Consider the following 54,337-nt stretch of genomic DNA (forward strand, 5'->3'; position numbering starts at 1 on the left):
CCGTTCGACTTGCATGTGTAAGGCATGCCGCCAGCGTTCAATCTGAGCCAGGATCAAACTCTTCAGTTCAAACCTGTTACTGTTTTCGGTTTCGTTAGAAACCGGTCGCTCACTCAAAGCTGACAGGTCATATGAATTGCTTCATAAACCTGACTTACTTTAGTGTGAGACTCTTGATACTTTTGCTATCCCGATCCGAGGATCGGGCTCGCTATCATCAAGCGCCCACACTTATCGGCTGTTAATTTTTAAAGAGCGTTTGCAGCTTTTTTTGCTGCCCTGTCATCAACAGGGAGGCGAATTATGGCGGCCGCCCATGATGCCGTCAAGCGTTTCTGTAAAATTTTTTTGACCCACTGGATGGCGTCCGCAAAGATAGCCGTCGCAGGCGGCAGCGATAATACTGTGGCAAGCCGAGCGCCACCTTAAACGCAATCAGACAATGCCACGCCCCGGAGCGACCGCGACGAGCCTTTGCGCTGCGCCGAGCCAACGCATGACACGTGTCATTTCCCCGGGTACTCGAGCTGAAGTGCGACAAAATCGGCTGTCTTGATTCCATACCGATTCGCCACATCATCCAGCGCAATATCCACGGCATTCGCTGCCACATCTGCGCGTGGCGTCACGACATATCGAGCCGCACCCGCCTGTGCAGTGGGCACCAGGAGCAAACCGCGCCGCGAGCGGACTGTCCTGGATGCGCCCGTTGCAACTGCGTCGGATCGGTAGGTCCTCGACCAAACGTCCGCCACAAGTGCGACGGCAATTTCGTCGAAGCCATCCTGGACGGCTATTTCGACTGTCTCGCGTCTCCAGAACGCCAGGAAGTTCGCCGCGGCGACCGTAATGCGCGCCGCTGTCAGCCTGAAGGGTTCCCTGTCGTGTTCGGCACTCCAACGGCTCACCCGCAGACGACGCGCCGTCGCATCAGCGACGGTCCGGCCCGCAATCGCTTCGACAAGGGCGAGCGACGCAGGAATCGAAGCCGTGACGCCGCTCGTCGTCACGACGCCGCGGTCCTGAACATAGCGGCGGTTCTGCACCCATGTCGTGCCGGGGTACTGCTTTGCCAGCCGCCCCAGTGAATACCAGTGGGACGTCGCCCTCCGATCCTGCAGAAGGCCGGCGTTCGCCAGAATCCACGCGCCATCACAGATCGAAACGACGAGCGCCCCCTTGTCGACCTGTGCGCGCACCCACGCCAGCAACAACGGGTTATCCGACTGGTGCATGGCCGGCACGACCACAATGTCCGCCCCATCAGGGGTCGACGCATCGAATTGCGCGATGGTCATATCCGGTAGCACCTGCAGCGCGGGCATCAGGTTGATCGTGCCCGGTTCGGTCGATACCGCCAGTACATCTGCGGCGCGCGACTCCTTGAACACCCCGTACGGAATGACAAAATCGGTGGTCTCGGTCCCGGCATTGTCGGCCAGCACGACGATCAGCGGGCGCGCCCGTCCGGCTTTGGGCGGCGGCACCATGAGCCGCGAGTCACGGGTACTTTCAGGATTGACCGCGACGGGGTCGGTCGGCGGGGCCGACCATGCCGCCCGCGACACCAGCGCAAATAACACCAACGCCAGCATTGCCGTCACGGTCACGAAGGAATGGCGCATGAGCGAGCTCTTTCTCCAGTTGTCTGCGGCCAAAATTACACGCATCATGCGATGTCTGAAAGGACAATACAGTCGCACTTTTTGCCATGCCTCAATCGAACAGCGGGACGCGCGAAATTGCAGTCATTGGTTTCGACGGCGTTCAGTCGCTCGACGTCGTCGGACCGATGGAGGTGTTCGCTGTTGCGAATCACCACAGCGGGCGTGCCGTCATGCCGTACAGCGTGACGCTGGCCTCGCATACGCGAGGCGAAATCGCGACCCACGCGGGGTTGCGGCTCGCCGGGGCGGTTGCACTTGAAGACCTGCCCGACGACATCGACACGATCGTCATCGCAGGTGGCAGCGAGGCGGCGCTGCGCCAGGCCGCCACGGAGGAAGGCGTTTTGCCCTGGTTGAGAGCGCGCGCGACACGCACGCGACGAATCGCCAGCGTTTGCACCGGCGCTTTCGTGCTGGCTGCGGGAGGATTTCTCGATGGCCGTCGAGCGACGACACACTGGAACGCCTGTTCGTTGTTGCAGGCCCTCAGGCCAGCCATTCAGGTCGAGCCTGATGCGATCTTCGTTGCAGAGCCTCCCTTTTACACGTCCGCAGGCGTCACCGCGGGGATCGACTTGTGCCTTTCGTTCGTCGAGGCGGATTGTGGCTCGGCCGTCGCCCTGGCGGTCGCGCGCGAGCTCGTTCTCTTCATGCGACGGCCAGGCGGTCAATCGCAATTCAGTGCCGGGCTCAAGATCCAGGCGAACGCGACGCCGCGGTTGCGTGCACTCATTACCAGCATCATCGACGATCCGACGGGCGACCTCAGCGGCCCCGCGCTTGCCGAACGCGCGGGCATGAGCGAGAGGACGCTATCGCGCGTGTTTCGCAAGGAGGCAGGTTGCACGCCGGGACACTTTGTCGAAGCCGCCCGTGTCGATCGCGCCAAGGCGCTGCTTGAAACATCCGATTGGCCGCTTGCGCGAATCGCCGAGCGTGCCGGCTTCGGCAGTCTCGATTCCCTGCACCGGGCTTTTCTCAAGCACGTCGGCGCCACGCCTGGCTTCTACCGGGAACGATTCGGATCGTGACGCGCGGTCAGCACATCCTGGCGTTGTCGAGGTATTGTCCGGGGCCGCGGCGAGACGAGCGCCGACACTGATATATGATCGCGTTTTCTGTGTATTGGAAATGCCGCCATGCAAGTGCTGGTTGATGCTGACGCCTGTCCCGTTGTCATCAAGGACATGTTGTTTCGGGCCGCGCGTCGCGCCGAAGTACACGTGACCCTGGTCGCGAACCAGTATTTGCGCACGCCGCCGTCTCCCTTTATCAAGGCGCTCCAGGTACCGGCCGGTTTCGATTCCGCCGATGCGCGCATCGTCGAGCTGGTCACCGCCGGCGATCTCGTGATTACCGCTGACATACCACTTGCCGCCGCGGTCCTCGACAAGGGTGCTCATGCGCTTGACCCGCGCGGAAGCTGGTTTAGCCGTGAGAATATCGAGGAACGCCTCGCGATGCGCGCAATGCTCGACCAACTTCGCAGTACGGGCATCGATACGGGAGGGCCGGCGCCCTATAGTGCGCGGGACAGCAAGGCATTCGCGGCGCAACTCGATCGGTTCCTCGCACGTCACGGCACGCGGCCCGCGGGAACTGTTTGAACGGTCCGCGATGCCGGCGGGCCATCAGTCGCCCGACCGGTCCGGGCCTGCCTCGGAGCGGACGTCGAATGCCTGGGCGAGCAGCAGCAACGCATCCGCCAGCGACAGCACCGTCGTGCGCGAATCGAATGCGGTGGAGAACAGATGTTCATGTACCACCAGATCCGGGTCGTAACAGCAATCCTTGACGATGTACAGGCGGAAGTCCGCGTCGCTCGCATACGCGACCGACGACAACACGACACCGGTCGACGCAATGCCGACCATGATCAGCGAATCGACGCCTTGCGCGGAAAGCCGTGCTTCCAGATCGGTCCCGAAGAACACGCTGGCACGGTGCGCGACGATGAGCGGTTCATTGGCCTGCTGGCCCAACTCCGGCGAGGTCTGGTCGTCGACGAAGAGACCAAGTCGCTTGATTCCCTGCCCGTTCTTGTTCAACGGGCTGACCTCCGGATAGCCGGGACTGAACCGGAGGTTGGCGAAATAGACGCCGATGCCTTTGGCCCGCGCTGCGTCGCATAGCTTGCGCGTATTGGCGAGCAAGGCCGGTGCGACCGATGGGAAGAGCCCGAGAATGTCGGTCTGGTAATGCATGACGACGAGCGCGGTTTTCGCCGGCACGATTGCCGGACCCTGTGGATCCACACGCTGCCCGGACGCGCTGCCGGTTCCGTCGTTCCCGCCGCCCGCGCAATTCACGCTGGTTGTCATTGCGTCACCCGATACGTTTTCCGGAGCCGTGACGGATGCCACCCGATAGCCGCAGGCAACGCGATTGCTTCCATTTACGCTTCTCCTTGACGTCGATACGCGGTTTATTCACGACCCGAGAACATGGAACGCAGCGAAGCATCATGATCCCAACACGACACTTCGCCGCCGTGGAATAGTACTTCATGCCCCGCACGACCTGAATGCTGGCCGCCCCATCAGTTCGACCAGCTCCGGCGGACATGTTCGTTCCTCATGGCGCCGCTCATTCGCGGCAAAGGAGAAGCCATGGAAAATATCCCGAGAAGCACAGCCTTGTTCATCGCAGGCTTTGGCCCGATCGTGGTCGAAGCGCAGGCAAGCCGCGAGCTCTACAGTCGGGCCTTCGGTATCCCCTTCACCGAAGAGAAAGGCGGCTACCTCCATACGGAGAGCCTGAAAGGCGCAGGCACTTTCGCACTGTGGCCGCTGTCGCAGGCCGCTCAGTCGTGCTTCGGCACGGATTCGTGGCCGCGTGACCTACCCATCCCGCAAGCCTGGATCGAGTTCGATGTCGAAAACGTCGAAGCAGCTACGGCAGAACTTGAATCACGAGGGTATCGGATGCTGGTCAGGAACCGGAAAGAGCCGTGGGGCCAGACCGTCAGTCGCTTCATCGGACCGGAAGGATTGCTCGTAGGAGTCACGTTTACGCCATCGATGCGGGATCAGAATTGATCGCGGCCACCGCGGCTGTCTTGCTCGCGATGGACCCTTCCAGCGATGACTCCCAATGCGTTTCTTCACTCTTATATAAGACATAAGACATTTGACGTAGCAGAGCATTGCGACTAGAATCGCGATCAAAGCAGTGCCTGGAACAGCCTCGGAGTGCCCGAAAGGCCTTCCCCCTGAAACGCCAATCTCAGCAGGTCCCCCATGCTTGAAAACTTTCGTGCTCACGTGGCCGCCCGCGCCGCGCTCGGTATTCCCCCCCTGCCGCTGACGGCCCAGCAGACCGCCGAACTGGTGGAATTGCTGACGAATCCGCCCGCCGGCGAAGAGCAGACGCTGCTCGACCTGATCACCCACCGCGTGCCCGCCGGCGTGGACGAAGCCGCCCGCGTGAAGGCCGGCTTCCTGGCTGCCGTGGCCAAGGGCGAGACGGCCTGCCCGCTGATCTCGCGTGAGCGCGCGACCGAACTGCTCGGCACGATGCTGGGCGGCTACAACATCCAGCCGCTGATCGAGCTGCTGTCCGACGACGCTGTGGCCGCCGTGGCCGCCGACGCGCTGAAGAAAACCCTGCTGATGTTCGACCAGTTCCACGACGTCAAGGAACTGGCCGACAAGGGCAACGCGCACGCCAAGGCCGTGCTGCAAAGCTGGGCCGATGCCGAATGGTTCACCAGCCGTCCGGAAGTGCCGCAAAGCCTGACCATCACCGTCTTCAAGGTGACGGGCGAAACCAACACCGACGACCTGTCGCCGGCGCCGGACGCCACCACCCGCCCGGACATCCCGATGCACGCGCTGGCGATGCTGAAGAACGCGCGCCCCGGCATCACCCCGGAAGAGGACGGCAAGCGTGGCCCGGTCAAGTTCATCGAGTCGCTGAAGGAAAAGGGCCACCTGGTCGCGTACGTGGGCGACGTGGTCGGCACCGGCTCCTCGCGCAAGTCGGCCACCAACTCGGTGCTGTGGTTCACGGGTGAAGACATCCCGTTCGTGCCGAACAAGCGCTTCGGCGGCGTGTGCCTGGGCGGCAAGATCGCCCCGATCTTCTACAACACGATGGAAGACGCCGGCGCGCTGCCGATCGAGCTCGACGTGTCGCAGATGGAAATGGGCGACGTGGTCGAACTGCGCCCGTACGAAGGCAAGGCGCTGAAGAACGGCGCAGTGATCGCCGAATTCCAGGTCAAGTCCGACGTGCTGTTCGACGAAGTACGCGCCGGCGGCCGCATTCCGCTGATCATCGGCCGCGGCCTGACCGCCAAGGCGCGTGAAGCGCTGGGCCTGGCCCCGTCGACGCTGTTCCGCCTGCCGCATCAGCCGGCCGACAGCGGCAAGGGCTTCTCGCTGGCGCAGAAGATGGTCGGCCGCGCGTGCGGTCTGCCGGCAGGCCAGGGTATCCGTCCGGGCACGTACTGCGAACCGAAGATGACCTCGGTGGGCTCGCAGGACACCACGGGCCCGATGACCCGCGACGAACTGAAGGACCTCGCGTGCCTGGGCTTCTCGGCCGACCTCGTGATGCAGTCGTTCTGCCACACGGCCGCTTATCCGAAGCCGGTGGACGTGAAGACGCATCAGACCCTGCCGAACTTCATCAGCACCCGTGGCGGCATCGCGCTGCGCCCGGGCGACGGCGTGATCCACTCGTGGCTGAACCGCATGCTGCTGCCCGACACCGTGGGCACCGGCGGCGACTCGCACACGCGCTTCCCGATCGGCATCAGCTTCCCGGCCGGTTCGGGCCTGGTCGCCTTCGCGGCCGCCACCGGCACGATGCCGCTGGACATGCCGGAATCGGTGCTGGTCCGCTTCAAGGGCAAGATGCAGCCGGGCGTCACGCTGCGTGACCTCGTCAACGCGATTCCGCTGTACGCGATCAAGCAAGGCATGCTGACGGTCGCCAAGCAAGGCAAGAAGAACATCTTCTCGGGCCGCATCCTCGAAATCGAAGGCCTGCCCGACCTGAAGGTCGAGCAAGCGTTCGAACTGTCGGATGCGTCGGCCGAGCGTTCGGCAGCCGGTTGCTCGGTCCACCTGAACAAGGAACCGATCATCGAGTACCTGAACAGCAACATCACGCTGCTGAAGTGGATGATCGCGCAGGGCTACCAGGATCCGCGCAGCCTGCAGCGCCGCATCCAGGCGATGGAGCAGTGGCTGGCCGACCCGCAACTGCTGTCGCCGGATGCCGACGCCGAGTACGCGGCCGTCATCGAGATCGACCTGGCCGACATCCACGAGCCGATCGTCGCGTGCCCGAACGACCCGGACGACGTGAAGACGCTGTCGGACGTCGCAGGCGCTACGATCGACGAAGTGTTCATCGGCTCGTGCATGACCAACATCGGCCACTTCCGTGCCGCGTCGAAGCTGCTGGAAGGCAAGCGCGACATCCCGGTCAAGCTGTGGGTCGCGCCGCCGACCAAGATGGACCAGAAGCAGCTGACCGAAGAAGGCCACTACGGCGTGTTCGGCACGGCCGGTGCGCGCACCGAAATGCCGGGCTGCTCGCTGTGCATGGGTAACCAGGCACAGGTGCGCGAAGGCGCGACGGTCATGTCGACGTCGACCCGCAACTTCCCGAACCGCCTGGGCAAGAACACGAACGTGTATCTCGGCTCGGCGGAACTGGCGGCCATCTGCTCGCGTCTGGGCAAGATCCCGACCAAGGAAGAGTACATGGCCGACATGGGCGTGCTCAGCGCGAACGGCGACAAGATCTACAAGTACATGAACTTCGACCAGATCGAAGACTTCAAGGAAGTGGCCGACACCGTGCAGATGTAAACGGGCTGTCGGGCTGCGGCGCGTTGTTCGCGTCGTAGCACCGCATGGAATGGCGCCGCAGGCTGAATGCCTGCGGCGCTATTTTTTTGTACGGCGCCGGAGGGGGCCGCTTGGCAGCCTTTCGAAACGGAACGTCGCTCAACGGCGCCACGGCTGCTATACAGTTCGAGGATGACGCGAACGACCCGCTGAGTGTGTTCATGCAAAAGCACATCGCGGCCTGAGGCCTGGTTTCGCGCGGACACATGAGAGCGGCCCCTTTTACCCGATACCTGATAGAGAACGACGCTACAGGGATGCGTCAACGGCGATCCCAAGCATGGAAATCGCGCGCAGGCAGTCACCTTCTTTTCCGCGGCCCGGCACGCTTGTCGTCATCTTGTACCGGCACCTTGCCACCGCCTGCCACGCGGCTCTTCACATGATCGATGAACGCGCGCAGCTTCGGCATGACCTGCCGGCGGCTTGGATAGTAGAGAAACAAGCCCGGTTTCACCGGCGCGAACGGCTCCAGTACCTGCACCAGTTTTCCGGTTCCCAACCCAACAGCTGCAACCGGCTCAGGTAGCTGGGCAAGGCCGATGCCTTCGATCGCCGCGCCAAGCAGGGTGGGAAAATCGCTGGCGATGAAGGGGCCGGATACGGCGATCTCGATCGGCTCGCCGTCGTCGTCGTTGAATGACCATGGCGCGAGCGCGCCGCTGGATCGACGCCATCGCAAGCACGCGTGTTGGCGCAGATCGTCGATGTGCGCAGGCCGGCTGCGCGCAGCGAAGTAGGCAGGACTCCCGACGACGATGAGACGAAACGGGGGTGTCAACGGTACCGCGACCATGTCGGCGGCAACGAACTGGCCGAGTCGGATGCCGGCGTCGAATCCATCCGCCGCAAGATCGATCAGCTTCTCGTTTGCGGCAATCTCCACCTCGACCTCGGGATTGGCCTTGCAGAAGGAGGCGATCAATGGCTCCAGCAGGATCGGGACGACCGCACGCGGCACCGAGAGGCGCAACAATCCGGCCGGCCGCTGGCCGAGTCCGCGCGCCACCTCGCTGGCGGCGACAAGCTCCTCGAACGCAGGCTTGGCGCGCGAAAGAAAGCGTTCGCCGGCTTCGGTCAGGCCAACGCTGCGCGTGGTGCGTATGAAGAGCGCTGCGCCGATGCGCGCTTCGAGTGCACGCACCGCCTGACTGACGGCCGACGGCGTCACGCCGAGTTCCGCGGCTGCCCTGCGAAAACTGCGATGCTGCGCAACGCACAGGAACACCTCCACGCCTTCGAGTGCGCCCTGCCTGACTGTGAAGTTCTGCTTCATAGCCTGTCAACATTGTGATGAATAGTCGCTCGCGCGAGACGATGGTACACCTGTGACCTGCAAATCACGCGTGGAGGAACTTGCTATGACTGACGCATTTGATGGCGTGCGCGATCACTATCGCGCGACCGGCCTCACCGAGCGGCTGAAGAGCGTGCTCGCGCCCTTTGGGCCGGAGGATCAGCCGCTCGCACCGCAGCAACTGGGCGCGCTCGACCAGTTTCACACCCGCGGGCTTGCTGCCACTGCCGAGCTTGCCGAATTGGCGGCGATCACCGCCGACATGTCGGTGCTGGACGTGGGTTCGGGCGTGGGCGGGCCGGCCCGTTTTCTGGCTGCAACCTATGGCTGCCGCGTGACCGGCATCGACCTCAGCGAACCGTTCGTGGAGGCCGCACGCTATCTCACGCGACGCACCGGGCAGAGCGAACAGGTATCGTTCTATGCCGCCAGCGCGCTGGATCTTCCGTTCGACGGCGGCCGTTTCGACGCCGTGTTGCTGCAGCACGTGGCGACGAACATCTCCGAGCGCGCACGGCTTTACCGGGAGATCCAGCGCGTGCTGAAGCCAGGCGGCCGGTTTGCGACGTTCGACGTCGTCGCAAACGGCAGCGAACCGTACTATCCCGTTCCCTGGGCGCGAACGCCGGCAACGAGCTTTCTGCTGACAGCCGATGCGACGCGCGAGGCGATCGAGCAAGCCGGTTTCCGCACGCTGGCATGGCAAAACGACACCGAGGCCGCAAAGGCCTGGTTCGTCCAACTGCGTGCGTCCGGGCCGCCGCCGTCGCCAAATCTTGGCGTCGTGATGGGGCCGGACTTCGCGCAGCTGTTGGGCAATCTGGGGCGAAATCTCCTGGAAGACCGGGTCGGCATCCTCACCGCGGTGTTCGAGGCCTTGCCCACGAACACTCGAGCTCACCTCGAGGACCGCTGATGACGACCGCGGCACCCGTTTCCGCTGGTCTCGTCCCGCTGCGCCCCGCCTGGCGCAGCGCGCTCAACACCTGACAGGAGGCAACATGTCACCGGAGCTCGTTTTTCGGTTGCATCTCGTTCTGGGGTATGTCGCGTGGCTGCTCTGCTTTCGCGCTTACGCCTGGCCCAGGCTCAAGTCGATGGACGCGTTCGAAGCGCAACGCGTAATTGCCACCTTGCACAGCTTCCGATTCTTCGGGCTGGTCTTCATCCTGCCGGGCGTCGTTGGTCCCCAACTGCCGGCGAGCTTCGCCGTGTTCGCTGCATATGGCGACTTCGCAACGGGCGTGCTGGCGATGCTCGCGCTATTCATGGGACAAATGCGGGCACGAATGCGCCCGCTGTTCTGGTTGTTCGTCGTCGCCTTCAATGTCGTGGGCGCGACCGACCTCATCGTCGACTACTACCACGCTACCCAGGCCGACCTTCCGTCGCGTGCGGGAGAGCTGGGCGCCATGTATGTGATTCCGATCATCTATGTGCCGGTGCTGGCGATTACGCATGTGGCCGCCTTCTATCTGATGCTGCGTCGTCAGCCCAAAGTGGCGCCGAGCTATTGATCGTGCCGAAAGCCATTTGACGACCCAGGTGTCGCTTGCGAGTCACTGCCAGCCTTCGCGCGGAAAGTCGGCGCCGCGCGATTCATCCTTGCGTGTTCGCCCCAAATGCACTGCGCGCAATTCTCGAAATCCATTCGTCTGCAAAATCGATGCGTGACGCAATTCCGAGCGGCCGAATCGCTCTCTATTCCACATATGAAAGTTGCACAACGTGCATTGTTTCCTGCGACCCTTTCAGCAATTCTCGCGAAAATGTAAAGGTCGTGACTCGCCGATCGGCGCCCGAATCAAAATCGCGACATTACGCTGCACGCCAGCTCGTGGGAACCGCGCCAGGGTCTGCCCCTTTGTCTATCACATTCATCGCACGTAACCGTCTTTGCATTTCGTAACAAATCGGGTTGATTCGATGAGGCCTCCTACCGTAAATTTTGCCCGTCGCCCGGCGGCATCCGGCAGTTGGGCGATGTTTCATTCTGCATATCACGACATGCCGGATACCTGGATGGCCAGCCATCCGACAATGCGAGCCCGCACGTCGTGCGGGCTTGATCAAGCGGTCGAACTCGCAATGGGTATCGATTCGACTACATGAAGCCCGATAGGATCCGACGCGCCGTAATGGGCTCGCCGAGTGGTTCCTGTCATGCCTGACTGGATCCGGCTTGACAGAGGGATTCGTCGTCGAATTTTGATATTTACATCGCAGTACTAATGTACTGAGAGTAATTACCCCGAATTGCGACGGTATAACTTGAATTTGCGCAACGCGCAAAAAAGGACAGAAAATGGAATTCGTAAGAATGGGAATCGTCTTTGTTCATCTTATAGCCTGCTGTGTCGCGATTGGCCTCGTGCTGACCAGTGACATCGCGATGGTCAAGCGGCTTTTGGATTCCGACGCACGTGCCGATCTTGCCCAGGTCCACCTGCCCAGTCTGCAGCGCACCGTCACGTTGGCGCTGACGGTGCTTTGGATCACCGGCATTGCGATCATTGCGTTCGATATGCGGACCCAGGGTCTCACGTATCTCCACAATCCCAAACTGCAGGCCAAGATAAGCATCGTCGCGCTGCTGACCTTCAACGGTATCGCTTTGCACTCGATGGTTCTCCCGGCATTGGAGAAAGCGGGGTCCCTGCTGAAGCTCTCCTTTGAACGACGCATGGTTGCCATTTTCGCGGGCGTGGTATCCGCAGTCTCGTGGTTCTACGCAGCAATGCTGGGCGTCGGGCGCCCGTTGAGCTGGAAGTATTCGTTGGTCCAGATCCTGGCAGCTTACCCGGCGCTGATTGCTGGCGGAATCGCCACCATGTTGTTGATTACGGCGCTGGCGAAATCCAGGACGTCGATTGAACAGCGGAACACCGAAAACGTCGCGGCCTACTGATCGCCGACACCCGGCGGATGCGTACCGCGCGCTCGCAGCGGTACGCATCCCGTCGTCGCACAATCCGCGCTTTGGCGAGCGTGGGATCCCGAATTTTCAGGTGCGGGCAAACGCTCGCTCAAACGGCCGCTCGTCGGCGGGCAGCGGACGTCAACTCGCCGATCACCTTCGCCGTTGCATCGGTCACGGCCACTTGTGTTCGTCACCTCCCTGTCTAGACTGAAAAGTACCGTAGGTAGCTGCTTGAACGGCAACCGGCTGTCCGGAATCAGCTGCGGACAACCGACGCTCGCGCCAGTTCGCCGACCAGGAGACAGCGTGAAACGCTTCATTACGAGGGGCGGAGTGGGCATGGCATCGAGACTGGCGCGGGATGCCGCGGCAGGCGCGGTTCTGCTTGCGTCATTCGCCTTTTGCGCGTCGGCGGTTGCCCAGCCCGTTGTCACGGGGCCGCTCATCATCACCGGGTCGCTCGTCGTCCTCGGGCCCGTGACCGTCGATGGCTCGCTGACGGTGGCCGGAGACATCTACGCCCGCGGTCCGATCACGGCGGCCTGGATTGAACGGATTCCGCCCGACGATCCCGCGGTACGCAGGCGCCGCGGAGAAAACACGTTTCATGGCCCGCTCACCGTGCACGGCCCGCTGATCGTGCACGGCGATCTGGAAGCGCATGGCCCGATCACCGTCGGCGGCCCTGCCGGCGCCGTCGGGCGCGTGGATGCCGAGGGTCCGATTACCGAGCGCCGTTGAATGCACGTCGTTCGCCCCGCCTGACCTCCCTATTCCGCGACTGCTGCGGCTCGCCGCAGGAGATTCATCGGGCCCACGCGCTCAATGATCCGCATCTGCGCGTCATCCCGGACAAACAACGAGCCTGCGTACCCCAAGGCATTGACCGAGATGCCCTCAACGAATTCTGTCGATCGTGGCACCAGCAGCATCCCTGTGGACATGACCAGCAGGTTGTACGGTGCCGATTGACGCAGCCCGCGATCTCCATCGACCGCCTGTATGCCGACCGCATCGAGCAATGCGCGATAGCGCTCGCACGCCGTGCATGCCATCCGATGCGCGGGTGCCGCAAGCACCTCGAACGGCGCGAACGCATGTGCAAATTCGAGGCCAGGGACCGTACCAATGACACCGGCGATTCGCGCCGACTCCAGTAGCGGGCCGATCGGCAACGCCGGGCCACCGCCGGCGAACGGCAGCGGCACGAGCTGCAGGTGTTTGTGGGGCTGGCTCGCGCCGGCGGCCGCCCCGCCGTTGTAGAAGCCCAGGCTCTCGAACTCCGCCATGCAAGCGAGCAGCGCGGCGAAGTCCGCGACAGTCAACAACGACTCCTGCGGTTCGAAGCAGCGGGTGACGATCAGCAGGTGATGCTCGATGACGTTGAACTTGTTGAGCAAGGCCACATGGGTATCGGAGATATCCGCAACAAACAGATCAGGGTCGTACGGAAGGAATGGATTGCCAGCGGCACTGCCCGTGCCGCGTGCTTTCGCTTGGTCCTTGCGAACCAGGCTCGACACCTGGCGGACCAGAAACCGCACGCCGCCGTCGTCGATCGACGACTGGACGGTTTCGATCGGGCACAACGCGCGTCGTTGCAACGCGTGCGTCGTTCGCTGCACGATGGTCGGCCACAGCGTGCCGGGCTGAACAGGTGAAGGGTGCATGGTCCGCTCGTGCTGCGACTGCAGCATGAATTCTCCGGCAGGCGCACTCAACCGACGACGTCTTCGCCTGACGCGCCGTAATGGACCGCGAGCCAGACTGTCGGCGTGCCGGAGTCGGTCCACTCGACCCGGTGGCGGCAATGCGCCGGGATATCGACGAAGTCTCCCGGATGCAGCACGCGCGCCGTTGGCTCGTTCTCGAACAACAAGCTTGCGGAACCTTTCAGCACGACGACCCATTCGCCGTGAGGCTGACAGTACCAGAACCCGGGGGGACTGGACTGGCCGGTCGAAATGATGCGTTCAATCCGTAAAGATGGCCTGCGGAGCAGATCTTCAAACGTCTCTCGTTCCGCCTGATCGACGGCGTGAGGATAGTCCGCGAACAGATTGGTCAGCATGAATGGCCCGTCCCCTACTTCGAGAAAGAAACTGACGCCGGCAGCCGCGAAATCCCGATACCGCGCGTCTGCAAACGGCGTGCATCGATCAACGTCCAGTATCTGACTGGCATCGATCGAGTTTATGGACAGCCTGCGCTTTCAGCAAGCGCGCGCGCCACGATCGAACGTAATCCGAAACAACAGCAGGCTTAATTCAAGAAATCGGCAAAGTGTCGCGTCACGATCAAACGAACCCGGCAAGACGGCGCCTCTTTCATCGGATTCATTTCCCGATCTGCCAAATTTCATCCTACGATTGAGACGAGCACCTTCCTTTCGTCTGCGACCGGAGGTTCAAAGAACCATGAACAACGTTGCTCGAACGATTCCAGGATTCCGCTATTGGCTCGTGCGATCGATCGATCGCATCTCATGGCAAAAATGGTCGCTATGGGTTGCCGCATTCGCCGTCGCCGGCTGCACGTCGCTGGCGCCGGCCCCGGACACCACCGCCTCGTCGAACCCTCCACAAAGCCGATGCGTCGGAACCATCGAGCCGCCCTACGGGCTCGAGCAGACCAGCAATCCGGCGTTGCTCGGCCGAGCAGTCGGACAGACGGACAAAGGCGGGTTGTGCGAGGGGAACGTATTCAAGGTCACGCAACCGCTTACCGTCTATCGAGTATGGGATTCGAGCAAGACGTGGAGCCAGTACGGGAACTGGTGGAGCTTCAACCCGCCGGCCGGGCCGACCGACACCTATCGCGCGAAGAACGAGATCTGCCCGAGCTGGAGCCGTCTCGATCGGGTCACGCAATGCCGCCTGAAGGTTGGCGCCGAGATCGTCATCGGCCCCGGGCAAAGCGCGCAGTGCGGCGCGAGCGACAGCAACATCAGCTATCCGCCATCACCCGAGACGCAGGTGTTCGTTCCGAACGACGGCGCCGTGGACGACAAGCGGAGCGTGACCGACTGCCTCGCAGAAATCGCGTGGCCGTAGGATGGCGGCCTGGCGCGTCGTGCCAGGAAAATGCGCACCGTCGCTCACGCGACATGCGCGCGCAGTCGCATTGGGTCGCCGAACGCCCCCGAGCAGCATGCGGGTGCGGATGCTCGCCCGCGCACGCGTCGACCCCGCTGCGCGGTGCCATCGTGAACGCCTTCAGTCGTCGTCACGCGTCCCTCGACTGCCGCGCAGGCGGTTGAGGGTTGTTCGCCGGATTGGTATCGAACCTCACCACGCGCTCGATTCCGTCATGGCCGACCAGCGCAAGCAGCTCCGATTCCAGCGGATCGGCAATCACCTTTTCGTAGACTTCCTCACCGTCGACATAGACGGTGAAGGACCGCAGGTATCGGGTCTTTTTCTCCGGATTCGCGATCGTCTCCCGCGTCCATTCATACAGCGGGTACTTCTCCGGGCCGCATCGTTCTGCTTCGCTCACATAGTCGCCGAAAGCGTCGAACTGGCACTTCAACGATGCGTTGTGATTTCGCAGCACATCGCGAAGCGGCCCGACCGACGTGCACGCGGGGTCACCGCGCAACATTGCGCCAAGCTCCGCCGATACTGCGATCCTGAGCTGAAATTGCCAAGTGTCTGCCACGATGTTTGCCTCGCTGCCGCAGGGGTTCGATGGGACTTTGCCATGAATGCGGAGTGCATTCCATCCGGCAGCATACATGGTCAGTCGCAGCGGGCTGCGCGCTCGCGCGAGACTGCCTGCCGCACGAACAGGCCCTAGCACGTGACGTGCAGAATCGCGTTGGTTTCGCGCGCGTGCTCCTTCAGTCGCGCGATCGCTTCCTCCGTCGGCACGATGACCAGCTCGACGTTCCGGCGTTCGGCCTCCCGCTTCACCTGATCCATCACCGGCAACGCGCCGGTGCCGGTACCGATCACGAGGCGCCGGCAGTTCCACGGAATGTCCTCGGCCATCGACAGCGGCGTATGCCCGAACGCTTCGCGGAATGCCTTGGATGGCTTCTTCTTGCGTTTGCGAACCTGTCCGCGGTCGATCACGACATCATGCAGGTAAGTCACGCCGTCTATGCGAATGGACCCGAAGGAAAATGCTTCGAAGCGCATGGCCGCCTCCACGCTCAAACGCCGACGCGGATCGGGATCCGCCTTCGGCCGAACGATGCACCGTATCGTTCGAACCGGCCGGCCACCGGTGTGCGGCACGTCGGACAGACACCGTCGTCCGTCAGCCGATAACGCTCGATTCGATACCAGTCGCGCACGATGAGCGCGCTACCGCATCCGGAACAGAAGGTGGTGTCGCCGTCGACGTCGTGAACGTTTCCCGTGTAGACATGGCGCAGCCCCTCCGAAAGCGCGATCGCGCGTGCGCGGGTGAGCGTGGCGGGCGGCGTGGGGGCGACGTCGGTCATCCGGTAATCGGGATGGAATGCGGTGAAATGCAGCGGCACGTCGTCACCGAGCGCGTTCCTGATCCACTGCGCTTCCGCGCGGATTTCCGCGTCGCTGTCGTTCTTGCCGGGGATCAGCAAGGTCGTGATTTCCAGCCAGACGCCGGTTTCGTGCCGCAGATATTGAAGCGTCTCCAGCACCGGCGCCAGATGGCCGCCCGTGACCCTGACATAGAAATCTTCGGTAAACGCCTTCAGATCGACGTTGGCGGCGTCCATGGTCGCGTAAAAATCGCGCCGCGCCTGCGGACCCATATACCCAGCCGTCACGGCCACCGTCATGATGCCGCGGGCGTGGCAACTGTCTGCGACGTCCATCGCGTATTCGGCAAAGATCACCGGGTCGTTGTACGTAAAAGCGACGCTCTTGCAGCCATGCGCATCCGCTGCTTCGGCGATCGCGTCCGGGGTCGCAGCGTCGGCGAGCGTATCCATGTCGCGCGACTTGCTGATGTCCCAGTTCTGGCAAAACTTGCAGGCCAGGTTGCAGCCCGCCGTTCCGAACGAGAGCACACTGGTGCCGGGGTAGAAATGGTTGAGCGGCTTCTTTTCGATCGGATCGACACAAAACCCCGATGAGCGGCCATAGGTGGTCAGCATCATGCGGTCATCGATCCGCTGGCGCACGAAACATGCGCCGCGCTGCCCTTCATGCAGGCGGCAGTTGCGCGGACACAGGTCGCACTCGATGCGCCCGTCGTCCAGGAAGTGCCAGTAACGGCCCGGGAAACACGAATCCTTCATATCGTTGGAGCGCCGGATGCGCCGGCGCTCCACGCTCATTATCGACCTGATTGGAAGCGCTGCCCACTTCGGCATTCGTCGGGCAACGCGCGCCGCTCAGCATTCTTGCGCATCCTCGAGCAACGCTTATTGGCGATCGAAACCCAATATGGGCGTTGCCGCGCACGCGCCGAACGCGATCGTTGAACTCCGGAGTCGGCGGCATATAACACAAATTGCAGAGCGTGCCTTCTCTGCGCACGGGCTTGCAGGGTCACGGCCCGACACCCGCAGGCGCAGCCGCCCTGTGCCGCCCCTATCACGCGCGCGCGTTTTCGCCAGCAGTTGAAGAACAACTCCGGGCAACCCGCCGAACGGCAGGGTGTCCGCGTACTCCCGCTCGCCCCCATCACGCGAACCGGCATGCGATTCGCGCAATTTCGCGAGCAGGCATTCGGATCAGCGAATTGCCCGACAGAAGGACTCGGGCAACGGGCTCTGTGTCCAAGGAGTCGCGACATGAAATCAGGTCTGATGTTGATCGCAGTCATCGCTTTGCTTCTCGCGCCGGGCCACTCGAGCGCCAAGGGTGGGCCGGATGAGCCGTCGGACACGCACGAGACCGTGCAGGATAACGGTCGCAAGATGATGGAAGACGACGCCAACGCATCCGCCCAGGCGGTCACGGACATGTCATATGGCGGCGTTCCCGAGACAGGCACCTCGTCAAGCGGCACTCGCGACCGGTCTTGCAAGGCCGGATCGCAGTGCGCGTCGTATCGTGGCCGATAACGCCTGAAATCCGGCGTACGGCGTGGAAAGATGGGCCGATTGCCAGACGATGTCGCGACAAGCGGTCCGGCGCATGCGCAATGCGCTGACCACAAACCAGCCACGCCGTTGCCGACGCAGTGAACCGGCGATGCCGCCCGATCGAACGGTCGGGCTCTCTGCGCGCGCCGTGTCGCGAGCCGACCCGCCCGTCATTCGTTTTGTCCGGATTCCTGCAACGGCCGGACCGGTGGTGAGGAATCGGTCTCGAGCCACGGTTGCCAAACTGGCTGCCATAGCTGATCCCACCCACGCGGATACCACGCACGCTGCCAGGCCTGTATCGCTTCGGCCCAGAACGAAAGCGGCGCGGCGAGCGGGAACACACCAGACTGCAGCAGCCATTGCGCCGTGGCGTCGAACGACGGCGTCGCGGTGATCAGAATCGTCATCGCCTCCGCGTTCCTTTCCGGGAGCTCATGCCGGGTGATCTCGACCTCCACTGCCGGCAGGTGCGCTGTCAGTTTCGTTTGCCCCATGTTCGACCTCATATCGATAGGGCGGCCGTCCATCACGACATCCGCCGCTTGACGATCCGCACGACCGCCGCTTCAGATATCGAAGTAAAGATAGAACTCCCACGGATGCGGCCGCAGCCTGATCGGATCAACCTCCCGCCTGCGCTTGTAATCGATCCATGTCCGGATCAGGTCCTCGCTGAACACCTCGCCTTTGCGCAGGAACGCGTTGTCGGCTTCGAGCGCCTGCAGCGCGGCATCGAGCGAATCCGGCACCTGCCGGATGTTGCGCGCCTCCTCCGGCGGCAGGTCGTAGATGTTCCGGTCGAGCGGATCGCCCGGATCGATCCGGTTTTCAATGCCGTCGAGACCGGCCATCAGCATCGCGGCAAACGCGAGATACGCATTCGCGGACGGGTCGGGACAGCGAAACTCGACACGCCGTGCATTCGGCGCATCCGAATACATCGGAATGCGCGCCGCGGCGGACCGGTTACGCTGCGACATCGCAAGATTCACCGGCGCCTCGTAGCCGGGCACCAGCCGCTTGTACGAGTTCGTCGTCGGCGCACAGAACGCCATCAGCGCCGGCGCGTGCCGCAACAGGCCGCCGATGTACCAGCGGCACAGGTCCGACGTCAGCGCCCATCCGCCCGCGTCGTAGAACAGATTGCGTTCGTCGTCCCACAGGCTCTGGTGACAATGCATGCCGCTCGCGTTGTCGGCGAACAGCGGCTTCGGCATGAAGGTTGCGACCTTGCCGTGCCGGCGCGCGACGTTCTTGCAGATGTACTTGTAGATCATCACGTTGTCGGCCATCCGCGTGAGCGTCGCGAACCGCATGTCGATCTCGTTCTGCCCGGCGGTCGCCACCTCGTGGTGGTGCACCTCGACCTGCACGCCCGCCTGCTGCAGCGTCAGCACGATCTCCGAACGGATTTCCTGCAGCGTGTCCTGCGGCGGCACCGGAAAATAGCCTTCCTTGTAGCGCGCCTTGTAGCCGAGATTGCCGCCGCCGTACGCGCCTTCGTCGCGGCCCGTGGCCCAGTCGCCCTCGGCCGATTCGACGTAGTAGTAGCCGCTGTGCTGATCCTGTCCGAAGCGGATCGAGTCGAAAATGAAAAACTCGAGTTCGGGCCCGAAATAGCACGTCGTCGCAATGCCGGTCTGCACGAGGTAGGCCTCGGCCTTCTTCGCGACATAGCGCGGATCGCGCGAATACGGTTGCCGCAACACGGGATCGACGACGTCGCAGATCAGCGACAGCGTCGGCGTGCTGCAGACGGGATCGATGAACGCGGTGGCGGGGTCCGGCCTCAGCAGCATGTCCGACTCGTGGATCTCCTGGAAGCCGCGAATCGACGAACCGTCGAAACCGATTCCGGCTTCGAACAGGCCTTCGTGAACTTCGGGGAGCGTGATCGAGAAGTGTTGCCAGAGTCCGGGCAGATCGGTGAACTTCAGGTCGACGATCTGGATATTGTTCGCGTGCACCTGATCGATGACGTCGTTCATGCTTGCCGGACGGACGACGCGATAGCTGCCCGCATCGACCGATACGCCGGGAGGCGATTGGGGTGTGGCTGGTGCATTGGGCATGGACGTTCTCCTCTTCTGGCCCTTTGCCGATGATCCAAGCTGGGTTTGTCAGTGCGCGACAGCAACAGGGATCCGCGCGCGCCGGCGATCAGTCAGCGGTCCTCCCTCATGCCGGCCAGACGGGCCTCGCCGGCGTCCCTTGCCGCGGCCGCCGTGCCGAACGTTTCGTCCGACACGAACGCGCGCCTGACATTCTGCGCATCGAAATCGACGAGCGAGATGACCCAGACAAACGCGCCCGCATGTTCCGCGGTTTGCACGAAAGCGCGCAGGTTGCCGCTGGTTTCTGCATTCATGGCGATCTCCCGAGAAAGAGTGAACGACTCGAACAGTCAGATGAACCGGCACACCGGGCGGCCGCCGCCATTCCAGTTGCGATTGATACATGGCGGATGCATGCGCGTGCGACAAGCATGACAACGCCGCGCGTCGCGCCGGGACCGGTTGCATGCACATTGATTTTAGGCGTCAACCGTGCGTCGCGGACACGACTTGCCCGGTAATGTCTTCCACCACGCATTTGCGAAACGCCTGAGCGACGACCGCTGCATGCACGCCGCCGCTCGGATCGCGCCCCATTGCCTGAAGCGTTTCGGCGACCCATCCCGGACTCACGACATTCACGCGCAGCCGGCCTTTCAGCTCGAGCGCGGCCGCACGGGCGAACGCTTCGACGCCCGCGTTGACGATGCTCACCGCCGCGCTGCCCGGCATCGGGTGCTGGGCGAGCAGCCCGCTCGTCAACGTGATCGACCCGCCCGGCGTGATGCTCGAGATGCCGCAGCGCACCAGGTTCACCTGCCCCATCAGCTTGTTCGCGAGGCTGAACGCGAAGTCGCCGTCGGCGAGCGTGTCGAGCGGCGCGAACCTCGCGGTACCGGCCACGCAGACCACGGCATCGAGCGGCGCGGCATGCTCGTACATCGCGGCGATCGACGCCTTGTCCGAGATGTCCACCGCAAGGGTCGACCCTTTGCGGCTCGCGCCGATCACGTCGTGTTCCGCCGACAACAGGCCGACGATTTCCTTTCCGAGGAGCCCTGTCGCTCCGACGACCAGGATGCGCATACATCCTCCTATACTCACAGGTGGACAACTTCCATTTTGTCGCTGCGCCCGGGCGGATGCAATGCGAGCATGCCGGTTCGCCCATTGGCGGGGCAACGTTGTTCCGGCGCGTCTGGGGAACGTCGTATGAGCGTGAACGATCGAATGCTCGAGACCCGGCTCGTCCGCGTGTGCGGACGGGTTCAGGGCGTCGGGTACCGCGAGGCCTGTGTGCGGCACGCGCGCGTGCTGAACGTGACGGGCTGGGTGCGCAACCGCATGGACGGGTCCGTCGAGGCGATGCTTCAGGGCTCCCCGGCGCAGCTTGTCGACATGTGCGACTGGATGCGCGACGGCATGTCCGCCGCGCTCGTCGAGAAGCTGGAGATGACGGAAGTGGCGCCGCCGTTTGCCCGCTTCGACGCATTCGAGCGGCTGCCGACGTTGTAGCGCACTGCGCTGCGCAATGCGACGACGCCAGATAGGCGCCGTCCGGCGCGCGGAACCGACCGGACAGGAGATTGCAGATGGTTACTTCGATGTTGCGCCAGGCCTCCCTGGTACTCGCGGGGCTCGCCTGCGCGGGCTCGATGACGCTGGCGCAGGCGGCGCCGATGACGTTTTCCGTGCCGCTCGCGGGCTCGCAGGAAGTCCCGCCCGTCCAGACCCAGGGCACCGGCAACGCCGACCTGACCTACGATCCGGACACCCGCGTCGTCAAATGGAACATCACGTTCAGCGGCCTGTCGGGCGCCGCCACGATGGCGCACTTCCACGGCCCGGCTCCGGCCGGCACGAATGCGTCGCCGGTGGTCTGGCTTTCGCAGAAAGGCGCGATGTCGGCCGAGAGCCCGCTCACCGGCACGGCGACGCTGTCGCCGGCCGATGCGCAGGCGTTCATGGCCGGCAACCTGTATGTCAACGTGCACACCAAGGATCACCCGGCCGGCGAGATCCGCGGCCAGGTGGTGCCGCCGAAGTGACACTGAAAGGCAATTGACGCCCGGCGCTCACAAATACGTTGCGAGCAACCCGACGGCCACGGCCGCCTCAACGAGCAACAACAGCGCGCGTCCCGCCGGCGCTAGCCGCGGCGCGCGAATGTCGGGCAGCGAGCGGGCAGCGCATGAGATGTGCGCCGCTCACTTGCGCGCTCCGGCACGGCCGCCCCCCATCGACTCGAGCAGCGGCTGCAGCGCGTCGAGCTCCGAGCCAAACCCGGCCCAGTCGCCCGCCTTCAGCCGTTCGATCGCGCGGTCGTAATGCGCGAGCGCTTCGCGGGCGCGCGCGTCCGCCGCGCTGGGCGCCGGCGCGGCCGCCTTCGCCGTCGCCGTCTCCTTGAACAGCGCCGCGAGGGCCTCGCTCAATGTGTCCTCCATCACGACACGGTCGCCATACGCGGCGATCACGCGCTTCAATTCCGGGAGTTGCCCGGACGCCGCGCGCAGATAGAGCGGAGAAACATAGAGGATCGAGTTCTCGATCGGCACGACGACCAGATGGCCGCGGATCACGCGCGACCCCATCTGGTTCCACAGCGAGATCTGCTGCGAGATCTCGGTGCTCTGCTGGATCCGCGCCTCGATTTGGAACGGCCCGTAGACGAGCTTTTCCTTCGGGAACGCGTAGACGATCAGCTTGCCGTACTCGGGCGGATCGCAACGCGCCGCCAGCCACGCGATCATGTTCTCGCGCTGGCTCGGCACCATCGGCAGCATCAGCACGAACTCGGCGCGCGCGTCGCCCGGCAGGCGCATCATCGTGTAGTAGGGCGCCATCTGCGTGCCCGACGCATCGCCACCGTCGATGTCGCTCAGCTCGCGCGGGAACTGCCACAGATCCTCGCGGTTGTAGAAGACTTCCGGCGCGTCCATGTGGTACGCGCGGTAGAGGTTCGCCTGGATCAGGAACAGGTCCTCCGGGTAGCGGATATGCTGCCGAAGGTCTGGCGGCATCGCGGCGAGCGGCTTGAACATGCCGGGAAAGATGCGCTCGTAGGTCCGCACGACCGGATCGGCCGGATCGCTGACGTAGAAATCGACCGTGCCTTGGTACGCGTCGACCACGATCTTGACCGCGTTGCGGATGTAATTGCTGCCGTCGTCGACGCCTGGCGGCGCGTACGGGAACCAGTGGCTCGTCGTGTACGCGTCTTGCATCCAGAACAGGCGCCCGTTGCTCACGACGAGATACGGATCGCGGTCGAACGTCAGAAACGGCGCGATCGTGCGGATCCGGTCGCGGATGTTGCGATGAAACAAAATCCGGCTGTCTTGCGTGACGTAATGGGTCAGCAGGATGTTCGGATCGTCGAACTGCCACGCGAACAGGCTGCGCCGCGCCACGCCACCGATCGCGACGCCGTCGCGCCCGCCATAGGTCGTGTAGACGTTGCCGTCCCCTTTCGGGTAGTCGAATTCGGGCACGCTGCCCTTCACGATCACATAGCCCTGCTCACCCTCGCCGAAATAGAGCCGTGGTTCGCTGATCGCCGGCCCGCCGTCGGCGACGGGCGGAATGTCCCGCAGATACAGCGACGGCAGGCCTTCCGTGGATTTCTCGGTGACAGGCGACATCACGACGCCACTGCCGTGCGTGAACAGCAGATGCAGGTTCACCCAGGTCCGCGCGTTCCCCGCGAGCATCGACGGCTCCAGTTCGCGCGCCGACAGCAGCACCTGCCGGTAGCCGGATGCGAGCGGGTAGCGGTCGATGTCGACGGCGAAGAACTTGTAGTAGGTGCGGATCTCCTGCAGCTGCGCGTAGGTATCGAGCAGCGGCTGCACATCCCACAGCCGGATGTTGTCGATGGTCGCGCGATTCGCCTGCAGCGACGCGAGCGTCAGGCCCTGCTCGGCCGAGAACGGCAGCACCGCAATCTGCGCGAGGCCATAGGCCTGCCGCGTCAGCGCGATGTTGTGCGCGATATACGGCGTCTCCAGCTGCAGCTCGCTCGGCTTCACGTAGAAGCGCTGGAACAGCGCGGGATAGACGATGCCGAGCGCGAACGAACTGCCGAACACCAGCAGCGCGGCGGCGGCCGGCAGCCGATAGCCGGGCCGGCGCAGGTTCGCCGCCAGCGCGGCGGCCGCCGCGATCGCCAGGCCGATGAGCAGCCATCGCACCGGCAGCACGACGTGGACGTCGGTATAGCCGGCGCCGACCACGACGCCGTTGTTGTCATAGAGCAGCAGATAGCGGCTGAGCCACCACGACCACGCCTTCAGCAGGAAGAAGAGCGCGAGCAGGGCCACGCCGTGCGTCGCGGCAGCGGACGAGAAGCGCTTCGGCACCCGGCGCACGATGTCGCCGCGCACCCAGTAGACGCCGCCCGCGACGACCGCGCAGCTGATCAGCAGTTGCAGCAGCCAGTTCCTGATCGTGATCAGGACCGGCAGCGAGAACAGGTAGAAGCCGATGTCGTTGCCGAAGATCGGATCGCGCTGGCCGAACGGTACCTGATGCAGAAAGCGCAACGCGATGTCCCAGTGCGACATCGCGTTGCCGGCGATCACGAACGCGAGGAAACCGGCGGCCACGCCGATGACCAGGCGCCACGGAATGCGCGCGGTGAACTGTTCCGCGAGCACCCTGATCACTTCGTCCGCACGCGTCGGCGGCTCGGTTTCCACCTGCCAGATGAAGACGGGCGTCGCGTAGCGATGCGCGAGCAGGCCCGATGCGCCGATCGTCGCCGCCGACACGACGAACACGACGACGAACAGCAGTGCCCTCGTGAGCAGGATCGTCCAGAAAACACCCGCATAGCCGACCGACGAGAACCATAGCCAGTCGACCAGCACGCCGGTCACGCGTCCGATGGCGATCAGGATGGCGATGACGATCGCGGCCACGATCGCATAGCGTCTCAGGCGCGGCGCGGAGGTCGGTTGCGAACGCATCGAGGTTCCTTTGCCGGCGCTCCACGCGCAGCGGCTGCGACCGGACCGTTGTGCACTGCCGATCCGCCAGGATCGCGGCTGGCCGGATTCTTCATGCTACGCCTGTGGCCGGCGAACAGCCATCCGGCGTTATCCGGGAACGCGCGGAACGAACGGATGACGCGCGACGGATTCCGTGCTCGACGCGCCGGAACGTGATGCGAAACAGCGCGCGTTCACGGTTTTGGGGACCGTTTGCACGCGCTTCGGCCGGGGATCACAATGGTCGCGGGTGCGGCTTGCCGCGCTGGAACCGACGGAGGGCGCCATGGACGATCCCCATGACCTGCAGCGCTTTGTCGACGCGCAGGATCCCGTGTATGCGCAGGTCTGCGACGAGCTGAAGAGCGGGCACAAGCGCAGCCACTGGATGTGGTTCGTATTTCCGCAGATCGAAGGGCTCGGAGACAGCGCGATGGCGCAACGCTATGCGATCGCGTCACTGGACGAGGCCCGCGCATATCTTGAGCATCCGGTGCTCGGCGAGCGGCTGCGCGCGTGCACGCGGCTCGTCAACCATGTCGACGGCCGCTCGATCCAGGAGATTTTCGGCTATCCGGATTACCTGAAATTCCGGTCGTCTGTCACGCTGTTCGCACAGGCGACCCGCGACAACGCGGTATTCATCGAGGCGCTCGACAAGTACTTCGGCGGCGAAGCCGATCACAATACGCTCGCGCGGATCTAGCTGCGGCGTGCAACGATCGTTCGCATCACGTCAGCGTCGCGTGAGCGACTCGATACGGTCGAATCGACGCGTCAGCGCTCCCAGACAACCGCCTGCCCCAGCTTCTCCCACGCGTCGGCGTGCGGCATGTAGTGCGCCTCGATTGCGCTTCGCCGAAGCTTCAGTGTCGGTGTGAGCATCGCGTTCTCGACGGTCCATGCTTCGCTGACCACGACGACATATTGCAATCGTTCATGGGATTCGACGGCGGTATTGATCCGTTTGCGCAGCGCATCGATCTCTTCGGCCAGCACCGTGCGATCGAGCGTTCCGGCCGCGATTGCCTCGCACGTCTCGGCAGACAGCTGCAGCAACGCGAACGGCATTGCACAACCCGCGCCAGCCACGCATGCCGCTTCGACGCCGGCCAGGCCGAGCAGCTTCTGCTCGATCGGCTGCGGTGCGACATATTTTCCTTTGGCAGTCTTGAAGATGTCCTTGACCCGTCCGGTGATCGTGAGGAAGCCGTCCGCATCGATCCTGCCGAGATCGCCCGTGCGCAAGAAGCCGTCCGGCGTGGTCTGCGCCGCAGTGAGCTCGGGCAGCCGGTAGTAACCGAGCATCTGCCCGGCGCTTCTGATTTCGAGTTCGCCATTCTCGGCAATGCGCGCGGCGACGCCGGGTTGCGGCTGACCGACCGTGCCCGCGCGCACATGCCCCGGACGGTTCACGTACAGGAGCCCGCATTCGCTCATCCCGTAGCCGTCGAGCAATTCCAGCCCGATGCTGCGGTACCACTGCATCAGATGCGGCGGCATCGGCGCGGTGCCGGTCACCACGATGCGCGCCTGATCGAGCCCGAGTTCGCAAAGGATCCTGTGCTTGATCCGCGTACCGACCCAAGGCAGCGCAAACAGGCGTGGCTGTAGCGGCGCGGGGATTTTTTCGCAGACGCGAAGGTGGAACTTGTTCCACAAGCGCGGCACCGACAGGAAGATGGTCGGCCTCGCACGCTTCACGTCGTCGGTGAACGTCGCCAGCGAATTCGCAAAGAACACCCGGAACCCGAACCCGAGCGACGCGGCCTCGACGACGGCGCGCTCGGCCATGTGCGCCAACGGCAAATAGGAAAATCCGCGCTCGTCGGACGTGAGGTTGAACCCGTCGATTTGCTGGATCGTCAGGAACAGCACGGCCATGCTGCCATGGGAATGCATCACGCCTTTCGGTACGCCGGTCGAACCCGACGTGTAGACGATCGTGCACAGTTCGTCGCACGACGGCCGTCGCGCATCGACGAGCGGCGCATGCTCCGCCGTGATCTCTTGCCACTGCGGAAAGGCGCCGCGCGGCGCAAGCGGCAAGCCGAGCATCGGCAGGCCTGGCGGGAGTTGCGCACGGATGTTCGGCCAGTTGTCGCTGACATCGTCGAGCTTGCCGAGAATCAGCAGCTTCGCATCGCTGTGGGCGAGCGCATACCGTACGGATTCCGCACTGAAGGTCGGATACAACGGTACGCTGACCATGCCCGCAAGCATGATCGCGAGATCGGCCATGATCCAGTGCGCGCTGTTCTTGCCGAGCAGCGCAATGCGGCTGCCTCCGGGAAGATCGAGCGACGCGAGGTAAGCGGCCGCGCGCCGTGCCTGATCGCCAACCATCGCCCACGTGTAGTCGACGACGGAGCCATCCGGATACGGCTGCGTGAGATACACGTCGTCACGTCGCTCGGCTTCCCATTTGAGGAAGCGGTCCAGCAGGATCGCGCTATCCGGAATGGTCATTGATGACATCGCTCGCGGGTTGCATGCCAGGCGTCGCTATCGCACGCAAGTCGCATACCCGCTCCGTCGACGGGCCGTCCGGCGACAAGCCGAACGACGGCCTTACATTCGGGCGCGGAAAAACTGAGCGATATGTGTCGCCGATGAAACGTCGCGTGACGGGCTCTGCGTCCGGCACATGCGCGGTGTATCGCGACGCGTGGATCGCACGGCGGTTTCTGATCGTCGAGGGCTTGTCAGGTATCACGGGTGAAACAGCGTCAGCGCGCCGAAGCGCAGATCCGACGAACTGCGTGCCCCGGTGCAAGCCACCTGAAGAATGGCGCGTCGCCATCGCGATTCCGCGCCGCAGCAAAGCGGCCCCGCATCACGCTCGATCGCATCGACGCAAGCGCGCGCACCGCGCTGCCGCTCGCCTTCGCCCGCGCGTCTGGCAGACCGCCCGATTTTCGCCAATAATGGCCGAACAACCACTACTGGACGATGGCGGCCATGGATTACCATCCCGAAGCCATCCGCACGATCGCACTGGTCGGGCACGCCGGAGGCGGCAAGACATCGCTTGCCGAAGCGCTGCTGTTCCAGGGCGGCGCGATTCATGCGGCCGGCAGCGTCAGTCGCGGCACGGCGCTGTGCGATTTCGACGCGCTCGAGCGCAAATATCATCACTCGCTCAGCTCCGCCGTCACCCACCTCCACTACCAGGACACCCGCATCTACCTGCTCGATACGCCGGGCTATCCCGACTTCACCGGCATGTCGCTCAGCACGCTGCCCGCGGTCGAAACGGTGGCCATCGTGATCAACGCGCGCACCGGCATCGAGATGAAGACGCGCCGGATGATGGCGTATGCGCAGCAACGCAATCTGTGCCGGATGATCATAGTGAACGGCATCGATGCGGAAAAAGTCGATCTGCCCGGGCTGCTCGCGCAGATCCAGGAGCTGTTCGGCAACACCTGCCTGCCGATCAACCTGCCCGCACACGGTGGCAACGAAGTGGTCGACTGCTTTTTCAACCCCGCGGGCGACGCCGACTTCCATTCCGTGGAAGCCGCGCACAACGCGCTGATCGATCAGGTGATCGAACTGGACCCCGCGTTGATGGAGCTGTATCTCGAGCAGGGCGAGGCGATCCGTCCGGAACAGCTGCACGAGCCGTTCGAGCGCGCGTTGCGCGAAGGCCACCTGGTGCCGGTCTGCTTCACGTCGGCCGCCACCGGCGCCGGCATCGCGCAGTTGCTCGACGTGTTCGTGCGCCTGCTGCCGAACGTCACCGAAGGCAATCCGCCGCTTTTCTACCGCGAAGTGGACGGACGCGTCGAAACGGTGAAGGCCGAGCCCGACGCCGACAAGCACGTGCTCGCACACGTGTTCAAGATCGTGAGCGACCCTTACCTCGGCAAGCTGGCCGTGTTCCGCATTCATCAGGGCACGGTCAAGCGCGACAGCCAGCTCTATATCGGCGACGGTCGCCAGCCGTTCAAGGTCGCGCATCTGCTGATGCTGCAAGGCAAGGAACACCTGGAAATCCAGCGGGCCGGCCCCGGCGACATCTGCGCGGTCGCGAAGGCCGACGACATCGGCTTCGATGCCGTGCTGCACGACGCGCCGGAAGACGGCAACATCCACCTGACGCCGCTCGAATTCCCGACGCCGATCTATGGTCTCGCGATCGAACCGGCGCGCCGCGGCAACGAACAGCGTCTGTGGGAAGTGCTGCAGAAGCTCGCGGCCGAAGACCCGTGCCTGACGATCGGCCACCCGGCCGGCACCAATGAGACGGTCGTGCGCGGGCTCGGCGAGCTGCACCTGCGCTACATGCTGGAACGGCTCACCGACCAGTACAAGCTCGACGTGGTAACGCGGCCGCCGACGATCGCATGGCGCGAAACCATCGGCGGCAAGGCCGAAGGCCACCACCGCCACAAGAAGCAGACAGGCGGCGCCGGCCAGTTCGGCGAGGTGATGCTGCGCGTGGAGCCGTTACCACGCGGCGACGGGTTCGAGTTCGTCGATGCGGTCAAGGGCGGTGCGATCCCTTCGCAGTTCATTCCCGCGGTGGAGAAAGGCATCCAGCAGGTGATGGACAGCGGGCCACTGGCCGGCTTTCCGATGCAGGACGTGCGCGTCACCGTGTTCGACGGCAAGAGCCATCCGGTCGACTCGAAGGAAGTGGCGTTCGTCACGGCCGGGCGCAAGGCATTCATCGACGCGGTGCTGAAAGCGCGGCCGATCGTGCTCGAACCGATCGTCGACATCGAGGTGACGGCGCCGGAAGCGGCGATGGGTGACGTCATCGGCGACCTGTCCGCGCGGCGCGGGCAGGTGCACGGCACGCGCACGGTGGGCGGCGACACGATGGTCATCACCGGCAAGGTGCCGCTCGCCGAACTCAACGACTACCAGTCGCGCCTGAACGCGATCGCGGGCGGACACGGCAACTACAGCATCCAGCTGAGCCACTACGACCCTGTGCCCCCCGCTCAGCAGGAGCGGCTGGCGGCGCAGCACAAGAGCCGCGGCGACAGCGCGGAGTGAGTCCACGGAGCCCATCCCATGCGCCGCCTCGCATCATCCATCCTGATCCTGCTGCTCTGCGCCGCCGGCATCGCGGCGCAGGCCGGCGCAGAGGAGCACGCGATGACACTGACCTCGCAAGCCTTCCAGGCGGGAGGCGAAATTCCGAAGCGTTACACCTGCAAGGGCGCGGACGTATCGCCGCCGCTCGCGTGGTCCGGCGTGCCGGCGAATGCGAAAAGCCTCGTGCTGATCGTCGACGACCCCGACGCGCCCGACCCCGCCGCACCGCGGATGACATGGGTCCACTGGGTCGTCTACAACATCCCGCCGACGGCCGCCGGTCTGCCGGAAGGCGTTGCGGCGAACGCGCTGCCAGCGGGCACGCTGCAAGGCGTCAACGACTTCCAGCATACGGCCTATGGCGGCCCCTGCCCGCCGGTGGGCCGTCACCGCTATTTCCACAAGCTGTATGCGCTCGATACGGTGTTGCCCGATCTTCACCAGCCGACCAAGGCGGCGCTGGAGAAGGCGATGCAAGGCCACGTGGTCGCGCACACCGAACTGCTTGGCATGTTCCGGAGCTGATGCGCGAAAGTTGATGTGCGATATCACGCGGCAACGCGGCGGAGCGCAACCCCGATGCGGCTCCGCCGCGGAACCGGATGTCGATTGCGGTCACATACTGTCGCGCCGCGTCCGATCGTCAACCGGCTCGAACTCGCGCCCGGATCCGCGTCACGTGTACAGTCGAGGGTTGCGTTGCGAAGGACGTCTGCGGCGTCCGCACTATCCGCGCAATGCGCGTCGAACCGGCGCGCGTTGCGCGACACCCTCGTAACCCGAACAAGCATTTAAACCATGTTTCTCGAACACTTTCATCCGGAACGCTGGACATTCCTGTGGAATGCCCTCTCCACGTTCTCCATCAGGCTCTCTGCCGGCCTTGCGCTGCTGGTGGCCGGCTGGTGGCTGTCGAAACGCGTCGGCAACGGCCTGAGCCGCATTCTCGCGAACAACGAACGCGTCGACGAAACGCTGCGGCCGATTCTCTGCGACATCGCGGTATGGGGCATCCGCATCGTCGCGATCGTCGGCACGCTGTCGCAGCTCGGCATCGAAACCGCGAGCATCGTGGCGGTGCTCGGCGCCGCCGGCCTCGCGATCGGGCTCGCGCTGCAAGGCACGATGCAGAACATCGCGGCCGGCATCATGCTGCTGCTCCGGCCATTCAAGGTCGGCGACTACATCGACGGCGGCACGGGTGTCGCTGGCACCGTCGACGAAGTCGGTCTGTTCATGACGCGCCTGACCAAGCCGGACGGCATCTGCGAATACGTTCCCAACAGCTCGCTGTGGGGAAGCTCGATCCGCAACTACACGCGCAATCCGACGCGCCGCCTGGACCTCGAAGTCGAAGTGTCCGTGCGCGACGATCTCGATCGTGCGCTCGACACCCTGCGCGCACTGGCCATCGCCGATCCCGACGCGCTTCAGGATCCGGCGCAGGACGTGATGGTGATGCGCTTCGACGACAGCACCGCGATCGCGAACATGCGCGTCTGGACGCACACGGACAAGTTCTGGGCGATGCGCTGGCGCCTTGCGCGCCAGGTGCGCAAGGCGCTCGCCGACGCCGATTGCGAGCTGCCGATCCGCACGCGGGAACTGCATATCGTGCATGACGCGGAGCGTCGGCCAAGCGACGCGCGCACGCTCGCGTAACGGCGGCGAAGCTCGCTGCATGGCGGCGGGATCCGGTGCCGGCCTGTTTCTCGACGCGCTGTTCGTCGGCCTGATCGCGGCCCGCGTCGGCTATGTCGCGTGCTGGTGGCCCGAGTATGCCGCTGCGCCGGAGTCCATCATTGCCCTCGGCGACGGCGGCTTCTACTGGTGGGTCGGCGTGCCGGTCGCCGTTGGGTTCGCGTGGTGGAAATCGCGTCGCATGCCTGCGCTGCGCCGGCCGCTGCTGGCCGGAATGGCCGCCGGCATGCTGGCGTGGGGTGCCGCGCAAGGCGGGCTCGCATTGCTTCAGCGCACCGCGCCGCCGTTGTCCGCGCTGCAGCTTCATGCGATCGATACGGCGCCTGTTTCGATGAGCCGCTATACCGGCAAACCCGTCGTCGTGAATCTGTGGGCAACGTGGTGCCCGCCATGCCGGCGCGAGATGCCGATACTTGCGCAGGCGCAGGCGGACTACCCCGGCGTCACGTTCGTGATGGTCAACCAGGGCGAGAACGCACCAACGGTGCAAGCGTTCCTCGCGCAGCAAGGACTGACGTTCGGCCACGTGCTGCTCGACCCGTCGCTCTCCGCGATGCATCTGTTCGGTTCACGCGGGCTGCCGACGACGCTGTTCTTCGATGCGAACGGCAAGCTCGTCGAGTCGCATATGGGCGAGATCACCGCGGCACGCCTCAAGGACACGATGAAAAATCATTCCAGCCCGTAACAGTCCACATCCATCTGTTTCGGCAGCAGCGCCCGTTCGACTTCGGCCAACGACTGCGTGCGGTCGCGTCGAACCTCGGCTCCGCACATTCAGCGGATGCAACGCCAATCGTCACGAAGCGGCTGGCGTTCCGGCTGAAGCCGGTCATCGCGACGCGCCGAATGATCAGATGCATCGGCATGCGCGGCATGACAATTCGGCGGTCGGAAAATAATGCGTTGCCGAAGCATTAATCGGCTTGAATTGCCAATTTATGCGCAAAAACCGACAAATCAACACCAATTTCGCCGTCGAATCGGGTAATTTGACGCCGTTGCGTGGTGTCGACTGAGTCGATGCAATGCGCTGCGCGCAGACGCATGCGGAAACACCCGGTTGCGGTCTACGTGAATTAGTGCGGATCTGACGACCTTCGCCTCTGCCCGATCGGCTGCCACGGTGTCGGATCCGGCGCATCCGTCATGCGCACCTGTTAGCCGAAAGACATATTGTGAAAACCTGTCGTCGTGTCGTCTCATAGTGTGTCCGTGGCAGCATCATTCACTTGCGGCGCAACGAACACGCGGCCGACACCGGTGTATTGCGGATTGCGCTGCGGGACAACCAAGGCATAATCTCAGTCAGAACCGACAGGCGGGGCGGTCATGCACCGGGCTCCGCGGTTAGATCTCCAGAACTTGCAGATACGGAAGCTGTCTGTTTTTCCTTTACCTCTCTCTTCAGTCGACGAATCGATGGTCAGCACTACCCTTCAAGATCTCCAGGCCCAGTTGCGCGAAACCGAACAGCTTCTGGCCGATGCCAAGAAAGCCGAGAAACAGGCTGTTCTGACTGAATTCAAGAAACAGGTCGAGTTCTACGACATCTCGCAACAGGAAGTCCTGATTGCACTCGGGTATGTGACGCCGAGAAAGCGGCAGGCGCCTGCGAAGTATTACGACCCTTCGTCCGGTCGCTCGTGGTCCGGACATGGCCGGCGCCCCAAATGGCTCGAAGGCAAGGTACTCGACGCGTACCTCGTCGACCGCACGCCGCAGCTGTTCTGGCCCGAGACATCCGACTGACCCCCGAACCGCCAATCGATGGTGACGCGCGATGGAACTGCAACAGGCCGTCAGCTGGTTTGCCGCACTGGACCCGACCGTCGTCCTCGCGATCATCTGCGGGCTGATCGCGCTCACCCTCGTGCTGCTTGCGCGCGCGCTTCGTGAAGCCGATTCGGATCGTCCCTGACGTGAAGCGCGATGGCCCGCCTGTCCGCGGGCTCGAATGCGGGCTCAAGCGTCTCCGCTTCGCAACGCATTGCGGACACGTGGCAGCACTGTTCACGCCAACATGGTTGCGCACACAACCATATGTCACGCTGCAATCGAAATGTGACGTTGCGCACCGCACTTCCACGCTCGACGCTGCTTTCGCCTGAAACCCGCCGTTTCCGCATCGGGCACGCCGGCGTTCCGCTTCGCTAACGGGCAACCGAACCCTCCAACAGCAAAAAGCCCGGCGCGCAACCGCGTGCCGGGCTCGTCGCATCGCACGTTGCGCGATGCGCCAGACCTTACTTCCTGTCGAGCGAGTACTTCCCCGGCCCCGTCAGCGCGAGCAACAGGAAGCCGCCCATGATGCTGACGTTCTTGTAGAAGTTGATCATCGCGATGTACTGGTCCATCCCGTGCAGCGCCCAGTAGCGGTGGCCGATGAACCCGGTGGCCAGCGTGTACACGGCAAGCGCCAGCGCGAGCGGCCGCGTGTAGAAGCCGATCGCGATCAGCACGCCGCCGATCAGTTCGACACCCACCGCGATCACCGCCGACAGCTCGGGCGACGGCGATCCGGTCGACGCCATGTAGGCGACGGTGCCCGAGAAGCCGACCAGCTTCTGCCAGCCGAACAGCATGAACAGCACCATCAACAGCACGCGAGCCACGAGCAGCAGCTCGTCCTTCTTCGATTCCAGTGAAACGTAACGCATAGCAAGCCCCTTCGATTTGACGGATTCACGCGTCCGGCCGTGAGCGCTGCCCGATTCGACGGGATGCGTGCACCGACGGACTACCCTTCGCGCGTTCGGGTGGCGGACCGGAACAGCCCGCTGCCGACGATTCGATCCGGTTGCGCCGCCTGGCGCGGGTGCCGGATCGGATCTGGCGAAGCACAGGTGCAGTCTACTGTCTCAGCAGGAATCATCAATCCGTCAAAAACGGAATGGCTGTCACGTTTTGGTGGACAATTGGAGTGGATCGGGCGGGAGCTTCGGTCGAATTGGGCATCGCAAACGAAACCTAAACCGGAGCAAACAAATTGTTCTCGCTTTTTTAAGCAAAGAAAACTGTCCCAGACGGTACCATCCTTCTCCTTCTTGACCACCCCGGCGAACTTGTCCAAGCGCAGCTCGATGACGGAGTGTGGACGTGCAAGTCCCACTTTTTCCAAGTCGAGCCGGCAGGATCATTCGTCATTGGAGCCCCCTGAATTGTTGGCCGATGCAAGCTGTGGTTTCTTCCTGATGCAGCCTCGCGGCCAATACCCAACGCGCTTCCTCCAGCAGGTGAAGGCCTTTGCCCAACATTTCGGGTGCTCTCCCGAGGTACTGGGTCCAGAGGAAGTCCGCGCCTGGCAAGTGCAACTAATTGAAGTCCAGCGGCACTCCCGCAGCGCTGCCAGTGGCCACTGCGGCCTTACAGTTCCGGTACGCCAGCGAGTCTCCCCACTGATGCTAATCGCGGCATAGGAGTTCGCTGCCGATAATACGGCAGGGTTCGGCGTGCAATCGAATGAGTCGATCTCGATGGCATTACGTGCCTGCTGTGCGACCCGAATCAGGCCGAATCCAAGTAGCCCAAGCACGGAAACTCCGTGCCCACTCCGGCGGGGCTTTTTCGATCAGACGGCTGTCTGCTCGTGCCGAATGGCTTCTAGTGCCGCACGAACAAGAAAGCCGCTACGCGTTTCCTTGTGGGCCTCCGCGAAGGCGTCAATCTGTGTAAGCACGAAGCGCGGCAAACTTATATTCACACGCTCTGGCTTCATATCAAATTTCGAAGGATCAATATCTACGACAGCCCAAAATGAGCCGGCATAGTCTGGGTTGTCGCGAAGTTCCTCAAACGACGTGGGCTCGAAGCGAACCTCGTCCCCCGCCTCGACGGAAGTTTCAACCCATCCCTCGATAGCCTCTTGCGTGTTTTCGAGCGCTTGTTCGAGCGTCGTGCCCCACGAGTTGCAGCCCGGAAAATCCGGTACGACAACGCCATAATCGGTGCCCTCTTGCTTGTCGACAGCGACGAAAAATCTCACATTCAACTCCTTGTTTGGAACCCGCTGACCGGTTGCGGCCCTCGGGGTCCGTTGTAGCCACCGGCCTTACTGCCCGGTGAGTGTTAAACCAGATTGCCTCTCGATGCTTTTCAGCGTCGCAATCGTGAGGTCTTTCTCTGGATGCGGCACCGTTACCGTGCCTGGCTTGCTCGCGTGCCTGAAGTGATGATGACTACCCTTCACCCGCTTTTGCACCCACCCATCCTGCTCAAGCCGCCGTATCACTGTTCTCGAATCCATAACGCCGCACCATGTCCTTCGCCAAAGCTGTCGCCATACATACCCCCTTTCTCCCGACCCAGTGTGTAGTCTATACACACCATGGAGGAATGCAAGGAAAATTTGTGTATGTGGTGTGTAAAAATACCCGCTGAATCCGGTCATTCGGGCGTCGCGACGTCGGCCTGGAAGGAGGATTTCCAGTTCGTGGAGCAGCGCCGTACGGGCCGTCAGCCGTGGGACGGCCGTCGTGATCGGCGTGGTGTGGCTGGTGTCACTCGCACTGGCCGCCTGGTTCGGCTACCGGATCCAGGAATACCACTTGCTAAGAACCACGAGCGGTGCGGCGGCCTCTCGTCGGATGCTACCGGCCCGCCTTGCAAAAGGAGTCTCGATCATGCCACTCACCCGCCGTCACTTCATGATCCTCGTCACGTCCGTCGCGTCGACAACAGTTCTCCCCAACGGGGCGCAAGCGGCCGCCCCGGTGCTGTCCGAGAACGATCCGACCGCGCTGGCCCTCGGCTACAAAGCGGATGCTTCTAAGGTGGACAAGGCGAAGTTTTCCCGGTACCAGTCCGGGCAGACTTGCGCCAATTGCCAGCTTTATCAGGGCGCGGCCGGCTCCGAGATGGGTCCGTGTTCAACCTATGGCGGCAAGCTGGTCTTTGCAAAGGGATGGTGTAACGCTTACGTGAAAAAAACCTGAGGCTCGCTCGCCATCCGCCCAACAGTCGATCGAGCGCCGGGTTGTTTCGTCCTGCCGGCGTAACCGGTTCGGGAATACGGCGAAACGCGCTATCGGAACGCCCGGTACCGGGCGAGTGACCGGCCATGGCGCTCGATCGACTCTGAAGCCGTACGGCGACCCTTGCATCGTTCCATCGCGGAACGGGGCCGATTCCGCGAATGACGAGCGGCCGATAGGCGATGCTGCCAACGGCATTGCCTATCGGCAGCCAAGGTCATCAAGCAAGTCGCCGCGTTTCTTCACGCCGACTTATGCAAAGGATCGGGCCTTGTTATGGAGCACGGGGGACGCGGGCGCGTCAGTCCGCTCCGATCGTCGTGACCGGAACCCAGCGGCCGCCCTTCACCTGATAGAGCGTCGAGGTCGGGTTCTTGAGGTCGCCGTTCGCGTCGAATGCGATCTTTCCGGTAATGCCTTCGTATTGCGTCGCACGCAGCGCCGGCAGGAACTCGGCGGGTTTCGCGGAATTGGCCTGCTTCATCGCGTTGATCGCCACCCATGCGCAGTCGTACGCAAACGGCGCATAGGTCAACATGTCGGTGCCAAAGCGTTTTTTGTACTTCTGGACGAAGGCCTTGCCTTGCGGCAGCGTTTCGATCGGGCGCCCGTATTCCCACGCCATCGCGCCTTCCGCGGCAGGACCCGCCTCGTTGATGAAGATCCGGTCGGCAATGCCGCCGCTGCCGACGAACAAGGTGCGCATGCCGAGCTGCCGCATCCGCTTCGTGATCAGCCCGGCCTGAACGTCGAGACCGCCGAAGTACAGCATGTCGGCGTTCGCGGCCTTGATATTCGTCAGCTGCGCGTTGAACTCGACCGCCTTGTCGTTCGTGAATTCCGACGCGGTAATCTTGCCGCCGGCCGCATCGACGGTCTTCTTGAATTCCTCCACGGCCCCCTGGCCGAACGCGGTCCGGTCGTCCATCACCGCGATGCGCTGCGCCTTCGTGACGGTCACCGCATACTTGCCTGCATTGCCGGAGTTCTGCGCGTCGGTCGCAATGATACGGAAGACCGTCTTCAGCCCCTGGTGCGTAATGGCCGGATTGGTCGCCGCGGGATCGATCAGCGGAATGCCGGCCTTCGCGAAAATCGGCTCGGACGGAAGCGCCACGCCGGAGTTGTAGTACCCGACCACCGCGACCACGCCATCGTCGACGAGCTTTTGCGCGACCTGCACGCCAATGCGCGGGTCGCCCTGATCATCGACCGAATCGAGTTCGAAACGGACTTCCTGCCCGCCAAGCTTGACGTGCTGGGCGTTCGCCTCCTCGATCGCGAGGCGCACGCCATTCTCGATGTCCTTCCCGCTCGCGGCACTCTGCCCCGTCAGTGGGCTGGACACGCCGATCTTGACGACCTGCTGCCCGTACGACGGACCGCACGCGACGGACAACGCAATGGCGCTCAAGCAGGCGGCGAGCAATCTGTGTGAAAAGTTGAGCATGGATTCAATCCCGATGACAAGACGAATCGGGCAATCGCCGCCATTGATCGGTTCGACATTTGCCCCCAATTCTCCACTGCGTTCAGGCCCACAGTTCCTGAACAAATGTTCCACGACGGGCTGTTATGTTGAACTATATATCCAAACAGCAACCCGGCAAGAATCAAACTGCCTGGATTTCATGCGTGTTCATCAAGAAGCTCGCCTGCGCTCGAATTTCACCCACGATCAGCGCCAGACGGGCTGCGACCGGGCGATGGCCAACTCCGGCTGCGGCAGGTCATGATGCAACCATGTCAGCCGGCACGCGACCGGCATCGGAGCCTGACATGCGTCACAACCATTCCTGGAAGGGCAGGACGATGCCCGGATAGCCCGTGGAGACCGTTCGTACACAACGTCGCCCGGTTCTCCGGGTGGTGAGTCAAAGCTCCAGCACCAGATCGGACGTCGGTCGGCTGCAGCACAGCAGCCGAAACCCCTTCTGCACCTCCCGATCCCGGATTCCGCCGTTGTGCTGCATGTCCACCGCGCCCTCGAGAAGCCGGATCTTGCACGTGCCGCACACGCCCTGGCTGCAGGACGACGCGACGGCCACGCCGGCCTTCTTCGCAGCCGCCAGCACGGTTTCCGATCCGCTCATCGTGAAGCGCTTCGACGAGCGGGACAGCTTCACCGTGAAGGTCTGCTGGCCTGACGCGCATTCGGCCTGGGCCGGTTCCAGCGCGGCACCCGCGGCAATATCGAAGCTTTCCTGGTGATAGCGGGCCGGGTCGTGACCGCCTTCGCGAAGCAGGGCGCGTACCGCGCCCATGTAGCCGCCCGGCCCGCAGGTGAATACCTCGTGGTCGGCGTAGTCGGGCACCCATTCCGACAACATCGGGAGACTGAGGCGGCCCGTGCCGCCCGCCCAATGCGCTTCATCGCCGACACCTTCGCACACGAAGAACAGACGAAGACGCGGCGACAGTTTCGCCAGCCGCTGCAGCTCGTCGCGGAAAACGATATCGGCGGGTGTTCTTGCGCTGTGCACGAACGCGATCTCGCGATCCAGCCCGAGATCGATGCTCGCTCGCGTCATCGACATCAGCGGCGTCACGCCCGAGCCGGCCGACAGAAACAGCGTCTTCGCGGCAGGCGATGCGGTCGACGTGAACGTGCCGGACGGGCCGTTTGCGTCGAGCCGCGCCCCCGGCTTCATGTTGTCATGAAGCCAGTTCGACATGATCCCGCCCGGCACCCGCTTGACGGTGATGGACACGAGATACGGGCGCGTCGGGGGCGACGAAATCGTGTAGCAGCGCTCGACGGGTTGCCCGCCCACACATGCCGATACCGTCAGGAATTGCCCGGGCTCGAATCGCACGGGCAATCCGTCCGCCGTGCGAAATTCGAAGCTCCTGACGTCGTGCGTTTCGTCGATCACGCGGCAACAGGTCAGCGTCTGCCGCTCGCTGCTCGGCCAGGCCCTGGCGCCGCGCTCCCACGTGCGGGTGTCGGCAAGACGGTCCGCTACTTCCGGTGCAGGGTCGAACATCGTCTGAATGGTGTTCATGTTCGCGCTTCCCCGTCAGACGCCGTGCGCCTTCAGCCGCGCCGCATACCAGCGCGAGAACTGGTCCACGTAGGCCTCGGTGAACGGCGAGAACATGCCGGGCGAATACGCCGGATCCTGCGTGCCTTCGTGCGTGATCTCGACGAGGTGCTTGTCCTGCCGGTTCGTCGCGCTCCACACTTCCGTCAGATTGGAAAGGGTGTAATCGACGCCCTCCACCGCGTCCGCATGGACGAGCCATTTCGAGCGCACGAGCGTCCTGTCCGGCGCGAGCGGGATGATGTACGAGACGACGGCATGGTCGCTCATCACGTGCGTCCACGAATTGTGCGTCCAGAGATGCGTGTCGCCGAGATCGCGCCGCTGCAGATTGCCGAACAGCTTCGTGCTGGCGACCCTGGTGCTGATCGTCTGCGACTCGCCGCTGCCGGCGATCACGAGTTGCTGCGTCCTGAACTGGGTAACCGCTTCCTCGTCGAGCCACTCGACGGACGCACCGACGAACCCGTCGCGCTCCCAGCTCGCCTGACACGCGGCATTACGCTCCTTGTACGCTTCCAGCGCGCGAAGCGACTCTTCGCTGAGGTTCTCGGGGCAGAACCCGAAGTCTTCCGGCAGGAACGACGCGGTGAGTTCCGGATGCGTGCCCGCGCAATGGTAGCACTCGCGGTTGTTCTCGATGACCAGCTTCCAGTTGCCGTTCTCGATGATCTCCTGCTCGAACGCAATCTTCGTGTTCTGCAGGTCGTAGGGCGCGAAACGCGCCGTCATCGTCTGTTCCAGCTTCGCGATGTCCTCCGGCGCACGATCGTCGAGGCATACGAAAATGTGCGTGCCGATGATCTTCGTGTGCACCGGCAGCAGGCTGCGGCAGCGCGTGTCGAAATCCTTGCCCATGTGCGTCACGTGGCGCAGGCTGCCGTCGAGATCGTACGTCCATTGATGATAAGGACACACGAGCATGCCGACCGTCGATTTTCCGGCTTCCTTGAGGCGCGCGCCGCGATGACGGCAGACGTTTCTGTATGCGCGAACGTTCTCGTCGTCGTCGCGAACGATGATGATCGACGCCTTGCCGATGTCGACGGTCGACACGTCGCCCGGCTCGGGAACGTCCGCGGTGACGCCGACCAGGATCCAGTGCTTGTGGAAGAAAATCCCGACGTCCGTTTCGAAGACGTCCTGGCGACCGAACAGTGCTCCGGGCATCCCATAGCCGGGCCGGCGGCTCCGGATCAACTCGCCATGGGTCTTCGCTTGCAATTCAGACATCGTCTTTCTCCAATGATCAGGGGTCTCGGGACTTCGCTTGTTCCCGCTTGAACCCAGTATTGGATTGACGAAAAAGAGCGTCAACGCGCTTTATTTTCGGTCTGGCATTACTTCAGGTCATGCGACCGCGGGCGCCGCCGACGGCGGCCCGGCGCGGCTGCGCCAGCGCTTCAGCCCCGGTCGATGTCGGCCCGTAGCCAGTCGATCAGGCCGTCGATTTCGGGGGTAATCGTGCGCCCGTGCGGCACGACGATGTAGTACGCGTCAACCATCCTGAGCGATGCGGCCGGCAGTCGAACCAGTTCTCCCGCGTCGAGCAGGTCGTGGACGAGCCTGCCCCAGCCGAGCGCGATGCCCTGGCCGTAGCGGGCTGCCTCGATTGCGTCGGTGTACAGGCTGCATCGAAACGTGAAATTCAGCCGCACGGGATAGAATCCGACCGCGTGAAACCACGCTTCCCATCCCATCCAGCCCTCCGACGTCGAATCGGACTCGATGAGCGCGGCGTTCGCGATGTCCTGCAACGACTCGGGCCTGCCTCGCGATTCGAGCCACGCCGGTGAGCAGACCGGAAACACTTCCTCATCGAACAGCAGCGTCGCGGTGCCGTCGCCCCATCGTCCGTTTCCATACCGCACCGCGACGTCGATCTCCTTGTGCCGCAGATCCGCGGTGAACATCAGCGTGGAGAGCCGAAGCTGCAGATCCGGCTGGGCCTGCTTCAGCGACGCGAGCCTCGGCAGCAGGCGGAAACGGGAAAACGCGGCCGTGGCCGCGAGCACGAGTTCCCGCCGGGCGGGGCCGCGCGCCAGCCGGTCGAATACTCCGGCAATTTTCTGCATCGACTCGGCGACAACCAGATACAGCGCGCGCCCTTCCTCGGTGAGCTCGATCGACCGGTGCAGACGGTGAAACAGGCGACACCCGAGTGTGTCTTCGAGAAACTTGACCTGGCGGCTCACCGCGGCCTGCGTGACGCCCAGTTCGTGGGCGGCCAGCGTGAAGCTGCCGAGCCGCGCGACCGCTTCGAATTCGACGAGCGCGGTCACCGAAGGGATGATCCGACGGTAGCCTTTGGGGGGAGACGTCGCAGGTTTCATGTTCGGGATGCGCGAAGGCTCATGAGTCGACCAGCACCGTCTCCGCGGCATTCGGCAGCCGTGCCGCACGATACGCGTTCGGCGACTCTCCGAATTCCTTCCTGAACTCGCGACCGAGGTGCGACGCATCGGAAAACCCGCAGGACGTCGCGATATCGGCCACGGTGCGATCGGAACTCGTCAGCAGCCATGACGCCATTCGTATGCGAATCTGTCTCGCATAAGCGCGAGGCGACTTGCCGGTTTCCGTCGCGAACAGACGTTCGAGCTGCCGCACCGACACTTCGAGCCGTCGGGCCAGCTCGACCTGGCTCAGCGGCTGGCCGATGTGCTGCTCCATCAACAGGATGGCCCGCCTGACCTTCGGATGCGTCGCGGGCTCGAGCCCCGGAGGATGCGGTTGCGGCGCATTCCCTTTCTGCGCATCGTCCACCAGCAGGATGCGCAGCGCCTTCCGGACGATCGTCGCGTCGAAATGGCGAAGCAGGATCGCGGCAGCCACATCGATCGATGCGCGCCCGCCGGAGCAGGTGATGCGCCGTCTGTCGACGACGAAAAGCCGGTCGGCGACGAGGTTGCGCTCGTCGATGCTCGGGAAGCGCTCGACGAAATCCCAATAGTGGAACCAGCTCACGCAGATTCGATAGCCGCTCATCACGCCGGCCCGGACGAGCGCGAACGCGCCCGTGCAGACGCCCACGAGCGTGGCCGAGGTGCTGGCCATCGCGCGTATGAACGCCAAGGTCGCGTCGCTCGCCGGCTGCCCCGAATGCAGCAGCCCGCCCACGATCACGACGTAGTCGAGCGCCTCCGCTTCTTCGAAGGTCGTCCACGGCGTGATCTGGATTCCACAGCTCGCGCGGACGGGAACGAGATTTTCGCCGACGATGGTCCATGAGCATCGAACCGGTCGGCTCATGTCGCCTTCGTCGCTCGCGAGCCTGAGCAGGTCGACGAAACCGGAGAATGCGGTCAAGGTGAAGTTCGGTAACAGCACGATTCCGAAGCGGAGGGGCCGTGAAGCTGCCGCGTTGGCGTCGATCGAGTGGCTAACCATGGGACGGCCTGCGTCAATGCAATTCAAACATTTGAGAACGACGAGCATTCGACGGACCGCGCGGCGCCTCGCGAGTTCGATTTCATCGCCCGCTATCTGGCGACGTCGACGCCGACGTCGAGCCAGCCACGCATCATCGTGCCGACCTCCTCGTCGAGCCAGTCGCGAAACTGCCGATACTCCGGGCGCGACCGTGCGTTCTTGTGGGTAATCAGATAGTGATGACGGTCACGAAACACGATCACATCCGGAACCGGCCGCATCAGGCTCCCCTGCTCGACCTGGCGATGCACGAGGTGATGCCAGCCAAGCAGCGTCCCCTCGCCGGCTTCGGCCTGCGCGACGAGGAGCCGGTAGTCGTTGCTCTCCAGATTCCTGTTCTCGACCAGCAGATCGGTGCCGTCGCCCTGCTGAAACCAGTTTCGCCACACGCGCCAGTCCACGTGCTCGCAAATCTGCGCACGCCCCAGCAGCGACAGGTTCAGCGTCGGTTGCGACAGCAGGTCCAGCGGCTTCAGCGTCCTGCCGCGAAAATGCCGATCGTGAAACGACGGGCTGCAGACCGGGTAGACGATGTCATGGAACAGCGGCCCGACTTCGAACTCGGCCTCACGCGGCGGGTTCTTCGTGATGATGATGTCGGGCTCCATCAGCTCGTCGAGCTCCATGAAGTGCTCGGTGACCATCACGTGCATCCGGATATCCGGAAATCGTTCGCGGAACGCCGGCAGCCGGGCCGACAGCCACAGCGCGGAAAACGTATGCGACACGCAGATCGTCAACGCATGCTTGTCCGTGCGGCGCACGGCCTCCGCCGCTTCCGCGATGTTCATGATCGACAGATATGACGCGTTGTACAGGATGCGGCCGGCGTCGGTCAGCGCGATATGCCTGCCGGTGCGCTCGAACAGCGCGACGTCGAGGGAATCTTCGAGCTCCTTGATCTGTCTGCTGATTGCCGCCTGGGTCACGCACAGCACCTCCGCGGCCTGCGTGAAGCTCTCGTATCGCGCCGCCGTCACGAAGCACCTCAGCGCCCGAAGCGACGGCATCTGGGCGAGGAGTCTGTCCGTAAATAGCTGCTTCTTCGACATGGGTTTTACTCTCAAAACGGATACGCGCAACGCACGCGAACGCGCCGTTCGTCATCACGCTCACGCTGCCGGCGAAAATCCCGCTATCGTGCCACGAACAACGACAAGGGTCCGCATAAAACGAGTGTGCGAGTCCTCGTGCCGGATGGCAAGCGCCGCCAGCCCGGCAGACAGACCGGGCTGGCGTGCGTACCCCCCCCTTCAATCGAGCTTGAGCCAGGTGGTCTTCAACTCGCAATACTGGTCGTGCGCATAGACGGACTTGTCGCGCCCGCCGAAGCCCGACTGCTTGAAGCCGCCGAACGGCGTCGACAGATCCCCTTCGCCGAAGCAGTTGACAGTCACCGTCCCCGCACGGATGCGGGCCGCGATCTTGTGGGCGCTGTTCACGTTATCCGTCCACAGCGAAGCGGCAAGCCCGTAGCACGTGTCGTTGGCGATTCGAACCGCGTCGTCGACATCCTCGTATTCGATGATGCAGACGACCGGCCCGAACACCTCTTCGCGCGCAATGCTCATCTCAGGCGTCACCTGATCGAAGATCGTCGGCTCGACGAACCATCCGCCGGTTTCCGTCAGCGTCGCGCGTCCTCCACATACGACGCGAGCGCCTTCCTCCTTCGCCTTCTCGATGTGCGCGAGCACTTTTTCGTAGTGGTGTTCCTCGATCAGCGCGCCGAGCTTCACGCCAGGGTCGAGCGGGTCGCCGGTCTTCCAGCCGGCAAGCACCGCCTGCATTTTCTCCAGCAGTTCCGCCTTCCGGTGCGCCGGAACGAGCATGCGGGAACCGGCACTGCAGTTCTCCCCCATGTTCCAGAACGCGGCCGCGACGGCCTGCTCGGCCACCGCATCGAGATTCGCGACATCGGGAAGAATGACCTGCGGGTTCTTGCCGCCGCACTCGAGCACCACGCGCTTCAGGTTCGTATCCGCCGAGTAGTGCAGGAAGCGCTTTCCGGTGGCGGTCGATCCGGTGAACGCGATGAGATCGACGTCGGGATGAAGTCCCAGCGCCTGCCCCGCGCTTTCGCCGAAGCCTGTGACGACGCTGAACACGCCTGCCGGCAGGCCGGCCTCGACCGCGAGATCGGCGATCCGCAACGTCGACAGCGACGTCTGCTCGGCCGGCTTCACGATCACGCTGTTGCCAACGGACAGCGCCGGGCCGATCTTCCATGCGAGCATCAGTGCCGGGAAATTCCACGGCAGCACGGCGCCGACGACGCCGATCGGCTCGCGGGTGATCATGCTGACGACGCCCGATCCCGACGGGGAAAGCGCGTCATAGCGCTTGTCAGTCACTTCGGCATGCCAGCGAATGCAGGCCGCCGACTCGGGAATATCGAGCCCGAGACATTCGCCGATCGGCTTGCCGGCCTCGAGCGCTTCAAGCAGCGCCAGCTCCTCCGTGTGCTCGTCGATCAGTTGCGCGAGTCGCAGCAGCACCGCTTTCCGGTGCGCCGGCGCGGCCTTCGACCACACGCCGGAATCGAACGCGTCGCGGGCGGCCTCGACCGCGCGATTCACGTCCCTTTCATCGCATCTCGCCACGTCGGCCAGCACCTTGCCCGATGCCGGGTTTAGCGTACGGAACGTCTCCTTCGAAGCGGCCGGGCATCGCTGCCCGGCGATGAACGCGCGTCCGTCCAGCGGCAACGCTGCGGCTTTCTGTTTCCATTCCTGATGAGTCGTCATGTCCTGTCCTCTCAATTCAAAGCTCGGCGCCCGCCGAAAATTCCTTCGCCCAGATCGCGGCCGATACCGCCATGTCGACGATCGGCCGCACGGGCAGCGAGCGCGGGTGCGGCTGGTTCAGCCGTTGCCGCACGAGCTCGTTCGATTCACCCAGCGCATACTCGGCGATGAGCTTGCCGGAGGCGGATCCCCTGCTCAGGCCGAGGCCGTTGCATCCGACCGCTTCGAAAATGCCGTCGTCGCGGCGCCCGAACAACGCACCGTTGTTCGCGGACAGGCACAACGGCCCGCCCCACGTGTATTCGAGCTCGACGCCGTTCAGCATCGGGAAGCGCCGATCGAACGATCGCTGATGCAGGCTCTTCGCCTTCGCCAGATCCGCCGGCGACACTTCGAGCCCGGGCCGGAACGCAAAGTGATTGCGCACGCAGATGCGGTCCGTCACCAGCCGGCGCACGGTCGTGCCCATCGGGTCCGCCGGAATCAGCGACCAGGATCGCGTTCCGCCGAGCCGTTTGACTTCGTCCGCGTTCAACACGCGCGTCATCGACGCGAACGTATAAACGGGCAGCAAGCCGTTCGGATGCCGGCCGAACGTCGCGGCATACGCGTTCGTGCACAGAACGACCTGCTTCGCGACGATCTTGCCGTGCGCGAAATGCAGCACCCTGGTATCGCCGCGATGCTCGATTTCCGTCACGGCGCTCAGCTCGAACACCTTCACGTTGTTCGGCAGCGTCGCTGCCAGGCCGCGCATCAGCGCGGCCGGCTGCACCGTGCTGCAACCGGGCGTGAACAGTGCGCCGCGATAGAAATCCGTTCCGGTCACCGCGCGAATCGCCGGACCGTCGAGCCATTCGAACGCTTCGTCGATCCGCGCGAGGCCGTCTGCAAAATGCTGGAGTGCTGCCTCGCCTTTGCTGTTGACCGATGCATGAAACTTGCCGTCGTCTCGCCAATCGCAATCGATGTCGTGCCGACGCACGATCGAGCGCACATAGTCGATCCCGTGACGCTGGAACCGAACGTCGGCCTTGTCCTCTTCCACACTGCGCGAGTAGCTTTCGCTGCTGATGTCGTGCGGCAGATCGACGAAAAATCCGGAATTCCGTCCGGCTGTCGTCCGTCCGATGCGATCCGCCTCGACGAGTGCGATCGACGCGCCAGGCGCGAGCTCGGCCAGCCGCCGCGCAGCGCACAGTCCGGTAATGCCGCCACCCACGACGACCCAGTCGTATCGACACTCGGACGACACCGTGTCGGCCGGCGAAGGCGGCGGCAGGATTTCCCACCAGCCGTTGACGCCGTCAGGTGCGGGAAACCGCGCGAATTCCAGATTCGAGGCCATGTCGTATCACTGAGCCTGGCGGAACAGGGGCTTCACGAGTTGCGCGAAGGCGCTGCGCTCTTCGTCCGACAGCGCGCCGAGCGGCGCACGCGCCGGACCGACGGGCAGCCCTGCCAGTTCGCAGCCGCAACGCACGTATTGAATGAACTTACCGCTGCGCTCGAGCAGTTCGAGCACCGGCAGAAGCTGCGCCATCAACTGGCGGCCCTTCGCGAAATCGCCCTGCTTGACGCACGCGTCGTACAGCGCGGTGTGGGCTTCGGGCAGGAAGTTCGACGCACCCCCAACCCAGCTTTTCGCGCCCCACGCAAAGAACTCGAGTGCCTGGTCGTCCATCCCGCAGCTCAGCACCAGCCTGTCGCCGAAATGCGTGGCAAGGTGGTGCAGATGCGCGATGTCGCCCGTGCTTTCCTTCATCGCGACGAAATTCGGCCGCTCGAGCAGGGTCGCGAGCACGTCGTCGCCGATGGCCGTGCCCGTGCGCGCCGGGAAGTTGTACAGCATGATCGGCATGTCGAGCGCATCGTCGACCTTCTGCAAATGGGTCAGCAGTTCTTCCTGCGTCGGCTGCGCGTAGTACGGTGCGGCCACCAGCAACGCCGACAGGCCGGCCCGCTTGGCCTCCTGGCCCAGGCGAATCACCTCCTTCGTCGTCGTCGCGTTGATGCCGGCCGTCAGGAACGTCTTGCCGCCCGCCGCTTCGGCGACGGTATTGAACGTCCGCACACGCTCGTCGAAACTCAGCGCGTAGTATTCGCCGGTGGTGCCGCCGATACCGAGGCCCGACACGCGGCCGGCCAGGTCGGCCGCATGCCGGCCGAGCAATTCATGGTCGATTTCGCCGTCTGCGCTGAACGGGGTAACCAGCGGTGTATGCACGCCCTCGAAGCTCATTTCGATTCCTCTCTTCAATAAGTGGGTCAGGATCTCTGCTTGCCTTCACGACCGTGCTCGGCTGACGAAGGAAGCATACGACTGACGTTCCGGACAACAAAACTTTTCGATGCGAATCGCGATTGCGATCGCGCCCTGAATGGATCGGCACGCGATTTCATCGATTCCTGGCGATCTCCCGGGCACCGTGACCTACGCGTACGCCTCCGCGTGTGCATGGATCGGATACAGGCTGCACAGATCGCGCACGCGGCTTCGAACCGCACGCTCGACTTTCTCGTCCCCTTTCGGATCGCGTTCGAGTGCCGACAGGACTTCGAGAATCATTTCCCCGATCTGCTCGAACTGGGCTGTACCGAACCCGCGCGTGGTGCCGGCCGGCGTACCGAGCCGGATACCGGACGTGACGGTCGGGTTTTCCGTGTCGAACGGAATGCCGTTCTTGTTGCACGTGATGCCCGCCCGTTCCAAGGCCTTTTCTGCCTGCATGCCGGTGATGTGCGTGGCACGCAGGTCAACCAGCAGCAGGTGGTTGTCGGTGCCGCCCGTGACCAGGTTCAGCCCGCCGGCCTTCAGCACGTTGCCGAGGGTCTGCGCGTTGCGCAGCACCTGATCGATATAGGCCGTGAACTCCGGGCGCAGCGCTTCGCCAAATGCAACCGCCTTTCCCGCGATCACGTGCATCAGCGGCCCGCCTTGCAGGCCCGGAAACACGGCCGAATCGATTTTCCTGGCGATGTCGCTGCTGTTCGTCAGGATGAAACCGCCGCGCGGCCCGCGAAGCGTCTTGTGCGTGGTGGACGTCACGACGTCCGCAAACCGGACTGGATTCTGGTGCCGTCCCGCTGCGACGATGCCCGCGATGTGCGCCATGTCCACCATCAGCATCGCGCCAACGCCGTCCGCGATATCGCGGAATGCAGCAAAATCGAGCGCACGCGGGTAGGCCGAATAGCCCGCAATGATGAGCTTCGGACGATGCTGCTCGGCCAGCCGGCGAACCTCGTCGTAATCGATGCGCAGCGTGTCTGCACTCACGCCGTACTGCACGGCGTTGAACCACTTTCCCGACAGCGCCGGACGCGCGCCGTGCGTCAGATGGCCGCCGGCGTCGAGCGACATGCCCATCACCGTGTCGCCGGGATTCACCAGCGCGAGCATCACCGCGCCGTTCGCCTGGGCGCCCGAGTGCGGCTGCACGTTCGCATATTCCGCGTCGAACAGCGCGCGTGCGCGATCGATCGCAAGCGCCTCGATCCGATCGACGTGGTCGCAGCCGCCGTAATACCGTCTGGACGGATAGCCCTCCGCGTACTTGTTGGTCAGCACCGTGCCTTGTGCTTCCATCACCGCGGCCGATGCGATGTTTTCGGACGCAATCAACTCGATCCGGGTTTGCTGGCGACGCGCCTCCAGCGCGATCTCCGACGCGATGACGGGGTCGCGGCTCTGGAGCGGTTCCGAAAAAAAGCGCGAGTTGTCGTTCACTTGCTCACTCCGATGGGCAGGTCATCACTTGATGCATGTCTTGCAAAACTGCCGATTTCGTTCAAGCCGGGCCGATGCAATATCGGCCCCGTGTCATGTCCGCACGCACGGTGCTCCATGGGCTGCAACACCATGCCGCTCATGGAGACGGCCATGCCGCATTACTGCTGCAGCCAGGCCTTCACCTTGTCCGGATGCGCGTCGACGAACTTCTTGGCCGCCGTTGCGTAGTCGTTCGTGTTGTTTCCTTCGAACTCGATCGCCTCGACATCCGCGAGCGTCAGCTTGAAGTGCTTGAAGAACACGTCAGCGCGCGGAAACTTGCCCGCGAACTGCTTCGACGCGAACGCGTGAATCTGCTCCTCGCCACCCAGCGTCCCCTTCGGATCCTTCAGATAGCGCATCTGCCATTTCTGGAACAGCCAATGCGGGCTCCAGGCCGTCGCAACGATCCACTGCTTCGATTGATAGGCGCGCGACACGCCCGCCAGCATGCCGGCTTCACTCGACGCCTGCAGGTTGTATCCGTCGAGGCTGTAGGCCTTGACGGTCTTCTCGGACGCCTGCATCAGGCCGCCGCCCGGTTCGATGCCCTGGATCGTCCCGTTCAGCTTGCTCTTGACATCGGGCTTGTTCAGATCGGCAACCGACGACAGCTGGGCCTCGGGAATGTAGGCCGGCACCGCCCAGCCATTCTTGCCACCCGTATAGATCACGCCGACGTCATCCAGGTCGTTCTTGTACTTCGCGTAGTACGTTGCGTGCGTGACCGGCAGCCAGCCGCCCACCATGATGTCCAGATCGCCACGGGCGACGCCCTGATACTGGATGCCGATATCGGCCTGCACGAACTGGACGGGTTGCTTGAGATCGTTCTCCAGCACGTATTTGGCCACGTTGGCGACCGCCAGCACGTCCGCCCAGTTCGTCACCGCAATCTTGACCGGCTCGGCGGCCGAGGCCGGGCCGACGCCGACCCCGAAAGCAACGACTGCCGACACCGTCAGTTTCGCCAGAAGCGATTTGAACGCATTGCTATTCATCTAGTACTCCTTCTTAATCAACCAAGTCCTTGAACGATGACGGACGCCTTGATGTAGCGTGTCTGGTCCCCGCGCACTGCTGTACTGCTTTCACGACGGCACTGATTGCGCAGTGCCGATCCGCTCCTCAAACACCTCGGTCGATCGCGTGCGCCGCGAATGCCTGCGATCGTCGCCCCGGGGAATCGGTCAGGTGTGCGCGGTGCCGCTTGCGCCCGACTTCCTTACCCGGGATGCCGGCCTCGATTTCTTCGCCTTCACGCCGAAGCTCTCCGTCAGGCGATCCAGCACGATGGCCAGCAACACCACACCGAGGCCGCCTTCGAAGCCGATCCCGATATCCAGACGCTGAATGCCGCTCAGCACGTACTCGCCGAGCCCGCCCGCGCCGATCATCGACGCGACCACCACCATCGAAAGCGCCATCATGATCGTCTGGTTCACGCCGGCCATGATGGACGGCAATGCGTTCGGCAACTGGATCTTCCACAGAAGCTGCCAGTCGGTGCTGCCGAACGAGCGCCCGGCCTCCATCAGCTCCTCGCGCACCTGCCGAATCCCGAGCGTGGTCAGGCGTACGACCGGCGGCATCGCGAACACGATCGTGGCAATCACGGCCGGAACGCGACCCAGCCCGAACAGAATGACGGCCGGAATCAGGTAAACGAATGCGGGCATCGTCTGCATGAAATCGAGCAGCGAACGCAGCACCATACCGACCCGGTTGTTCCGGGCGCCCCAGATCCCCAGCGGCACGCCGATCACCAGGCTGAAGAACGTCGCGGCCGTGACGAGCGCCAGTGTGGACACCGTCTGCGCCCACAAGCCCATGTAGTGGATGACGAGCAGCGCAAAGCCGACGAAGATCGAAAACACGACGCCGCGACGCCACAATGCGAGCCCGATCAGGATCACGAGCATCGCGACGAACGGGATCGCGGCGAGCCCGTCTTCCAGCAGCTTCACCACCGCGCCGAGTCCGGCCGAGAATGCGTCGAAACCGCCGCGGAAATGTTGAAAAAGGAAGTTGACGACGCTTTCTGCGAACTTCCCGATAACCGACGCGTTCATGGCGCCCTCCGTTCCATCACCTGTTTGAGTATCGTCCGGCACGACACGACGCCGGCGAACCTGCCGGCCGCATCCGTGACGGGCACATCGTGTTGCTGGTTCAGCGCGATCGCCGCAAGCTGATGCAGATTCGTTTCCGTCGACACGCGATCGACGTCGTGGAGGAAGGCCTCCCGAATCGGCCGACTGCCGGATTTGTGCAGCGTCGCCGCCGTCACACACCCCAGATACCGGCCGGTTTCGTCGCAGACGTAACCGCATTCGGCACCGCTGTCGATCAGTTCATTGAGGTAACGCTCGGACGGCGTGCCGGCATCGCACGAAATCAGCCCGCGGTCGACTCCGGTCATCAGACTCGAAGCCTTCAGGAAGCGCGACACGTCGACGTTACGGAAAAAGTCCCGCACGTACTCGTCCGCCGGCGACTGGATGAGCTCGGCAGGCGTGCCGACCTGAATCAGGCAACCGTCCTTCATGATGCCGATCCGGCCGCCGATCTTGACTGCTTCCTCGATATCGTGGGAAATGAAGACGATCGTGCGCTGCTCTTCCTTCTGAAGGCGCAGCAACTCGTTCTGCATCTCGAATCGAATCAGCGGGTCGAGCGCGGAGAACGCCTCGTCCATCAGAAGCACCGACGGGTTCACCGCAAGCGCGCGCGCAAGGCCCACCCGTTGCTGCATGCCGCCGGAAAGCTCGCTCGGCAGCAGCTTTTCGTACGATCCGAGACCGACGCGCTTCAGTGCGACGCGAGCGATGTCGTAGCGCTCGGCCTTCTTGATGCCGGCCACTTCGAGGCCGTACGCGATGTTGTCGAGCACCGTGCGGTTCGGCAGCAGCGCGAACGACTGGAACACCATCGCCATCTTCTGCCGGCGAACGGCGCGCAGCTCCGGCGTCGACATCGGCGCGATGTCGCGGCCTTCGAGAATGACCTGGCCGGACGTCGGCTCGATCAGCCGGTTGAGCAAGCGAACGAGCGTCGATTTCCCGGAACCCGACAGCCCCATGATCACGAAGATTTCGCCGGCCTTGACGCTCAGGCTCACGTCGTTGACGGCGACCATGTTGCCGGTCTCGGCGAAGATCTCGTTGCGCCCACGGCCCTGCCTCATCAGCTCGGCCGCGCGTTCGGGCTTTGCGCCGAAGATCTTCGACAGGTTCTTGACCGTCAGGATGTCGGTTCCGGACGCGGCAACCGGCCTGGCCACCGACGCCGCGGCGCCCGTGTTGATGGCGCCCGCCGCTATCACGTCGTTTGGCGCATAGTTCAGATTCGGGGTCATTCTGTCATCCCAACTGGCTGTTTCAGGAAATTGAAGCCCGCGGCATTCTGCAGTTGCAGACATTTGCGGTCGGCGATCGACGTTGCATTCGCCGGCAAAATCGCCCTTCAGCTAGCTCGCGGGTTTTCACGGAGCTTGCACCGAAATCAGACGTTGCCGGCCGCAAGAACCGCACGAGTCACCGAAAATCGCACGAATATTGGAATATTCGAGCTGCAATTCGCGTTCAATCAGGTGGTTCATGCATTGATTGCAGCGTATCAAGCCAAATTGCGACATCCAGCTACATTTTCTCCATCCTTTCCCATACCTTTGGTAATGCATGCGACGCACGCAGCGACTGCCGCCGCCTCGACCAAGGAAGCGGTCGGCGCGCAACGCCAATACCGTCGGGGCTCCTCGATGAAAAATGGGTCGGCGCCCGGCCCGCTGCCGCACGAACGGGGCACCGGCCCGAAAGCGGGATTTAAGGGAAAGTCCTGAGGAAGACACGCAAACGGGCATTGACTGCATGCGCGATCGGCTGGAAGCTACGACTCAAACGGCGAGGCTGGCGAGCAAGCGCGCGAATGGCGCCACGCCCGATGCGCGACGCACACGCCTTCGGCGTTTCATTCATCCGTGGATACGGCTTTGCGATGCCCGCGACATCCTATCGATTTGTCGCAATCGTTCTAGCGGAATCGGCTCCTGTCTTTTCAAATAGCGCTGTGCGACGCCGCTTCGCTGGAGACCCGGCGCGAACCCCATCCGACAGGACACCTCTTCACTCACCCTTGGAAAGCGACATGTTCATTCGTGCCACCAGTACCGTCGAAAACGTCGATCCCGAAGTGTTTGCAGCGATCGAGCAGGAAAATCGCCGCCAGGAAGATCACATCGAGCTGATCGCGTCGGAAAACTACACGAGCCCTGCCGTGATGGCCGCGCAAGGCTCGCAGCTCACGAACAAGTACGCCGAGGGGTACCCGGGCAAGCGCTACTACGGCGGCTGCGAATACGTCGACATCGTCGAGCAGCTCGCGATCGACCGCGTGAAAGAACTGTTCGGCGCCGAAGCCGCGAACGTCCAGCCGAACTCGGGTTCGCAGGCGAACCAGGGCGTGTTCTTCGCGATGCTCAAGCCGGGCGACACGATCATGGGCATGAGCCTCGCCGAAGGTGGCCACCTGACGCACGGCTCGCCCGTCAATATGTCGGGCAAGTGGTTCAACGTCGTCAGCTATGGGCTGAACGAGGCCGAAGACATCGACTACGAGAAGACCGAGGCGCTTGCCAACGAGCACAAGCCGAAGCTGATCATTGCGGGCGCGTCGGCGTTCGCGCTGAAGATCGATTTCGAGCGTCTCGCGAAGATCGCGAAGTCGGTCGGCGCGTACCTGATGGTCGACATGGCGCACTACGCGGGCCTGATCGCCGCGGGCGTCTACCCGAACCCGG

55 protein-coding genes and 1 rRNA gene are annotated in these 54,337 nt (G+C 63.5%); 24 read left to right on the forward strand and 32 right to left on the reverse strand.

Annotated elements, in window-relative coordinates:
* Together DID96_RS29285 and DID96_RS29295 are read right to left on the reverse strand one after the other, a co-directional pair.
* A 16S ribosomal RNA gene (locus DID96_RS29285) occupies positions 1-69 on the reverse strand; the annotation flags it as partial.
* Between the two features lie 437 nt (positions 70-506).
* Positions 507-1,625 (reverse strand): DJ-1/PfpI family protein, encoded by a 1,119-nt coding sequence (locus DID96_RS29295; protein ID WP_260464039.1) that lies wholly within the window; start codon positions 1,623-1,625, stop codon positions 507-509.
* Between the two features lie 86 nt (positions 1,626-1,711).
* Between DID96_RS29295 and DID96_RS29300 the strand changes: the two genes are divergently transcribed.
* On the forward strand, positions 1,712-2,698 hold the full coding sequence (locus tag DID96_RS29300) for a GlxA family transcriptional regulator (RefSeq protein ID WP_124602723.1): 987 nt from the start codon (positions 1,712-1,714) through the stop codon (positions 2,696-2,698).
* 108 nt (positions 2,699-2,806) lie between these two features.
* On the forward strand, positions 2,807-3,274 hold the full coding sequence (locus DID96_RS29305) for a YaiI/YqxD family protein (protein WP_124602724.1): 468 nt from the start codon (positions 2,807-2,809) through the stop codon (positions 3,272-3,274).
* Positions 3,275-3,298: 24 nt separating this feature from the next.
* Here DID96_RS29305 and DID96_RS29310 read toward each other — a convergent pair whose 3' ends face one another.
* Positions 3,299-3,988: an isochorismatase family cysteine hydrolase gene (locus DID96_RS29310; RefSeq protein ID WP_124602725.1), complete on the reverse strand. Its 690-nt coding sequence runs from the start codon at positions 3,986-3,988 to the stop codon at positions 3,299-3,301.
* Between the two features lie 288 nt (positions 3,989-4,276).
* Between DID96_RS29310 and DID96_RS29315 the strand changes: the two genes are divergently transcribed.
* The 3 genes from DID96_RS29315 (at position 4,277) to DID96_RS38470 (ending at position 7,716) form a co-directional block, all read left to right on the forward strand.
* A complete protein-coding gene (locus DID96_RS29315) occupies positions 4,277-4,705 on the forward strand; it encodes a VOC family protein (RefSeq protein WP_124602726.1) in 429 nt (142 codons plus the stop codon).
* Between the two features lie 201 nt (positions 4,706-4,906).
* On the forward strand, positions 4,907-7,492 hold the full coding sequence (gene acnB / locus DID96_RS29320) for a bifunctional aconitate hydratase 2/2-methylisocitrate dehydratase (protein WP_124602727.1): 2,586 nt from the start codon (positions 4,907-4,909) through the stop codon (positions 7,490-7,492).
* A 44-nt stretch (positions 7,493-7,536) separates the two neighbouring features.
* Positions 7,537-7,716 carry a hypothetical protein gene (locus DID96_RS38470; protein WP_124602728.1) on the forward strand — a complete coding sequence of 60 codons (180 nt, stop codon included), beginning with the start codon at positions 7,537-7,539 and terminating at the stop codon, positions 7,714-7,716.
* 116 nt (positions 7,717-7,832) lie between these two features.
* Here DID96_RS38470 and DID96_RS29330 read toward each other — a convergent pair whose 3' ends face one another.
* The gene (locus tag DID96_RS29330) at positions 7,833-8,807 is read right to left on the reverse strand and encodes a LysR family transcriptional regulator (protein WP_124602729.1); all 975 of its coding nucleotides are present in this window, start codon (positions 8,805-8,807) and stop codon (positions 7,833-7,835) included.
* Between the two features lie 85 nt (positions 8,808-8,892).
* Here DID96_RS29330 and DID96_RS29335 point away from each other — a divergent pair, with 85 nt between their 5' ends.
* From DID96_RS29335 to DID96_RS29350, 4 genes are all read left to right on the forward strand, one after another.
* Entirely contained in the window at positions 8,893-9,744 is an 852-nt protein-coding gene (locus tag DID96_RS29335; protein ID WP_124602730.1) for a class I SAM-dependent methyltransferase, read from the forward strand.
* A gap of 85 nt (positions 9,745-9,829) precedes the next feature.
* Positions 9,830-10,345: a hypothetical protein gene (locus tag DID96_RS29340; RefSeq protein ID WP_124602731.1), complete on the forward strand. Its 516-nt coding sequence runs from the start codon at positions 9,830-9,832 to the stop codon at positions 10,343-10,345.
* 788 nt (positions 10,346-11,133) lie between these two features.
* Entirely contained in the window at positions 11,134-11,736 is a 603-nt protein-coding gene (locus DID96_RS29345) for a hypothetical protein (protein WP_124602732.1), read from the forward strand.
* 351 nt (positions 11,737-12,087) lie between these two features.
* Positions 12,088-12,489 carry a hypothetical protein gene (locus DID96_RS29350; RefSeq protein ID WP_185732396.1) on the forward strand — a complete coding sequence of 134 codons (402 nt, stop codon included), beginning with the start codon at positions 12,088-12,090 and terminating at the stop codon, positions 12,487-12,489.
* Positions 12,490-12,518: 29 nt separating this feature from the next.
* Here DID96_RS29350 and DID96_RS29355 read toward each other — a convergent pair whose 3' ends face one another.
* Both DID96_RS29355 and DID96_RS29360 read right to left on the reverse strand, forming a co-directional pair.
* Positions 12,519-13,418 carry a DUF4922 domain-containing protein gene (locus DID96_RS29355; protein WP_124602771.1) on the reverse strand — a complete coding sequence of 300 codons (900 nt, stop codon included), beginning with the start codon at positions 13,416-13,418 and terminating at the stop codon, positions 12,519-12,521.
* A gap of 47 nt (positions 13,419-13,465) precedes the next feature.
* A complete protein-coding gene (locus tag DID96_RS29360; RefSeq protein ID WP_124602734.1) occupies positions 13,466-13,819 on the reverse strand; it encodes a cupin domain-containing protein in 354 nt (117 codons plus the stop codon).
* Between the two features lie 346 nt (positions 13,820-14,165).
* On the opposite strand from DID96_RS29360, the gene DID96_RS29365 reads away from it, so the two are divergent.
* On the forward strand, positions 14,166-14,801 hold the full coding sequence (locus DID96_RS29365; RefSeq protein ID WP_124602735.1) for a hypothetical protein: 636 nt from the start codon (positions 14,166-14,168) through the stop codon (positions 14,799-14,801).
* A gap of 172 nt (positions 14,802-14,973) precedes the next feature.
* Here DID96_RS29365 and DID96_RS29370 read toward each other — a convergent pair whose 3' ends face one another.
* The 3 genes from DID96_RS29370 to amrS form a co-directional block, all read right to left on the reverse strand.
* Positions 14,974-15,408 carry a hypothetical protein gene (locus tag DID96_RS29370; RefSeq protein WP_124602736.1) on the reverse strand — a complete coding sequence of 145 codons (435 nt, stop codon included), beginning with the start codon at positions 15,406-15,408 and terminating at the stop codon, positions 14,974-14,976.
* 134 nt (positions 15,409-15,542) lie between these two features.
* On the reverse strand, positions 15,543-15,890 hold the full coding sequence (locus DID96_RS29375) for an MTH938/NDUFAF3 family protein (RefSeq protein ID WP_124602737.1): 348 nt from the start codon (positions 15,888-15,890) through the stop codon (positions 15,543-15,545).
* Between the two features lie 14 nt (positions 15,891-15,904).
* Positions 15,905-17,020 carry an AmmeMemoRadiSam system radical SAM enzyme gene (gene amrS / locus DID96_RS29380; RefSeq protein ID WP_260464040.1) on the reverse strand — a complete coding sequence of 372 codons (1,116 nt, stop codon included), beginning with the start codon at positions 17,018-17,020 and terminating at the stop codon, positions 15,905-15,907.
* A 459-nt stretch (positions 17,021-17,479) separates the two neighbouring features.
* Here amrS and DID96_RS29385 point away from each other — a divergent pair, with 459 nt between their 5' ends.
* Positions 17,480-17,752, forward strand: a complete 273-nt coding sequence (locus DID96_RS29385) for a hypothetical protein (protein WP_124602738.1) — start codon at positions 17,480-17,482, stop codon at positions 17,750-17,752.
* A 191-nt stretch (positions 17,753-17,943) separates the two neighbouring features.
* Here the strand turns inward: DID96_RS29385 and DID96_RS29390 are convergent, their stop codons facing one another.
* The 4 genes from DID96_RS29390 to DID96_RS29405 all read right to left on the reverse strand — a co-directional run bounded on the left by DID96_RS29390 (position 17,944) and on the right by DID96_RS29405 (position 20,916).
* The gene (locus tag DID96_RS29390; protein WP_124602739.1) at positions 17,944-18,270 is read right to left on the reverse strand and encodes a hypothetical protein; all 327 of its coding nucleotides are present in this window, start codon (positions 18,268-18,270) and stop codon (positions 17,944-17,946) included.
* 72 nt (positions 18,271-18,342) lie between these two features.
* The gene (glnA, locus tag DID96_RS29395) at positions 18,343-19,848 is read right to left on the reverse strand and encodes a type I glutamate--ammonia ligase (RefSeq protein ID WP_124602740.1); all 1,506 of its coding nucleotides are present in this window, start codon (positions 19,846-19,848) and stop codon (positions 18,343-18,345) included.
* Between the two features lie 92 nt (positions 19,849-19,940).
* Positions 19,941-20,144 carry a hypothetical protein gene (locus tag DID96_RS29400; RefSeq protein ID WP_124602741.1) on the reverse strand — a complete coding sequence of 68 codons (204 nt, stop codon included), beginning with the start codon at positions 20,142-20,144 and terminating at the stop codon, positions 19,941-19,943.
* Between the two features lie 172 nt (positions 20,145-20,316).
* On the reverse strand, positions 20,317-20,916 hold the full coding sequence (locus DID96_RS29405) for a short chain dehydrogenase (RefSeq protein ID WP_124602742.1): 600 nt from the start codon (positions 20,914-20,916) through the stop codon (positions 20,317-20,319).
* 126 nt (positions 20,917-21,042) lie between these two features.
* On the opposite strand from DID96_RS29405, the gene DID96_RS29410 reads away from it, so the two are divergent.
* The gene (locus DID96_RS29410) at positions 21,043-21,345 is read left to right on the forward strand and encodes an acylphosphatase (RefSeq protein WP_124602743.1); all 303 of its coding nucleotides are present in this window, start codon (positions 21,043-21,045) and stop codon (positions 21,343-21,345) included.
* 77 nt (positions 21,346-21,422) lie between these two features.
* Positions 21,423-21,878: a CHRD domain-containing protein gene (locus DID96_RS29415; RefSeq protein ID WP_185732397.1), complete on the forward strand. Its 456-nt coding sequence runs from the start codon at positions 21,423-21,425 to the stop codon at positions 21,876-21,878.
* Positions 21,879-22,037: 159 nt separating this feature from the next.
* Here the strand turns inward: DID96_RS29415 and DID96_RS29420 are convergent, their stop codons facing one another.
* Positions 22,038-24,797, reverse strand: a complete 2,760-nt coding sequence (locus DID96_RS29420; protein WP_124602744.1) for a UPF0182 family protein — start codon at positions 24,795-24,797, stop codon at positions 22,038-22,040.
* Positions 24,798-25,104: 307 nt separating this feature from the next.
* Here DID96_RS29420 and DID96_RS29425 point away from each other — a divergent pair, with 307 nt between their 5' ends.
* On the forward strand, positions 25,105-25,524 hold the full coding sequence (locus DID96_RS29425; protein ID WP_124602745.1) for a DUF1810 domain-containing protein: 420 nt from the start codon (positions 25,105-25,107) through the stop codon (positions 25,522-25,524).
* A 71-nt stretch (positions 25,525-25,595) separates the two neighbouring features.
* On the opposite strand, the gene DID96_RS29430 is transcribed toward DID96_RS29425, so the two are convergent.
* A complete protein-coding gene (locus DID96_RS29430; protein ID WP_124602746.1) occupies positions 25,596-27,287 on the reverse strand; it encodes an AMP-binding protein in 1,692 nt (563 codons plus the stop codon).
* Between the two features lie 249 nt (positions 27,288-27,536).
* On the opposite strand from DID96_RS29430, the gene DID96_RS38475 reads away from it, so the two are divergent.
* From DID96_RS38475 to DID96_RS38480, 7 genes are all read left to right on the forward strand, one after another.
* Positions 27,537-27,746 (forward strand): hypothetical protein, encoded by a 210-nt coding sequence (locus DID96_RS38475; protein WP_185732398.1) that lies wholly within the window; start codon positions 27,537-27,539, stop codon positions 27,744-27,746.
* Between the two features lie 33 nt (positions 27,747-27,779).
* Complete coding sequence (gene fusA / locus DID96_RS29435) at positions 27,780-29,828, forward strand: elongation factor G (RefSeq protein ID WP_124602747.1); 2,049 nt, start codon at positions 27,780-27,782, stop codon at positions 29,826-29,828.
* Positions 29,829-29,930: 102 nt separating this feature from the next.
* A complete protein-coding gene (locus DID96_RS29440) occupies positions 29,931-30,395 on the forward strand; it encodes a YbhB/YbcL family Raf kinase inhibitor-like protein (RefSeq protein WP_260464042.1) in 465 nt (154 codons plus the stop codon).
* Positions 30,396-30,668: 273 nt separating this feature from the next.
* Positions 30,669-31,532 (forward strand): mechanosensitive ion channel family protein, encoded by an 864-nt coding sequence (locus tag DID96_RS29445; protein WP_124602749.1) that lies wholly within the window; start codon positions 30,669-30,671, stop codon positions 31,530-31,532.
* Between the two features lie 19 nt (positions 31,533-31,551).
* The gene (locus DID96_RS29450) at positions 31,552-32,259 is read left to right on the forward strand and encodes a TlpA disulfide reductase family protein (RefSeq protein ID WP_260464041.1); all 708 of its coding nucleotides are present in this window, start codon (positions 31,552-31,554) and stop codon (positions 32,257-32,259) included.
* Positions 32,260-32,993: 734 nt separating this feature from the next.
* A complete protein-coding gene (locus DID96_RS29455; protein WP_124602751.1) occupies positions 32,994-33,323 on the forward strand; it encodes an H-NS family nucleoid-associated regulatory protein in 330 nt (109 codons plus the stop codon).
* A 31-nt stretch (positions 33,324-33,354) separates the two neighbouring features.
* The gene (locus DID96_RS38480) at positions 33,355-33,492 is read left to right on the forward strand and encodes a hypothetical protein (protein ID WP_185732399.1); all 138 of its coding nucleotides are present in this window, start codon (positions 33,355-33,357) and stop codon (positions 33,490-33,492) included.
* 325 nt (positions 33,493-33,817) lie between these two features.
* Here the strand turns inward: DID96_RS38480 and DID96_RS29460 are convergent, their stop codons facing one another.
* From DID96_RS29460 to DID96_RS39620, 4 genes are all read right to left on the reverse strand, one after another.
* Positions 33,818-34,231 (reverse strand): DoxX family protein, encoded by a 414-nt coding sequence (locus DID96_RS29460; RefSeq protein ID WP_124602752.1) that lies wholly within the window; start codon positions 34,229-34,231, stop codon positions 33,818-33,820.
* A gap of 80 nt (positions 34,232-34,311) precedes the next feature.
* Entirely contained in the window at positions 34,312-34,644 is a 333-nt protein-coding gene (locus DID96_RS29465; RefSeq protein ID WP_124602753.1) for a hypothetical protein, read from the reverse strand.
* A gap of 498 nt (positions 34,645-35,142) precedes the next feature.
* Positions 35,143-35,556 (reverse strand): type II toxin-antitoxin system HicB family antitoxin, encoded by a 414-nt coding sequence (locus tag DID96_RS29470; protein WP_012367238.1) that lies wholly within the window; start codon positions 35,554-35,556, stop codon positions 35,143-35,145.
* A gap of 66 nt (positions 35,557-35,622) precedes the next feature.
* Entirely contained in the window at positions 35,623-35,961 is a 339-nt protein-coding gene (locus DID96_RS39620) for a type II toxin-antitoxin system HicA family toxin (RefSeq protein WP_409333826.1), read from the reverse strand.
* Between the two features lie 232 nt (positions 35,962-36,193).
* Here DID96_RS39620 and DID96_RS29480 point away from each other — a divergent pair, with 232 nt between their 5' ends.
* Positions 36,194-36,505: a high-potential iron-sulfur protein gene (locus DID96_RS29480; protein ID WP_124602774.1), complete on the forward strand. Its 312-nt coding sequence runs from the start codon at positions 36,194-36,196 to the stop codon at positions 36,503-36,505.
* Between the two features lie 340 nt (positions 36,506-36,845).
* On the opposite strand, the gene DID96_RS29485 is transcribed toward DID96_RS29480, so the two are convergent.
* Positions 36,846-37,994 (reverse strand): branched-chain amino acid ABC transporter substrate-binding protein, encoded by a 1,149-nt coding sequence (locus DID96_RS29485; protein ID WP_124602755.1) that lies wholly within the window; start codon positions 37,992-37,994, stop codon positions 36,846-36,848.
* Between DID96_RS29485 and DID96_RS29490 the strand changes: the two genes are divergently transcribed.
* A complete protein-coding gene (locus DID96_RS29490) occupies positions 37,948-38,280 on the forward strand; it encodes a hypothetical protein (protein WP_185732400.1) in 333 nt (110 codons plus the stop codon). The genes DID96_RS29485 and DID96_RS29490 overlap by 47 nt on opposite strands.
* A 138-nt stretch (positions 38,281-38,418) precedes the next feature.
* Here the strand turns inward: DID96_RS29490 and DID96_RS29495 are convergent, their stop codons facing one another.
* From DID96_RS29495 to DID96_RS29550, 12 genes are all read right to left on the reverse strand, one after another.
* Positions 38,419-39,549: a hybrid-cluster NAD(P)-dependent oxidoreductase gene (locus tag DID96_RS29495; protein WP_124602757.1), complete on the reverse strand. Its 1,131-nt coding sequence runs from the start codon at positions 39,547-39,549 to the stop codon at positions 38,419-38,421.
* A gap of 15 nt (positions 39,550-39,564) precedes the next feature.
* Positions 39,565-40,821 (reverse strand): SRPBCC family protein, encoded by a 1,257-nt coding sequence (locus DID96_RS29500; protein WP_124602758.1) that lies wholly within the window; start codon positions 40,819-40,821, stop codon positions 39,565-39,567.
* Positions 40,822-40,991: 170 nt separating this feature from the next.
* Positions 40,992-41,921: a LysR substrate-binding domain-containing protein gene (locus DID96_RS29505; RefSeq protein WP_124602759.1), complete on the reverse strand. Its 930-nt coding sequence runs from the start codon at positions 41,919-41,921 to the stop codon at positions 40,992-40,994.
* A gap of 19 nt (positions 41,922-41,940) precedes the next feature.
* Positions 41,941-42,978 (reverse strand): GlxA family transcriptional regulator, encoded by a 1,038-nt coding sequence (locus tag DID96_RS29510; RefSeq protein WP_124602760.1) that lies wholly within the window; start codon positions 42,976-42,978, stop codon positions 41,941-41,943.
* Between the two features lie 92 nt (positions 42,979-43,070).
* Complete coding sequence (locus DID96_RS29515) at positions 43,071-44,072, reverse strand: LysR substrate-binding domain-containing protein (RefSeq protein WP_124602761.1); 1,002 nt, start codon at positions 44,070-44,072, stop codon at positions 43,071-43,073.
* A gap of 201 nt (positions 44,073-44,273) precedes the next feature.
* Complete coding sequence (locus DID96_RS29520; protein ID WP_124602762.1) at positions 44,274-45,767, reverse strand: aldehyde dehydrogenase; 1,494 nt, start codon at positions 45,765-45,767, stop codon at positions 44,274-44,276.
* Between the two features lie 16 nt (positions 45,768-45,783).
* Complete coding sequence (locus DID96_RS29525; protein WP_124602763.1) at positions 45,784-47,115, reverse strand: FAD-binding oxidoreductase; 1,332 nt, start codon at positions 47,113-47,115, stop codon at positions 45,784-45,786.
* Between the two features lie 6 nt (positions 47,116-47,121).
* Positions 47,122-48,009, reverse strand: coding sequence for a dihydrodipicolinate synthase family protein (locus DID96_RS29530; protein WP_124602764.1), 888 nt, complete (start codon positions 48,007-48,009; stop codon positions 47,122-47,124).
* A 192-nt stretch (positions 48,010-48,201) separates the two neighbouring features.
* A complete protein-coding gene (gene glyA / locus DID96_RS29535) occupies positions 48,202-49,497 on the reverse strand; it encodes a serine hydroxymethyltransferase (RefSeq protein ID WP_124602765.1) in 1,296 nt (431 codons plus the stop codon).
* Between the two features lie 161 nt (positions 49,498-49,658).
* Positions 49,659-50,540, reverse strand: a complete 882-nt coding sequence (locus DID96_RS29540) for a glycine betaine ABC transporter substrate-binding protein (RefSeq protein ID WP_124602766.1) — start codon at positions 50,538-50,540, stop codon at positions 49,659-49,661.
* A 189-nt stretch (positions 50,541-50,729) separates the two neighbouring features.
* On the reverse strand, positions 50,730-51,611 hold the full coding sequence (locus tag DID96_RS29545) for a proline/glycine betaine ABC transporter permease (protein WP_124602767.1): 882 nt from the start codon (positions 51,609-51,611) through the stop codon (positions 50,730-50,732).
* Positions 51,608-52,897 carry a glycine betaine/L-proline ABC transporter ATP-binding protein gene (locus tag DID96_RS29550; RefSeq protein WP_124602768.1) on the reverse strand — a complete coding sequence of 430 codons (1,290 nt, stop codon included), beginning with the start codon at positions 52,895-52,897 and terminating at the stop codon, positions 51,608-51,610. The genes DID96_RS29545 and DID96_RS29550 overlap by 4 nt, the downstream gene beginning before the upstream one ends.
* 788 nt (positions 52,898-53,685) lie before the next feature.
* Here DID96_RS29550 and DID96_RS29555 point away from each other — a divergent pair.
* On the forward strand, positions 53,686-54,337 hold a 652-nt coding region (locus DID96_RS29555; RefSeq protein ID WP_124602769.1), incomplete at its 3' end, for a serine hydroxymethyltransferase.

Source organism: Burkholderia sp. Bp8963, from assembly GCF_003854275.1.
In the GTDB taxonomy this organism is placed as follows: domain Bacteria; phylum Pseudomonadota; class Gammaproteobacteria; order Burkholderiales; family Burkholderiaceae; genus Burkholderia.

Coding starts and splice junctions, on each gene's coding strand:
- DID96_RS29295 (WP_260464039.1), bottom strand. CDS start 1,625: ATGCGCCATTCCTTCGTGACCGTGACGGCAATGCTGGCGTTGGTGTTA.
- DID96_RS29300 (WP_124602723.1), top strand. CDS start 1,712: ATGCCTCAATCGAACAGCGGGACGCGCGAAATTGCAGTCATTGGTTTC.
- DID96_RS29305 (WP_124602724.1), top strand. CDS start 2,807: ATGCAAGTGCTGGTTGATGCTGACGCCTGTCCCGTTGTCATCAAGGAC.
- DID96_RS29310 (WP_124602725.1), bottom strand. CDS start 3,988: ATGACAACCAGCGTGAATTGCGCGGGCGGCGGGAACGACGGAACCGGC.
- DID96_RS29315 (WP_124602726.1), top strand. CDS start 4,277: ATGGAAAATATCCCGAGAAGCACAGCCTTGTTCATCGCAGGCTTTGGC.
- acnB (WP_124602727.1), top strand. CDS start 4,907: ATGCTTGAAAACTTTCGTGCTCACGTGGCCGCCCGCGCCGCGCTCGGT.
- DID96_RS38470 (WP_124602728.1), top strand. CDS start 7,537: ATGGAATGGCGCCGCAGGCTGAATGCCTGCGGCGCTATTTTTTTGTAC.
- DID96_RS29330 (WP_124602729.1), bottom strand. CDS start 8,807: ATGAAGCAGAACTTCACAGTCAGGCAGGGCGCACTCGAAGGCGTGGAG.
- DID96_RS29335 (WP_124602730.1), top strand. CDS start 8,893: ATGACTGACGCATTTGATGGCGTGCGCGATCACTATCGCGCGACCGGC.
- DID96_RS29340 (WP_124602731.1), top strand. CDS start 9,830: ATGTCACCGGAGCTCGTTTTTCGGTTGCATCTCGTTCTGGGGTATGTC.
- DID96_RS29345 (WP_124602732.1), top strand. CDS start 11,134: ATGGAATTCGTAAGAATGGGAATCGTCTTTGTTCATCTTATAGCCTGC.
- DID96_RS29350 (WP_185732396.1), top strand. CDS start 12,088: ATGGCATCGAGACTGGCGCGGGATGCCGCGGCAGGCGCGGTTCTGCTT.
- DID96_RS29355 (WP_124602771.1), bottom strand. CDS start 13,418: ATGCACCCTTCACCTGTTCAGCCCGGCACGCTGTGGCCGACCATCGTG.
- DID96_RS29360 (WP_124602734.1), bottom strand. CDS start 13,819: ATGCTGACCAATCTGTTCGCGGACTATCCTCACGCCGTCGATCAGGCG.
- DID96_RS29365 (WP_124602735.1), top strand. CDS start 14,166: ATGAACAACGTTGCTCGAACGATTCCAGGATTCCGCTATTGGCTCGTG.
- DID96_RS29375 (WP_124602737.1), bottom strand. CDS start 15,890: ATGCGCTTCGAAGCATTTTCCTTCGGGTCCATTCGCATAGACGGCGTG.
- amrS (WP_260464040.1), bottom strand. CDS start 17,020: ATGAGCGTGGAGCGCCGGCGCATCCGGCGCTCCAACGATATGAAGGAT.
- DID96_RS29385 (WP_124602738.1), top strand. CDS start 17,480: ATGAAATCAGGTCTGATGTTGATCGCAGTCATCGCTTTGCTTCTCGCG.
- DID96_RS29390 (WP_124602739.1), bottom strand. CDS start 18,270: ATGGGGCAAACGAAACTGACAGCGCACCTGCCGGCAGTGGAGGTCGAG.
- glnA (WP_124602740.1), bottom strand. CDS start 19,848: ATGCCCAATGCACCAGCCACACCCCAATCGCCTCCCGGCGTATCGGTC.
- DID96_RS29400 (WP_124602741.1), bottom strand. CDS start 20,144: ATGAATGCAGAAACCAGCGGCAACCTGCGCGCTTTCGTGCAAACCGCG.
- DID96_RS29405 (WP_124602742.1), bottom strand. CDS start 20,916: ATGCGCATCCTGGTCGTCGGAGCGACAGGGCTCCTCGGAAAGGAAATC.
- DID96_RS29410 (WP_124602743.1), top strand. CDS start 21,043: ATGAGCGTGAACGATCGAATGCTCGAGACCCGGCTCGTCCGCGTGTGC.
- DID96_RS29415 (WP_185732397.1), top strand. CDS start 21,423: ATGGTTACTTCGATGTTGCGCCAGGCCTCCCTGGTACTCGCGGGGCTC.
- DID96_RS29420 (WP_124602744.1), bottom strand. CDS start 24,797: ATGCGTTCGCAACCGACCTCCGCGCCGCGCCTGAGACGCTATGCGATC.
- DID96_RS29425 (WP_124602745.1), top strand. CDS start 25,105: ATGGACGATCCCCATGACCTGCAGCGCTTTGTCGACGCGCAGGATCCC.
- DID96_RS29430 (WP_124602746.1), bottom strand. CDS start 27,287: ATGACCATTCCGGATAGCGCGATCCTGCTGGACCGCTTCCTCAAATGG.
- fusA (WP_124602747.1), top strand. CDS start 27,780: ATGGATTACCATCCCGAAGCCATCCGCACGATCGCACTGGTCGGGCAC.
- DID96_RS29440 (WP_260464042.1), top strand. CDS start 29,931: ATGACACTGACCTCGCAAGCCTTCCAGGCGGGAGGCGAAATTCCGAAG.
- DID96_RS29445 (WP_124602749.1), top strand. CDS start 30,669: ATGTTTCTCGAACACTTTCATCCGGAACGCTGGACATTCCTGTGGAAT.
- DID96_RS29450 (WP_260464041.1), top strand. CDS start 31,552: ATGGCGGCGGGATCCGGTGCCGGCCTGTTTCTCGACGCGCTGTTCGTC.
- DID96_RS29455 (WP_124602751.1), top strand. CDS start 32,994: ATGGTCAGCACTACCCTTCAAGATCTCCAGGCCCAGTTGCGCGAAACC.
- DID96_RS38480 (WP_185732399.1), top strand. CDS start 33,355: ATGGAACTGCAACAGGCCGTCAGCTGGTTTGCCGCACTGGACCCGACC.
- DID96_RS29460 (WP_124602752.1), bottom strand. CDS start 34,231: ATGCGTTACGTTTCACTGGAATCGAAGAAGGACGAGCTGCTGCTCGTG.
- DID96_RS39620 (WP_409333826.1), bottom strand. CDS start 35,961: ATGACCGGATTCAGCGGGTATTTTTACACACCACATACACAAATTTTC.
- DID96_RS29480 (WP_124602774.1), top strand. CDS start 36,194: ATGCCACTCACCCGCCGTCACTTCATGATCCTCGTCACGTCCGTCGCG.
- DID96_RS29490 (WP_185732400.1), top strand. CDS start 37,948: ATGGCGCTCAAGCAGGCGGCGAGCAATCTGTGTGAAAAGTTGAGCATG.
- DID96_RS29485 (WP_124602755.1), bottom strand. CDS start 37,994: ATGCTCAACTTTTCACACAGATTGCTCGCCGCCTGCTTGAGCGCCATT.
- DID96_RS29495 (WP_124602757.1), bottom strand. CDS start 39,549: ATGAACACCATTCAGACGATGTTCGACCCTGCACCGGAAGTAGCGGAC.
- DID96_RS29500 (WP_124602758.1), bottom strand. CDS start 40,821: ATGTCTGAATTGCAAGCGAAGACCCATGGCGAGTTGATCCGGAGCCGC.
- DID96_RS29505 (WP_124602759.1), bottom strand. CDS start 41,921: ATGAAACCTGCGACGTCTCCCCCCAAAGGCTACCGTCGGATCATCCCT.
- DID96_RS29510 (WP_124602760.1), bottom strand. CDS start 42,978: ATGGTTAGCCACTCGATCGACGCCAACGCGGCAGCTTCACGGCCCCTC.
- DID96_RS29515 (WP_124602761.1), bottom strand. CDS start 44,072: ATGTCGAAGAAGCAGCTATTTACGGACAGACTCCTCGCCCAGATGCCG.
- DID96_RS29520 (WP_124602762.1), bottom strand. CDS start 45,767: ATGACGACTCATCAGGAATGGAAACAGAAAGCCGCAGCGTTGCCGCTG.
- DID96_RS29525 (WP_124602763.1), bottom strand. CDS start 47,115: ATGGCCTCGAATCTGGAATTCGCGCGGTTTCCCGCACCTGACGGCGTC.
- DID96_RS29530 (WP_124602764.1), bottom strand. CDS start 48,009: ATGAGCTTCGAGGGCGTGCATACACCGCTGGTTACCCCGTTCAGCGCA.
- DID96_RS29540 (WP_124602766.1), bottom strand. CDS start 50,540: ATGAATAGCAATGCGTTCAAATCGCTTCTGGCGAAACTGACGGTGTCG.
- DID96_RS29545 (WP_124602767.1), bottom strand. CDS start 51,611: ATGAACGCGTCGGTTATCGGGAAGTTCGCAGAAAGCGTCGTCAACTTC.
- DID96_RS29550 (WP_124602768.1), bottom strand. CDS start 52,897: ATGACCCCGAATCTGAACTATGCGCCAAACGACGTGATAGCGGCGGGC.